Below are 57671 nucleotides of genomic sequence, written 5' to 3'. Positions count from 1 at the left end.
GCTGACAGCAAAGGATTCTGAAATCGATACGGTCCTTGGCCTTGAGCTTGGTGCAAATGATTACGTCACGAAACCATTCAGCTCGCGCGAACTATTAGCACGTGTGAAGGCACACTTACGTAACGTCAATACGGTCGAAGCGACACCGGCAAATGCAGGACCGGGTCCATTGAAAGTGGGAGAACTGTATATCGATACGAATTCTCATACCGTCACACGACAAGATCAAAAAATCGAACTGACACAACGTGAGTTTGAACTGTTGCATTACCTGGCGAAAAACATCGGGCAAGTCATGACTCGTGAACACCTGCTTCAAACGGTGTGGGGATATGACTACTTCGGTGATGTCCGGACAGTTGACGTAACGGTACGCCGTCTGCGTGAAAAAGTCGAGGATAATCCGAGTACACCGATCTATATCATGACCCGCCGCGGTGTCGGCTACTATCTCCAAGACGGGGAGAATGAATAACGATGTTAAAAGGAACGAACTTTTTCAAATCGATCCAGTGGAAACTTGTCGTCATTTATGCGTTGTTGATTTTAGTCGCGATGCAAGTCATTGGGGTTTACTTCGTTCGTTCCCTTGAAAAACAGTACATTACGAACTTCTCAAAATCTGTTGAAGACCGGGCCGGACTTGTCGCGTACAATGTCGGGAAGGAATTCGATAAGACAGGCGATGATGAGGCCTCCAAACGGCAGTTGTCTGAATCTCTTGGACAACTGCTGTCTGAGTTTAGTAGTGGCTCGACGTCAAGGAACGATATTCTCGAAGTACAAATCATTGATCAGGACTCGATCATTCAAGCGACGTCTGACGAAGACAATCAGTCGGCGGTCGGACAACGGGCGACGAATTCATTGATTAAAAAAGCACAAGCCACGAGTTCCTCTCGTGTCGATACCGTCCTCGATCCGACGACGGAAGACAAGATTCGGATTTTTGCAGTCCCCGTCACGTCCGAACGGACAGGGGCGACGACCGGGATGATTTACGTCCGGGCGTCGATGGAGTCAATTTATTCGCAAATGCAGCAAGTCACAAGGATCTTAGCAACGGGGACAGTGATTGCACTTGTCATCACCTCGATTCTCGGTGTCCTGTTATCGCGGACGATCACCCGGCCGATTTCGGATATGCGGCGCCAGGCGATCGAGATGCGACGCGGGAACTTCTCGCGGAAGGTTAAGGTCTATTCCGATGACGAAATTGGTCAGTTGGCACGTTCATTTAACGAACTGACGGATGAATTACTCGAAGCGAATGCGACGACGGAAGCCGAAAGGCGGAAGTTGACGAGTGTCCTCGAAAATATGACGGATGGTGTGATTGCGACGGATCGGACATTACGTGTCATCCTGATGAACGATCAAGCGAAGGATATCGTTGGTGTCGATGAATCCGGTATCGTCGGGACGAACTTAAAGGATTTACTCGCGCTCGGAGACGACTTTATGATTCCGGAAGACGGGACGATGCCGCCCCGTCTGCTCGATTTCAGCAGCGAGGATGAACTGTTCCTTGTCCGGGCCTTCTTCTCACCGGTCAAAAAGCACAGTGGACCGATTACCGGGATGATTATCGTCCTGCATGACGTCACGGAGCAGGAACAAGTCGAGCAGGACCGCCGTGAGTTCGTCGCGAACGTCAGTCATGAACTCCGGACACCGCTGACGACGATGCGGAGTTACCTTGAAGCCTTGGCGGAAGGTGCCTACCAGGATGAAGAACTGGCGCCACGGTTCCTGGAGACGACACAAAACGAAACGGAGCGGATGATCCGCCTCGTCACCGATCTGTTGCAACTGTCGAAAATGGACAGTAAGGAATACAAGATGAACAAAGTCCGGTTTGATTACATTCAATTCTTAAATGATATTCTCGACCGTCATGATATGACGAAACCGGAACGGATTCAGTTCCGCCGGAAAATCATGAAACGGAAAGTCTACCTCCGCGGGGATCAGGATAAGTTGATCCAGGTCGCGGATAATATTTTAACGAACGCGATCAAGTATTCACCGGAAGGCGGTACGATTACCGTCCGGACGATGTTACGGGCGAAACGAATCGTCATCAGCATCAAAGACGAAGGGGTCGGGATTCCAAAAGCGAACCTGCAGAAAATCTTTGAACGTTTCTACCGGGTCGATAAAGCACGGGCACGGAAGATTGGTGGAACCGGACTGGGTCTTTCGATTGCTAAAGACGTCGTTTCGGCACACGGTGGTGACATTTGGGCAGAAAGCGAATGGGGACGCGGCACAACGATTTACTTTACGCTTCCATATGAGGTGATCGAAGAGGTGGATATCGGATGACGAAACAGCGACTGAAATCCATCGCTTTGATTCTTCTGGTCAGTGCTTCGATTGTCCAGACCGCCATGTTATGGACGTATCATCCGAGCAGCGAGTCGATTGAACAGGAACAGGTATCGTTTAATGAAATCGATGCCTCAAAGACGGTCGAAGGAAATCAGCTGATCAATCCGGAGCTTGTCATCTATTCGAACGGCGAAAGTGCCTACCAGACTCAAATCATCGGTCGGACGATCCTGAACCGGATCGGCGCCTCGTTTGATGTCGGTGTCCTGGTTTTGACCGATAAGGCATCAGATATTCCGGTCAGCAAACGGAGTGTCGAGATGATCTTCCCGACGCCGATCAGTTCAAAGATGCTCGAGGAGTTGCTCGGGGAAAAACAAATTGCGATGTCGGAGCCGATCAAACGGCTCTATCTGCTCGATTATGAAGGACCGATTCTTCGACTGGAGTCGACGACGGGACGATTTAAGGACTTTAAATTAATCGGGGATGAGACGGTCTTAAAACGTCTATTCGCCTATGATAAGAAAAAACCGATGACGAAAGTCGAGCTCAAGGGCGGTGACTACACGTATGTCCCAAGCGGCGCGACGAAACTGGAAGAAGTATTCGTCTACGATGATATTTCGCAGGATCCGAAGCCGCTCAGCCGGATCGAGAGCGCATTTTTTACGGAAAACTCGAACGTCCAACAAATCAAGAGCCGGGATGACCTGGACGTTTTGACGGACGGTGTCAGTGTTTCGACCTACGACCGGGATTATAATGCGTTCCGTTTTAATACATTGTCTCCGAACACCCAAACCTCGTCCGTCGATTACAGTACAATCGTCAGTTACATCAACATCCACGGCGGATGGCTCGATCCTGTGACACAACGCAGTGGCTTCCGCTATTACTTTGATCAGATGTCGAAAGCAGAAGAAGAACAGGCGGCGACATTCCGATTGTATTTGAACCGATACCCGATTTTTGGTGAAACAGGACCGTTACTTGAACAACCGGACTTCGATCTCGCGACCATCAAAGTAACGTTCGAAGAAAATCAGATCCGTTCGCTCAGTCGCAGTATGATTCGGGCGGAGCGGAAGTTGTTGCTCCGTGAAACGACATTGCCATCCATCGATCAGATTGAAAAACAGCTTCAATCCGCCGACATGTCGGATGAGATTTCCGGTATCCGGATGGGATATGAGATGACGTACGAAATTGAAACGAGTCGTTATGCCTTGTTTAAGCCAAATTGGTTCGTCAAACAAAACGGAAAATGGACCACGGTTGATCAAGCTATCGGAAAAGAGGGATAATGTTTCATGGATTGGAGTAAAGCAAAAACGTTACTGATTTTGACGTTCCTGATCCTGAACGCCTATCTTGCCGTTCAGTTGATGGACCGAATGATCGATCCCCGAATCGTCACGACGAATGCGGACGGGAAAACTGTTTTGAAAGAACGAAAAATTGATGAAAAGAAACTGCAGACCGTCTCGAAAGAAATTGGTTATTTGACGGCGGAAGTTGATACGAGTTCATTGATTCCAAAATCAGGCTCCCCGATTCAAGATGCCGTCACGTCTGTCAAAAATCAAATCGAGTGGTCGGTTCGTCTGACGAAACCGTTCCCGCTCGAAGCAAAAGCAATGCGTGATTCGGCGACATCGTTTGTCCAGTCGTCGGCTGCGTATGGCACAGACTACACGTTTTGGAAGTATGACAGCAAACACAATGAGATGACGTTTGTTCAGACGTATAAGGAACAACCGTTATATTCGACACCGCAACAGTCGCGGGAGGATGACGCGATGATTGGTCCGTCGTTACTTGTGCTCCAGTTGAACGAGCAGAAGGAAGTCGTCAGCTACAAACAACGTCACTTAAACAAAGTCGTCCGTCAGGCACAGGATGTCACGTTATTATCGGCGAGTGAGTCCGTCATTCAACTGTCGGAGCAGGGCTTGTTCCCGGCCTCAAAACGAATGACGAGTCAAAAGCTCGGCTACTTCTGTCTTGTGACGGAAGGAACGAAATCGGTGCAGATCTTACCGCCGACGTGGCAGATTGAACTGAACGGAGAAGAACTGTATTTCGTCAATGCAATCGACGGCGGAGTCCAGACCATCGAACGGCTTGATACCGTTTCAGAGAAATGAGGAATGCACGATGAGCCTACACTACAGCGTCCTTGCCAGTGGCTCGACGGGGAATGCCCTCTATATCGAAAGTGAACAGACCCGCCTGCTCGTCGATGCCGGTCTGACCGGCAAAGCGATGCTCGCCCTGTTCGACCAGATTCACCGGTCACCGGAAAAAATCGATGGCTTGTTCGTCACCCATGAACATTCCGATCATATCAAAGGCGTCGGCATCATGGCCCGGAAGTACAACATCCCGCTTTATGCGAACGAAAAAACGTGGGCAGCGATGGAAGCGAAGATTGGCAAGATTGACCCCGCACTGAAGTTCCTCTGGGAAGTCGGGGAGGTCAAACAGTTCGGTGATATCGAGGTCGAATCGTTTAACGTCAGTCATGACGCGGCCGACCCGATGTTCTTCCAGTTCGCCCACGACGGAAAACGGCTCGCCCATATTACGGATACCGGCTACGTCTCGGACCGGATGAAAGGTGTCATCCGCGGCGCCGATGCCTATATTTTTGAAGCGAATCACGATATCGGGATGCTCCAGATGGGGCATTACCCGTGGAGCGTCAAACGGCGGATTCTCGGCGATTACGGACACGTCTCGAACGAAGATGCGGCGATTGCGATGAGCGAAGTGCTCGATGACCGGACGAAACGGATCCACATGGCCCACCTGAGTAAGGACAACAACATGAAGGAGCTGGCCCGGATGAGTGTCTCCCAGACGCTTGCGAGCCGCGACGTCGACCTCAGCAAGATCCAGTTGCTCGACACGGATCCGGTCATTCCGACGCCGCTTTTGAAGCTCTGATTATGGGAAATTACTGAATATGCTCAAAAGACCCCCACATTTGGCTAACTCGCCACGTGATGGGGGTATACTTGTGTAAAGAGAGTTTAGAAGGAGGCGTGTGTCGATGGATCGACCAGAAGAACCACGGAACGAATCAGATCAGCCTTACGCATCGACCGATGAGACAAGCGGCTTTCCGCCGCGACGACCAAGTGAAGATGAGCCGGTCAGTCCCTATCGTGAACCATATGAAGAAGAACCGCAGGAACCAAAACGCCGCGGCGGTGGGAAGGCCTTTTTCGTCGGCCTGATCGGCGGAATCATCGGCGCCTTATTGATTGCTTTGATTGCCTGGCCGTTCGTGCGTGACGAAATGACAAGTCCGACGCCGGTCTCAAACGCGACGCCGGAACAGGCCGCGACGAAGGCGACGGAATCAGAAAATGATATCGTCGGTGCCGTCAGTCAGACGAGAGAAGCCGTCGTCAGTGTGACGAATCTGCAAAGTTCGTTCCAGGGTGCCGATCAGGAGACCGGTGCCGGATCGGGTGTCATCTATAAAAAAGACGGCAACAAAGCATACGTCGTGACGAACTATCACGTCGTTGAAGGTGCAAGCCGGCTGTCGGTCACGTTGTCCGACGGAACGGCGCTCGAAGCGAAAGTCCTTGGAGAAGATCCGACGTACGACTTAGCCGTGTTGTCGATTGATGCTTCAAAAGTGACACAAGTCGTAAAACTCGGTGATTCGGATACGTTACGTGCCGGAGAGACGGTCCTTGCAATCGGGAATCCGCTCGGGATTTTTGCAAACTCGGTGACACGCGGTGTCATCAGTGCTCAGGAACGGACGGTACCGGTTGATACGAACAAGGACGGACAGCAGGACTTCAACACCGAAGTCATTCAGACCGATGCCGCAATCAATCCTGGTAACTCAGGCGGCGCACTGATCAATACGTCCGGTCAATTGATTGGGATCAACTCGATGAAGATTGCGGAAGCAAGCGTCGAAGGGGTCGGCTTTGCGATTCCAATCAACGAAGCCTTGCCAATCATGCGTGATCTCGAACAAAACGGTGAAGTGATTCGTCCGCAACTCGGGATTCAGATCCGGGACGTTCAGGAATTCCCAAGCGGGTTCCGGGAAGATCGTCTGAAGTTACCGAGTGACGTCAACCGCGGGATTGTTGTCGTCGGTTTGACGAAAAACAGCGGAGCAGCAAAAGCGGGGATGAAAGAAAATGATGTCATCGTTGAGATCAACGGCAAGGACATCAACTCGTTTGCTGATCTAAAAAGTGTCCTGTACCGGGATGCGAAAGTCGGTGATAACGTCAAGGTGACGTTCTACCGGGGCGGCGAGAAGCAGACACTGGATGTCAAACTGTCGGCGCAAGCGGCGACGGTGCAATAACAGATTCAGATCAACTACTCGTATACGTGCGGGTAGTTTTTTTTGCGTAGAATGGACTGTTGTTCTCATCGTGATTCGCTGTCACGCGCTTTTTCCTGTAGGAGTCGCGTGCAACGGACACGATGAAGGGATTGATGGTGAGGGGGAAGCCAATCAAGAAGTAACTCCAAAGAGGAGGTGTGGATAACTTTTTTCAGTGAGGGAAGTCAATTTTTGTTATACTGGTAGCGGATAAATGTGGATAACTTAAAAGGAGGAAAAGACCTGTGGATAAATATGTCTGTTTAGAACACGTCGAGTTAGCGCTGGACGAAGTAGTCGATGAAACGGAAGAGTACCCGATTTTGGAAGAGGTACCGGCGGAGAAAAACGTCACGTGTGAGTACTGTGACCAGCCCGCGACATATCTTGTGTCAAGCAAAAAATAATTATCAACATGTGGACATGTGGATAACTCTGTGGATAACTCCTGAATTTTCTGTCAGAAAGCGAGAAAAATGATGCAAATTACCATTATCACGGTCGGAAAGTTGAAAGAGAAGTACTTGAAGCAAGGGATTGCCGAATATACGAAACGTCTTGGCGCCTATTGTTCGATTCAGGAAATCGAAGTACCGGACGAAAAAGCACCGGAACAATTAAGTGACGCCGAGATGCAGCAAGTGAAGAAAAAAGAGGGCGAACGGATTTTAGCGAAGATTGGACCGGACGTTCATGTCTACGCACTTGCTATCGAAGGAAAGCAACGAACGAGTGAACAGTTTGCGACAGAACTCGACCGACTGGCGACGTACGGCAAAAGTAAAATCGCATTTGTCATCGGCGGATCGCTTGGTCTCGCACCGGAAGTCATGCAGCGGGCGAACGATACGATTTCGTTCTCGAAGATGACATTTCCCCATCAATTGATGAAGATGATTTTGTGTGAGCAGATTTATCGGGCGTATCGGATTAATCGGAATGAGCCGTATCATAAATAAACAAAAATATTAAGTAAAAGTAGATTGTGAAAATGCATTATAAAAGCTTTTTTATGAATATTTTAACAAAAATCATGTAAATATTTTCTTTTTATTGAAATTGAATTACTATATATGTGTATACTAATTTAATTTATATAAAAAGGAGTTTTTTTAATGCATGAGTTTCGTACTGCACAGCTACCGCTTTGGGATGAATTATTAAGTGAACTTTTTGAAACTATTCCGGAGAGATGTGAGTGGGTTAACAAAGAAGATATAATAAAAGTACTGAATATTGTAGGTAGACATAAAGCTGAAAATCATACTTTTTTACCAACAGGTGGAGGTTTAGATTTACACGCAGCACAGCAATCAAATGAAGGCGACAAAATTGAAATTAATCTCAATTCGTCACTCCATGTTTTAAAGCCTACAAAATTAATTTTCCAATCATTTTCGGGAGTTGATTCTGAATGGTATTATTTCCGATTAGAAACGGAAGAAATTGAACCAAGTGGTATTTATGAAAATTATTCTCTAGATTATGAAGAACTAGTAGAATTAACTCCTGAAACGTATGTTTCGCGTGTACATTGGGACCATAATGAATTTAATGGTGCACCATTGGATAGAGATGCTAGACTCATCACAAGAGTATTTAAAGGAGATTTTGTTATCTTTTCAAAAGCTTCTCTTTATAATCAAAGTACTTCGACTTATGATGCTAGACATAATAGTTATAATGATGAAGAGTTTAAAAGCTACATTAAACGAAACGTGCATCACCTTAAATAAACTAAGATAAATTTTAAGTCGAACAGACTTGAACTATGATTTCATATGAACATAATACTAATAAACAAAAAGTCTTTACTTTATTATTAAAAAGTAAAGACTTTTTGTTTGAATAAACTATATTTTTAAAACATTTATTGAAAGGAAAATCAAATATGAGTTCGGAATATGAAGAAATAAATATTTTAACAGAAATCGAAAAGAAAATTAACACTCTTAATAAGACAAGAAATACTAGAATTAGAATGAGTTTACGATTAAAAGACTACAGTGAAAAATGGAAGTTAATATTATTTATACTAAACATTGAAGCAGTTATTTTTGTTTTACTATCCCTTGGAGGCGAAGGGATTAATCCTATGTTTAAAGAAGCAGTCTTTAGTATTATAGCCGGTATTTTTTCAATTTATGTAATTTTAATCCAATACTATATTAATGAACTTAATTACAACGAGAGAGCCTTGAAAGTACATTATCATCAACTAGATATAGAAGATTTAATTCTGAGATTAAAGAGTTTAATAATAAAAAAAAATAGTGAAGAGAATCGATTAAAGGAAAAAGAGTATATAGATGAATTTAATATAATAATGTTTGAGTATCAGGTAGTAATAAAAAATAATGAAAATCATCATCCTATAGATTATGAGAAAAGTATGATTAAAAAAGAATCAGATGAGGATAGCAAACAAAAAAAAATTAAGGATTTTACAGTAGATAATATTGTACTAAATTTTAATATTGTTTTGATAATTTTAATTCCGTTATTAACAACAATAATGTTTATAACTTTGAGGTGAAGAAAAATGGTAAGTGAACAACAAATAAAAGAGTTGACTTATAGCTATGTATTTGCAATATCTGATCAAAAATATAATCCTCAAATGATTGCAAATATGAATTTATTTAAGAAACTTGGAAAAGATAAAATAATAGAAATTTTATCTTTTCCAATAGAAAAATTTTGCAACAAATACGATCCACACAAAGTAAGAGATTTTGTTTATAAAAACGACTATTTTACTCCAAGAAATGTATTTCTAATTAATCCTATTTACTATATTTATTATACATATTTAGTTTTTAAAATTATTTATAAAGATTTAGGAAAAAGCGGAGAAATTAATTTTTCAGATGGTAATATGAAAGTATTTTATTCTGGCTTATTAGATATAAGATTCAGTCAACCAGACATAATAAAGAAAGGGAAATACAAAAATAGCTATAAATTATTTCAAAAAGAAAGAGAGAAATATTTAGGAAAGTCAGTATTAACAGTTGATGTACAAGATTTTTTTAATTCGATCAGTATTTCTAACTTAACTAAAAAGCTAAAAAGTATTATAGGGCAAAAAAAGATAGTTGAAGACTTAGAATATTTTTTTAAATATTGTGACTTAGAAAGCCTGCCCCAATTTCATAGTTCTATCGCTTCATCAATTCTATCGCAAATTTATTTAACTAATTTTGATGCTAAGGTTAAAGAATTACTAGTTAGAGAGAAACTTCAATTAATACGTTATGTTGATGATATGTATATCATTCATGACGGTAAGAATATAGATAGAAAAAAAAATAATAGTATATTAAATGAACTAAGTTATTATTTATGGAAAGATAAATTAGTATTAAATACATCTAAAACAAAAATGTTAAGCCCTGATGAGTATAAACATATTACTGAATTAAAAGAGACTAACTACGAAGATTCTATTAAGTTTTCAAGTGAAAAATTAATAGAAGATAAAGCATTAGATGTTATAGAATCTGGAACTTTAAATATTTTGATTGATGAATTATGTGAAATAGAAAAAAATGATGGTATAGATTTGGAGAAGTATAAGCTTCTTTCTAATAAATATCTGTCAATAGAAAATGACAATGTAAGCAAAGTAATAAAAAATATTATTTATTCTAAAAAATGGATAAATTTAGATGTTGAAAGTCTTAAAAAAATTATTTTAAATTGGGAGTATATTTTGTTCAACCCCTCCGAATTTACAGTTTTATATATTTTGGTGTATAAATACTTAGAAGAAAACAAATTAATTATAGATGAAAGATCGAAGATGAAACAAATACTTAATTATTTGTTTAAAAATGATGTTTTTACATTGCGAGATACATTAGTTGCAGTCTCTTATTTATTTCAAAATAAAATAATGCATCAAGACTTACTGAAAAAAATTTCTTTAGTAAATCCCGATTATATTAAATATCTTGAGACCTTTGTAAAATAATAAAATCAAATAGATTACGGCATATTCACCGTGCAAAATCTTAAATAGCATATCTTAGGTGCCAGTAGACTTTTTGATTGATGAATCTGATCTCGTGATAGTGTCGTCCAGATTGTCTTATTAGCTAAAGAAGACAACAACCGACCGATTGATCAGCTCGAATCAACATCAGTAGGTCTTTTTCTTATAAACGCGATGGGTTGACGTGAGCGAGGATTGGGTCGACAGACTTGGTAATAAATCCGCCGATAGTATTGTGTAAATGCTGCTTATTTATGAATTGTGGCATTATAGTTATCCCGCAACCAAACAGCATGATGATGCCCGTAACGAATAACGCAGGCACGTAGCCCTCTAATGCCATGTAGAGACCTGAACCACTTAAGATACCGCCGGTTGGAATCAAAACGTTTCGCATGAGCTATGCCTCCCTAAAAGGATAATGACTTTGTTTTCACTATACCGGATAAATAGTCAGATAAGTGCATACGATTTAGTAAATAATGACAATCTAATTTTAAATACTCGACAATAAAACAGACGCTACCCAGTGATAGGACAGCGTCTGTTTTTCATTATGTTCGTTCCAGTACATTGACGAGCATCCGGTGCACGACTTCGTGATCTCGGACATCATGCAGCTGATAATCCTTGCCGGGTAATGTGTAAACATCGGTTGAGCCGACATAGGAGATGGCGAGTTCGAGTTTACCATCTTCCTGACAGGTCGTCCGTAATTCCAGTTCGCCGCTGATGACGCCGACTTCATTCGTCATCACACCGTGCGTGGCCGTAAACGTAGAGGTTTTCGTTTCCATCGAATCGACTCCTTCTTAGTAGGTACAGGTGTTCAGCATCGTTTGCAGTGCTGTTTTTTCAGAGGATTGGAGACTTAAGCCCCAACGGCTTTTCGTGTTGATCCACATCTTTGAGTACGCACAGCTTGCGCCGGCACGGGTTGGTTTCCATGTCGATGGATCCTGGTCACCTTTTGAACGGTTCGAGCTTGCGGAGACGGCAATCAATTGCGGACCGTTGAGGTCGTTTGCGAATGCCTGACGTGTCGTTGTCGTCCAGCTGCTTGCACCGGAACGCCATGCTTCCGCGAGTGGCACCACATGATCGATGTCGAGATCGGACGGGTTCGTGAACGTCAGTCCATCATAATAACTGTACCATGAGCCGGATGTGACCGGACAGCTGCCGACGTATGAATCCGCATCGCGTTTCAAGACGACTTGGCGCGTGTCACAACCGTTTCCCTGGCTGATCCAGTGCGGGAACAGATCACGGGAGTAACCGGTCATCGTACTTTCGGCTTTGACCGTTAAGGCATTGAGTTCGGATTGTGCCGTCGCTTTTGACGGGATGCCGGACGGGAGTGCGGAAACGGGTGAGAGGTCGAACTGAAACGCAGTGAGAAACAAAACAAACGATACGGCGAGTAGCTTGAGTTTCTGGAACATGAACTGCCTCCTCTTATGTAAGTGTGATGAGAGAATCCTCTCAACTCACTCAGTATGCCATCGAATATTTTGGATAGGGTTAAAATCATATAAACATTACAAAAGTTGAATACTTTTTACCAAAAATATTTTTTTGGAATTAAGCCTAAAGTATTGAACTACCTCCACCTACGCTTTGCTTAGAGGTGGAGGATTCCTGAGTGATCCGACCTATCGGTCGAAACCTGATCAGGCTAGCCCCGTCGTCCCGACGGTTGAAGAAGCTAAGATACGTTCGGCTTCTTGTTTGAGATTCAGTCCTGCGTTCACATCCCGATCATGGTGGATGCCACAAATAGGGCATGTCCATTCCCGTAAACCAAGATGTTTCACGTCTTTATGTTGATGGCCGCAACTGGAGCACAGTTGACTCGAAGCAAAGGTCTTGCCGACTTTCACGACGATTTTCCCATACCAGCCCGCCTTGTATTCCAACATGCGGAAGAACGCCGACCAACTGACGTCCGAGATGGACTTGCTCCACTTGCGGTTCTTCTGCATGTTCTTCACCTGCAAGGTCTCGATACCGATGACGTCGTGGTTTTGGACGATCTCGGTGGACACCTTGTGAAGGAAGTCGGTTCGCTTTTTAGCGATTTTCTCGTGCATGCGGGCGACCTTCCGTTTCTGCTTCTGATAGTTCTTTGACTCGGAAAGTTTCACTTTCCTGTTCAAAGCGATGCGTTGACGACGAGATAACTTACGTTGCTCGCGCGCCAGCTTTTTCTCGAGCGAACGGAAGTAGCGGTCGTTCTTGTACATCGTGCCGTCCGACAGGATGGCAAAGTTCTTCAACCCGACATCGACGCCGACGGATGAACCAGTCTTCGGCAGTTCGTGGATCTCCTGCTCGACGAGCAGGGAGACGAAGTATTTTCCTGAAGCGTTACGCCGGATCGTGGCGTTCAAGATGCGCCCTACGACCTCCCTCGAGTTGGCAAAACGCACCCACTTCAACTTCGGGAGTTTTAACTTATTGCCGACGATTGAGACCTCGGGAAGCTGGTTCTTCTTTTCGATATTGGTCTTGTAGGATTGGACGGGATGGCGCTTCGATTTGAATCGAGGCCGTTCGTTCTGCTTGTTGAAGAAGCGGTCATACGCATCGGTCAGGTGTTTAACGCTCGATTGAAGCGAATGGCTGTCGACTTCTTTCAGCCAGTCGAACTCTTGCTTCAGCATCGGGATTTCTTTCGAACAAGAGCCGTAAGACAGTCCTTTGCCTGTCGCTTTATACGTCTCATCCCACTTCGATAAGAAGTAGTTGAAGACGAAGCGCGAGCAACCAATGGTCTTCACAATCAGGATTTCCTGCTCTTTTGTCGGGTAGATTCTGAACTTGTAGGCCTTATGCTTCAACATGATTTTCACCTCCTTGAAAGGTTTATACCCGAAAGGGAGGGGGGGCGATTCACCTCCCACTTTCACTTCGTTTAGAAGTGGGAGTATTCTCGCCTAATTTTGATAAAAAAATTAAAATCAATATCAGATAAAACCTAGAGTGCATGCATTAAAATTGCGGAGACTCTTAACATGAAAAAAGCACCCGCTACTGGGATGCTTTGATTACAGACTTTTATCGTGTGCTGATCGTTTTTTGAAAAAATGGACGACTAAAAAAACTAGAATAATGTTTGATAAAAAACCAAACGAATCAAAGAAAGCATCTAAGAGCGGCATTTTTTCCAGTGAAATTCGTATAAAAAACAAAGCAATCGAGCTTACGAACACTACCAGAAGGATGGTCAGAAGAGAACGATTGGTAAAAATCAAGCCGAGAACCAGGAAGACTGACACGAGACCGATGATTTGAGTCACCATGAGACACCTGCTTTCTTTTACATGATCTGTATGTATGATTTTTTCCTTAGTTGAACTTTTCTTAAACAAATTTCCATCAAACCTGTGTCATTTAAGAAGGACAATGGGGAAATCTGGAACTTTACATAAGAGAAGACGTATGAATGAAGGAAGGGGCTGAGGGAATGAAAAAAGGATTACATATGTCCATTACACTTGTTTTCGTCCAACGTCATCTCAATACGATTCAGATTGAATCCATTGTCGAGCAAGCAGACGAACGAGGCTTTGGCCATGAATTGGTGATTCATGAACCAATCACGAACTCCTACAGTTTTAGAGCATTCGAAAAAAATAAATAGTATCACATCTAAAGGAGAAGTCCATTGAAAGCCATCAGTCAATTTTTATTGTTTTATGCCGTCACGGTGATGATTATTTATGTCGTCTCAATTTTTCTGCCGGTCGCGCTGAATTTCATCGTCTACTTTTCCATCGCGTTGCTGATTGTTCTTGTCGGTTATCTGATTCGACATTATTTATTCAGTTCACGGTCGAAGAATTGAACTCTGTCAGCGAATCTGATTCAAATCTTGTATAGTAAAGGGGTACCTCTGTTCGATTTGGACAGGAGGCACTCCTTTTTTAGGAGCCACGAGGAATTCAAACGCCAAGGAGCTGAGACCGTACCATGAACAAACAAGACATCAGTGATATCCGTCGCCATTTTAAGGTCGACTCGGAACTACTTAAAATCAACGAAATTTATAATGTATATATCCGCAAAGAAACGAGTGAAATCTTCTATGAGGAAAGCCGACCATTCGCCTTTCTTGAACTTGAGCAACAGGAATTGTTCCTCGCGAACTTCAAGAAAGTCCTGACCGGGAAACTCGACATCAAGCTGTTTGAGGTCAAGTTCCAGCAGCCGGAAGAAGGCGCGACCGGACATACGCAACAACTGTTGTACGAAGGCCTGTACACGGAAGAGACGGAAGACTGGACGGAACAGATGCAACAGATTGCGCTGAAGATGGTCCAAGACGTGCAGTACGAAAACGATATCGTCGTCACGTTCATCCGGGGACAGTATTACAAGACGACGAAACGTCAGGCGGACGAGACGGAAGTGGATAAGAACGATGAAGTCTATACGACACCGTTTATTCTCAGCAGTCTCAACCAGACGGAACTGCCGAAACAGTCGCTTGTCTTTGACTATGTCGATCTCGAGTTCAAGTCGAACCTGCTGATCAATCCGGTCATCAAACTGGCGTCACCAATTGGCGGCTTTTTATTCCCGTGCTTCACGGATAATGCGGCGGACGTCAACCGTGTCCTTTACACAGCAAGCAAACCGAACAAACCGGACCTGCTGTTCATTGAAAACGTCCTGAACGGTGATCAAATCGTGACGGCGGAAGAAGACAAAGCGGTATTTGAAGAGATCGTCAAACTGGTCATCGGCGAATCAGTCGATTCAAAAACACTCGCGGGTGTCTATGAAGAAGTCAATCACCTGCTCGTCGTTGAGGACGAAAAAGAAGACGAGCCGGAAGATATTCCGATGCTGGACGTCAAAGAAGTCGAACGGGTCTTAAAAGCGAGCGGCATCGAAGACGTCAGTACGGAACAGGTCGAACGGGCCTTCAAGACAGTCATCGATGATACGACATACGAAATGAAGGCGAGTAACATCGTCCCGAACTACGAAGCGAAATCGATTAAAATCAATACGAAAGTCGCGAATATCTCCGTCAGTGCCCAAGACTTGAAGTACATTAAGCAGGTCAATTACAACGGCAAACAATGTTTGTTGATTGAAGTCGAGGAAGACACGGTCATTGACGGGTTCACGCTCGTTTCAGAAGAAAATATCTTAAGCTAATTCAAAAAAGCCACTCGTTTCACGTCATTCCGACAAGGAAAACACGTGAAAGACAAGTGGCTTTTTTTGAATCATCCAGAATGATTGATTAATCGGATAAAGATGCGTATGATTGGTTTTGTAAGCGGTCTCTTTTAAAAACAAAGGACACCCAAAATTTTTTTAACGATTTACGAAAGCGGTTTCGATACTTATTTTTACAAATGAATGATCTCTTATAAGTGCGTAAAAAATTCGGTTAAAGGAGGCAGATTCATGGGACAGGATTATCAGCAATTGGTCGATCGGTTAGCGGAAAAAACGACTGGTGAACTGCAAGATGGCGTTGAAGTCGTCATCAAACCGGTGCCAGACCGGACGGAAAGCGGCGTACTTGATCCGCGCGTTTTGGAAGTCATGATGCAGCAGCAAGACAGTTCGCCGGCAGCACCGTTTTCACTCGAAGCGGCGCGAGCCGGGATGGGTTGGATCAATACTGATCTGACGACGACACCGATTATGACAGAAGCGATTGAAATTCCGAGTGCCGAGCAACCGATTTCGGCACGGATTTACCGTCCACGATCGACGGAACTGTTACCGGCGGTTGTCTATTTCCACGGCGGCGGCTTTTTCGGCGGAACGCTTGAACCGGTTGAACATCCTTGCCGGTTGTTGGCGGAACAAGCGAATGTCGTCGTGATTTCGATCGATTACCGACTCGCACCGGAACATCCATTTCCAGCCGGTCTGAACGACTGTTTTACGGCCGTCAAATGGGTTTATGAACAGGCGGAAGAGCTCGGAATCAACCGCGCGCAGCTCGCTGTAGCCGGTGACAGTGCCGGCGGGAACTTAGCGACGGTCTGTGCCCTGCTTGACCGCGAACAACAGACTGAGATGATCCAGTACCAAATCCTGCTCTATCCGGTCGTCAATCTCGCGGCTTTGTCGACGGATGATTTCAAATGGCGTCTTGACGCATACGAGATGAATGAAAACCGGAAACTCCTTGAAGGAATCGTCACAGCCCTTGAAGACACGGATGGACTGTTAAATCGGTTGTACCTGCAAGGGACGACGGACGTCCAGGATCCACATGTCTCTCCGCTCTTCAGCGACAAGCTGGCAGGACTACCGGACGCATTGATCATCACGGCAGAATACGATTACCTCCGTCTTGAAGGGGAAGCGTACGGACGAAAACTCGCGCGGGCCGGTGTCAAAACAAAACGCATTCAATACAACGGGATGGACCACGCCTTTATCGAAAAGCTCGGACAGTATCCGCAAGCGGAAGACTGCATCACGGAAATCGCAAACGGTCTGAAGAAACGGTTTGCGACTACACAACCAACAGGAGGATGAATCGATGACGACATATACATTAGATTGGAACGCCTATACGGCACTGGCGAGGCAGACGGTCGCAGAAGGCGCGGTCCTGCTGAAGAATGACAAGCAGACGTTACCACTGCCAGCAGGAACAACAGTCTCGGTGTTCGGACGCAATCAGTTCAATTATTATAAAAGCGGAACAGGATCGGGTGGGATGGTCAACGTCACGCACGTGACAAGTCCGCTCGAAGCGTTGCAAGACCATCCGGATGTGACGGTAAACCAGTCGTTGCTCGACGTCTATGAAGTCTGGCTGAAAGATCATCCGTTTGATAAAGGTGAAGGCTGGGCGGCGGAACCCTGGTCGCAGGAAGAAATGCCGGTTACGGATGAAGTCGTTGCAGACGCAGCGTCGCAATCGGACGTTGCCATCATCATGATCGGCCGTACGGCCGGTGAAGACCGCGATAATACAGCGGATCCCGGCAGTTACCTGCTGACGGACGTCGAATTGACACTGATCGAAAAAGTCGCGGGAGCGTTTTCGAAGACCGTCGTCTTATTAAACGTCGGTAATGTCATTGACATGCAGTGGGCGCTTGATTTCAATCCGAGTGCGATCCTGTACGGATGGCAAGGCGGGATGGAAGGCGGAAACGCGTTGGTCGATCTCTTGACGGGCGCCGTTACCCCATCCGGAAAACTGCCGGATACGATTGTCCGTTCCCTCGATGCGTACCCGTCAACACCGTACTTCGGTCATGAGGACCGGGCGATCTACAAGGAAGACATCTATGTCGGATACCGTTACTTCGAGACGTTTGCAAAAGACGATGTTCTTTATCCGTTCGGATTCGGCTTATCGTATACGACATTTGAGGTCGTCACCGACACTGTTGAGATGACGGAGCAACAGGTCACGTTAACCGTCAACGTCACGAATATAGGGACACACAGCGGGAAAGAAGTCGTCCAGGTGTATCTTGAAAAACCGCAGGGACAACTCGGCAATCCGGCACGCGGACTGGTGACGTTTGCGAAAACGCAACAGCTTGAACCGGGCCAACAGGAGACGTTGACACTGACCGTTCCGCTGACGGAATATGCAAGTTACGATGATGCCGGCGTGACAGGGCACAAATCGTCTTACGTCATCGAAGCGGGTGCTTATCATCTGTACGCCGGCACAGACGTCCGGACGGCGGCGCACGTGGCGACACAAACAATCGAAGCGTTGCGTGTCGTTGAGATATTAAGTGAAAACATGGCACCGGTCACGGCATTCGACCGGCTGAAGCCGCAACAGACAGAGACCGGATATGACGTGACATATGAAGCGACACCATTGCGGACGATTGATCCGGAAGCCCGCCGTTTAGCCGAACGACCGGCAGCGCGAACGTATTCGGACGACCAGGGACTGACCCTGAAGGATGTGTACGAAGAGAAGACGTCACTCGATATGTTCCTTGATCAGTTGACGGATGAGGATCTGGCGGCAATCGTCCGTGGCGAAGGAATGAACTCCCCGCGTGTCACTCCGGGAACGGCGGCGGCATTCGGTGGTGTCACCGACCGGCTGACAGCGTTCGGGATTCCGGCAGCCTGCTGTGCCGACGGTCCGTCCGGCATCCGGATGGATATCGGAACAAAAGCCTTTTCCCTGCCGAACGGAACGCTCGTCGCCTCGACATTCAACGTTGATTTAGTTGCGGACTTGTTTGAGATGACAGGACTTGAACTCCGGAAAAACGGCATCGACACGTTGCTTGGACCGGGCATGAACATCCACCGGCATCCGCTCAACGGCCGGAACTTCGAGTACTTCTCGGAAGATCCGCACCTGACGGGGATGATGGCTGTCGCCCAGCTCGACGGGATGCACCGGGTCGGCGTGACCGGAACGCTGAAACATTTAAGTGCCAACAATCAGGAATTCCATCGTCATGATCTCGATTCGATTGTCTCAGAACGGGCGTTACGGGAGATTTATCTGAAAGGATTTGAGCATGCCGTCAAACGGGGACAGGCCTATGCGATCATGACGACATACGGTGCCGTCAATGGTCTGTGGACCGCCGGCTTGTATGATCAGAACACCCGGATTCTCCGCGACGAGTGGGGCTTTGACGGTGTCGTCATGACCGACTGGTGGGCGAAAATCAATACGGAAGAAACGGAAGCCAACCGGCAACAGACGGCGACGATGGTCTGTTCGCAAAACGATCTCTACATGGTCGTCGGAGAACCGGGTGCGAACCCGTTTGAGGATGATACGCTGTCGTCGCTTGCAGACGGGACGTTGACACGGGCGGAATTGTTACGGAGTGCGGCGAATATCTGTCAGTTCATTCTGCGGTCACCGGTCATGGAGCGGACGCTTGGTCAAGAAGTAACAGTCGACGTCACCGGATTACCGGAAGAAACGGATGATCTGAACGAACAGGCCGTAACACATCAGCAACTTCAGAGCGGTGTTCCGATCGTCTTCGACGAACTCGATACGTCGACCGGAAGCAGTCATGTCTTCGCCGTGACGTCAGAAGAAACCGGCATGTACCACGTCACGTTCGAAGCCCGGTCGTATGCCGGGGAACTGGCACAGATGCCGGTGACGTTGTTTGCGAACAACATGCCGGTCGCAACGTTTACGTTTAACGGAACGGACGGCGAATGGGTGACGCAGACAAAAGATGTCTTTGTCTTTAATCCACACAACTACTTCAAGCTGTATTTTGCACTTGGAGGGCTCGAACTCAAAAACATCACCTTTACGTTAACGGAATCGTTTCATATGAAAAACGGGTAAACTAAACACCAGGCAGTCAGTTGCTGCCTGGTGTTTAACGCGTTTAAAAGGAGGACCCGATGCAATTCTCAAAAATTAAAAAGCAGATATTATCGTTCGTCGCGCCGTCACTTCGACCGCGTCTCGATTTATATGCCACAGTCGACCGGCATTTTCATGACGGTGAAGCCCGAGTCTGGATGACGCTGAATGGGAAAATATTTTTTAAGGCGGAGGATTTACGGTTTACGTTCGAAGCGGACCGTCGTTATGCGTTGGCGAAGAACCGCTTGCCGGAAAAACCGGAGCGAATCAAGTTGGAGATTTTTCAATCGGACTGGTTCAACACATCGCGTGCATTATATAAGCAGATTGAACGTGAGTTGGAGCAAGAAGGGTGGCACGCCAATTATGACGTGCAACAGGATTTGCTGCTGTACCCGAAGCTCTCGATTGAAGAGGCTTTGACGCATCCCCATGCCTTCATCCGCGGTTTTGCGTTGCTCGACCGGCGCGTCGGGAAACGGCGCTTGGAACGAGTAACATGCGACACACCGTTTGAATTAACCTGTTTAAAGATTCGACTGGAAACGGAAGTGAACTAACACCAAAAAAAGAGCAAGGCGCGGAGCCTTGCTCTTTTGCATGATTAAGTTAAATCGAAAACGAATTAACAGCGTGAATGCCTTCTTGTTCGACGAATTCGTCAAGCAGTGCCCGGACGTCATCCGTTGAATTCGTATCCATAAGACGGGCGCGTAATTCGCTCGCCCCGCGGAAACCGCGGACATAAATCTTGAAGAACCGGCGGAGCGGCTTGAAAAGACGCGGTTCGAATTCAGCTGAATACTGATCGTGCAGGTCGAGTTGCAGACGTAACAGATCAAGTAATTCTTCACTCGAATGATCTTTCTTTTCAACTTCGAACGCAAACGGGTTATGGAAAATTCCGCGTCCGATCATGACGCCGTCGACACCATACTGCTCGACGAGTTCAAGCCCGTGTTGGCGGTCGTTGATGTCTCCATTGATCGTCAAGAGCGTTTGCGGTGCCACTTCATCGCGGAGCTTCTTGATTTCCGGAATCAGTTCGAAGTGGGCCGGGACCGCACTCATTTCTTTACGTGTCCGCAGGTGAATCGACAGGTTGGCGATGTCCTGCTCGAGAATATGGCGTAACCAGTCGTGCCATTCTTCGACTTTTGAGTAACCGAGGCGTGTCTTGACGCTGACCGGCAAACCGCCGGCTTTTGCTGCTTGAATCAGTTCAGCGGCGACATCGGGGCGGTTGATCAGCCCGGATCCCTTTCCGTTGACGGCGACGTTCTGAACCGGGCAACCCATGTTGATATCGATGCCCTTAAAGCCCATTTCCGCCATCCCGATACTCATTTCACGGAAATATTCCGGTTTGTCGCCCCATATGTGGGCGACCATCGGCTGTTCATCTTCCGTGAACTCAAGGCGTCCGCGGACACTCTGTTTTCCTTTTGGATGACAGTAACTTTCTGTATTCGTAAATTCAGTAAAGAAGACATCCGGCCGCGCTGCTTTCGCGACGACGTGACGGAAGACGACGTCGGTGACATCTTCCATTGGAGCAAGTACAAAAAATGGTCGTGGCAGGTCCTGCCAAAAGTTGTTTTTCATCGTATATAAAACCCTTTCCTTAAGGTAATTCGTTTTGCACAATTAAAATTTCATCAACTATACACTTTAAGCGTAATGAGGAAAAAGTGCAAGCGGATGGTTTAGGAAAGGGGCGGCGGATAATGAATCAAGGCGGTGGCCGGTGTGACTTGTCCGTTTGATTGTTTGTAGATGATATGGTCTGCCGACAACTCGGTCGGCGACTTCAGACCGGCAGCGGCGGTCAAATTATACAACCCTTCCCGTAACGAGATAATGTAGTTCGTCACCCGGAAACTTTTTTCGTCAATGATCAATGCTTGCTGGAGTTTCGGATCGGTCGTCGCGACTCCGACCGGACAGTGGTTCGTATGACAGACTTGCGCCTGGATGCAGCCGACGTTAAACATCAAGCCGCGGGCGATGTTGACGAAATCAGCGCCGAGCCCTAAGGCGACGGCAATCTTATCGGCACTGATCAATTTTCCGGAAGCAAACAGTTTGATCCGGTCACGAATCCCGTGCGCGACCAACAGTTGATGCAGATACGGCAAGGCGGATTTAAGAGGTAATCCGGCCGCATCCGCGAGTTCCTGGAACGACGCACCGGTTCCGCCTTCCCCGCCATCAATCGTGATGAAATCCGGATGTTTTCCGGACGTTTTCATGTAAGAGACGAGTTCATGCAGATCGTTTAGATTGCCCACGACCAGTTTAATGCCGACCGGCTTTCCGCCGGTATCCCGCAACAGTTCGACAAACGTCAGCATCTCTTCCGGTGTCTGGAATTCATTGAACCGGTTCGGACTGTCAATACTGACACCGGCTTTGACGTTCCGGACGGAGGCGATTTCAGCCGTGACCTTCTCGCCTTCGAGGTGACCGCCCCGTGTTTTCGCACCTTGCGCCAGTTTCAGTTCGAAGGCTTTGATTTGCGTCAGTTCACTTTTCTTTTTGAATTCCTCAAGCGAAAAAGCACCGTCTTCCGTCCGGACACCAAACAGTCCCGGTCCAATCTGGAAGATGATATCGACGTCACCCTTCAAATGATAGTCGGATAGTCCGCCTTCTCCGGTGTTCATCCAGGTTCCTTCCGCCCGGCCGAGACCGATCGACAATGCCGTAATCGCCCGGTCACCGAGCGCACCGAAACTCATCGCCGACTGACCGATCAGTCCGAAGACTTGAAACGGGTGACGGCAGGTATGTTCTCCAATGATCGGAGCGTCAGCGGCGGGGAGTAAAAACGGTGCAATCTGTTGTTCGACCAAGTGTTCTTTACGGGTCAGGAGATTATCCTGATCAAGTTGATAGAGATGAGTCGTAATTTTATGTTGATTATCGATCCGCAGTTCCTGACGGTTCGTTGGAAAAAGGGCATTTTGCAAATAAAAGCCGGCTGCTTCAAAATCACGTTCGGAACCAAATCCCATCGTCCGCGTATTATATTTACCGGAGAGAACCGCGGTTTTATAATCATTCCGGGAAAACGGTTTGTCTTCATTGTTGTTTAAGAATAAGTACTGCCGAAGTTCAGGACCGATTTTTTCAAGGATGTAACGGATTTTTCCGAGAACGGGAAAGTTTCGTAAGATGGAATGCTCCTGTTGTCTGTGATCGATATTCCACAGATAAAGCCCAAGCACCAATGGAACGAAGATGATGAGTGAAATCAATGTCAGGATGATCGTCAGAATGATGGTATCAGTCGACATGGGAGTGCCTCCTTCAGGAGTGGGAGCGGCGGGACGATGAAGAGGGAAAACCAAACAGGTTAGTCGAATAAGGTAAAACAAGACCGTTCTATCCCGATACCACTCGCCTGACGAATACAAACCTAACGGATCAGATGAAGGAAAGGATGATTTCTTATGCATACACTGTACATGAAACAGAAAGTATTCAGTTTACGGGGACGATTTTCGATTCAAGATCAGCAGGAACAGGACGTTTATCTTGTCGAAGGCAGCTTTATGAAACTGCCGAAGACTTTTTCAATCTCGACGGTTGATGGGGAGGAAGTCGCCGTCATCACGAAAAAAATGCTCAGCCTGTTGCCGAAGTTTTTTATCGAAGTCGACGGGGAGACACTGACGATCGAAAAATCATTTACGTTCTTTAAAGACCGCTATACGATTGATGCGGCAGATCTCGAAATCGACGGAGACTGGTGGGATATGGATTTTGAAATCAAGCGTCAAGGCGACGTCGTCGGAAGTGTCGAGAAAAAATGGTTCACGTTTGGTGACAGTTATGAAATTCAAGTCTTTGATCCGGACATTGAGAAGATTTTAATTGCGCTTGTTGTCGCTATCGACTGTGTCAAAGAAGATGAAGAATCCAGCTCGTCATAAGAAAACAATCAGGAGAGGAAGCGCATATGAAGCAGCTTTTGATGAAACAGACGTTTGAACTGAATCGGCGATTTACGATTACCGATGAAGCCGGACAGATCGCGTATGAAGTAAGAGGACAGTTATTCCAAATGCAGAAAAACTGGCAACTCGTGCACGAAGGATCCGAAGTCGGTCGGGTGACGAAACAAACGTTCAGCATGCTGCCGCATATCCTTGTGGAAGTGGACGGGCGTGTTGTGACGACGATTCAAAAAACCGGATTTTTGATGCTTTCGGATTACCGGATTGACAGCCGCGACCTGCAAGTCGACATCAACTGGGCGACGATGACGTTCAGCGTCATGTATCAGGGGAATAAAATCGGACAAGGCAAAAGACGGTGGGTCCGTTTCGGCAAACAGTACGAACTGACACTGTTTGATGAGGCGGCGGAGAAACTGTTTTTAAGTGTCGTCCTCGGACTCGACCGGGCGAAAGCAGACAAAACCGTCTCGACGCTGTTTGCGGACAATTGGGTAGGGGGGAAGAAGTAAATGGAACGATGGGATATTTATACGGCAGATCGCGTAAAAACAGGCCGGACCTGGCCACGGGGGACAGAATTAAAAGACGGCGATTACCGTCTCACTGTTCATATCTGCCTGTTTAATAAGCAGGGACAGATGTTGATTCAGCAACGTCAGCCGTTCAAAGAGGGCTGGTCGAACATGTGGGATCTCAGTGTCGGCGGAAGTGCGACGACTGGTGACACGAGTCAAATGGCTGCCGAGCGCGAATTGTTCGAGGAACTCGGGTTGTCGAGGTCCTTTAAAGGACAGCGTCCACAATTGACGGTGCCGTTTGAAGACGGATTTGACGACTATTACTTAATTGAAACGGAAGTCGATTTGACGACGCTGACGCTTCAGGAAGAAGAGGTTCAGGCCGTCAAATGGGCGACGGAAGAGGAAATCATTACCGGGATTCGGGAAGGAGTCTTCATTTCCTATCATGAACCGTTGATTCGGTTGCTGTTCATCCTGCGCAATCAATACGGTGCGCATCAAAAATAAACAATCCCCAGGTCGCAGGCGACACTGGGGATTGTTTGCAATCAGGCTGTTTTTTTCGATGCCGGAACCGATTGTTTCGGTTTGGTTTCCGGTAAAAAGAGACTAAAGATCAGGTACGTCGAACAGCTGAGGAAAAAGACGACCATCGACGCTGTATAGCCCATCTGACCGAGCGTGTAACTCCAAATAATCGTAAAGATGGTTTGGGTCGCATACGCAATCGCCCAGAACAGGCCGAATAAGACGGTGATTTTTTGTGGTGTCATACCCTTCATTTCGTGGGCCAGATTCATGAAAATCGGATACTGAATGTACATCGCGAACCCAGAGACGAAAGCAAAGATATACGAGACGAGCGGTGATATGTTGCCAAACGCAACCGTGACGATGAAGCTGCCGATCATCACGAAGCCGCTGATTAGAAGAATCGGTTTTCGCGGTGTACCGCGGCTGCCGATTTTCAAACCGACGAAGGTTCCGATAATACCGGCACCGGAGACTAGCAGATTAACGAGCGATCCGTTTAACTCGGTATACGTGTCAAACACCGGTTTGAGTCCGACGAGCGACAGGATGTACAGTGTCAGGAAGCCGCCGAACGCGATCGCATACTTCCATAAGAAGCTGTCTTTAATCGCATCCCGGTAACCGTAAGCTGTAACGACTTCGTTTTGATCGCTTGCCGTATTTAAGTCGAATTCTTCACTGAAAATCAACCAGGCGAGGAACAGAACCGCTGTCAAAGCAGCAAAAATCGTCAACGTCAGCTGCCAGTTGTTCGTGAATTGTGTCGCAAAAAACGTAAACAGTAACGAGACGACAAACGCACCGACATTATACGAGACGGTATTGAGCGCATTGATCCGCAGTTTTTCCGTCGGATCGCTGATGTAACGGGTGACGACTGGATTCATGTAGACGATGACCATCGAACCCCCAAGGCCCATGACCATCCGGGCTGCCGTGTACGCCCAGTAGTTCGGCAGATAAATGGCGACGATCGACATCATCAGAAACAACAGGGCGAGCATCGGTGCCTTTTTAGGTCCGAGCTTCATCAGAATCAGTGCCGCCAAGATGTTCGCGAAAACACGGGCGGTCGTGATCGAGTAGTTGACGAGTTGTGAAATCAACGGGTCAACGGTCCGGTCTCCGAAAAAATGAGCCGTGATTTGCGGGGTTAATGAGGAACCGGCGACCCAGTTCATGGCGAACGTCGCATAGGCGAACCAGAGAACAGCCATCATCAAATACCCTTTTCGTGCATGACTTGCTTGTGTAGACATAATGTACCCCTTCTTTTCTTAAGCCGAATCGCTGTAAGACAGGAATTCGAACTACTTCACTTTGTTATCAATTCGTTAAATGTAGTCGAGTTCGAAGGGGAAGTAAAATAGATAATTCTTATGTTTTCCATAAGTTAAAAGAATAGATAAAAAGTTATCATATGCATTTGGTGAATACTTGAAAAAATGACGTTTTTCCTTCAGTCTGTTTGCTCATTGAAAGGCAAGCGTTCGAAAGTCAGACCCTCAGAATTTTTGACGAGACGATAGATGTCCGGGTTACGCAACTGTTCCCAGTCCGGGTAGCCGAAATTTGAATCGATAGATTTTAACAATAAAGCCATCGCGTTTCCGTGCGTCACCAATACGGTGTGACGGGCAGGATGAAGAAATGCCTCATGGAGGACGGATGAGGTCCGGTCCATTGCTTCACGACTAGATTCACCACCGGGAAACTGGAGATTGAGATCAGAAAATGTCGCTTTTAAGTCAGCCCGCCAGTCATTTAACGAAGAAGTACTGAGTATGCGTTCCTGCAACCGATTCTCTAGTTCGATTGGACAATCGTGAGCATTGGAAAGCGAAAAACTAGTATCGTATGCGCGTCGAAATGGACTCGATAAAATCCGGTCAATCGGAATGGATTTGAAAAAGTCAGCGAGTAATACCGCTTGTTTTTGACCTTGAGCCGTCAACGGAGCATCGGCTGCTTGTCCGGTCGCTTCACAATGACGGATGAGATAGTATGTCTGCAATGTAAGTACCTCCTCGAGATGTAACCATATAAAAGATTTCTGGTAATAGAATGGAAAATCCTCTTTCAAGTTATGAAAGAAGAAATGAAATAATTTGATAAAACGGTTGACAAACGATCATAAGGTTACTAGTATTAGAAACAATTCAGGTGATTATGTCACCTCAGAAACCGAATAAAAAGAGAAAGCTATGATTGTCATGGGTCACACTATGGCAGGAGCAGCTTCTGGAGAGACCGTGTAAACGGCGCCGAAGGGTTCACAATCTCAGGCAAAAGGACAGAAGAGTACTAAATCTTTATTTTTTGTGTTGGCTTTGCCGACCGGAAAGTGATTATTTGCTATTCTGATGATTTTTTTGAGATTGGACACCCGTCCAGTCTCTTTTTTTGTTGGACTGACAGAACAGTCTGACCGGGGGAAACAGAGAGATCATCAAAGGAGGAGTTCAGGTTTGGAACAGCAAGGATTAAAGCGGGATTTATCGAATCGTCATGTCCAATTGATTGCGATTGGTGGAACGATTGGAACAGGGTTGTTTTTAGGATCGGGGAAAGCGATTCAGCTGGCCGGTCCATCGATTGTATTTGCTTATCTGCTTGTCGGGATTGCGATTTTCTTCGTCATGCGGGCACTCGGAGAGTTACTGTTGTCAAAAGCCGGTTATCAGTCACTGACGGATATCGCGGAAGATTATCTCGGACCGCGCGCCGCTTTCGTAACCGGCTGGACGTATTGGTTCTGCTGGATCATGACGGCGATGGCCGACGTGATTGCCGTCGGTGTTTACGTTAAATACTGGTTTGATATCCCGCAATGGATCCCGGCCGTTATCGCCCTGTTGATCTTACTCGGCTTTAATCTTCTGACGGTCAAACTGTTCGGGGAACTCGAGTTTTGGTTCGCCTTGATCAAAGTCGTCACGATTTTAGCTTTGATCGGCGTCGGAATCGTCCTGCTCGTGATCGGCTTTAATACGGATGCGGGACCGGTCACGGTCAAGAACTTGTGGCAGCACGGCGGGATGTTCCCGAACGGTGTCACCGGTTTCCTGTTGTCGTTCCAAATGGTCGTCTTCGCCTATGTCGGTGTTGAACTGGTCGGTGTCTCGGCCGCTGAAACGGCGGATCCGAAAAAGAACATTCCGTCCGCAATCAATAAGATTCCGTTACGGATACTCTTCTTCTACGTCGGTGCCTTGCTTGTCCTCTTGATGATCAATCCGTGGACCGGACTGAACGCAACGGAAAGCCCGTTCGTCAAAACGTTTAGTCTGATCGGGATTCCGGTCGCTGCCGGAATCATCAATTTCGTCGTCCTGACATCAGCCGCATCCGCTTGTAACAGCGGAATGTTCTCGACGAGTCGGATTCTCTATAATCTCGGGAATCAAAAACAGGCACCGGCATCGTTTTCGAAGCTCAATAAAAATCATGTGCCGGCGAATGCATTGTTCGTTTCGACGTTGGTCGTCTCGGGTGGGGCTCTGTTAAGTAAATTACTTCCTGGACAGGCGTTCAGCATCGTGACGACGATCAGTGCAATCTGTTTCATCTGGGTGTGGGGCGTCATTCTCGTCTGTCACTTGAAATACAAGAAGACACAGCCGGAATTGCATGCCGCATCGACGTTCAAAGCGCCGTGGACACCGTTCGTCAACTACCTCGTGCTCGGTCTGTTCACGCTGATTTTAATCGTCATGCTCGTAGCGGACGAAACGCGTCCTGCGCTTCTCCTGACACCGGTCTGGTTCATCGGATTGTTTGTCCTGTATCAGCTGCGGACGAAAAAACATCAAAAAGCAGAACGTCATAGTGCATAATCCATCAAGGAAATAAGTAAAGACCCGGCTCCCTGCCTTACTTGTCAGGGAGCCGGGTCTTATTTTTTGATACGAGACTCAGCGGTGAAATGTGCCATCCGCCAGCTGTTTCTTCAAGGCGGTCGCTTTTTTACGAATCGCCTGCTGATCGCTTTTATCCCGTTTTGCCCACTGCCGGTACATCATCGACATCCGTTGGTTACTGGAGAACCGTTCCTCGTGCCGGGCGATGAAATCCCAATACAAGGCATTGAACGGACAGGCATTGTCCCCAAGGGCATCCTTTTGGTTAAAGGGACAGTTCCCGCAGTAGTCGCTCATCTTGTGGATGTAGTTCGCCGATGCGATGTACGGTTTCGTCGACAAGAGACCACCGTCGGCATGCAAGGCCATCCCGAGCACATTCGGAAGGACGACCCAATCATAGGCGTCGATATACATTTCGTTGAACCAGTCCGCCGTCTGTTGCGGGGAAATCTCAAACAAGTTGGCAAAGTTCCCGAGCACCATCAGCCGCTGAATGTGATGATTGTGCGCCGTTTCGATGACAGGTCGCAACGACTCTGCGACACACGTCATCGTCGTTTCGCCGTCCCAGAAGAAGTCCGGCAAGTCCCGGTTGTGTTGCAGGATATTGACCTGTTCGTACCCCGGCATCTCACTTAAATAAACCGCCCGCATGTATTCGCGCCAACCGAGAATTTGTCGGATGAATCCTTCGACGGCATTAAGCGGTGCGTCCTGATCTTCCAGTGCGGCCGCCGCCGCGTGAATGACTTCGTCCGGTGACAGTAAGCCGATATTGATCGACGAAGAGAGCAAGGAGTGCGATAACGTATCTTCTCCCGTCAGCATCGCATCCTGATAAGTGCCGAACGTCTCAAGCCGTTCGTCGATAAACCGGGCGAGCGCGCGCTGCGCTTCCGCTCGGGTGACCGGCCAGTGGAACGTTTCAAGCTGACCCGGATGATCGGCAAACGACGTGTCGACCTTTTCCATGACGTCACGTGTAATCTGATCCGGGCGGAACCGGATCGGTGCTTTAAAATCAACACCATCCTTCGCCGGTTTTCGATTCTCCGAATCAAACGACCACTTTCCGCCGACCGGCTTATTCCCGTTCATCAATAAACGGCGGTCTTTGCGAAGTTGCCGGTAAAACCGGTCCATCTTCCACGGTTTATCCCCAAGTAGTACCACGGCTTCGTCCTGCGTCAATAAAAAGAGCGGGACGTCGGAACAGACGTCGACAGTGATTGATTTCGGGAGAGCATCCTGAAATTTTTGCATGACACGGCGCATCGGTTCGTCTGTGGTGGCTGTATAGAGGAGGTACGTCGGTTTATACTGCTTCTGGTGCTGTTTCCACGCTTCATCAAACGAATCGGCTTCCCGGTAATCGACTGTAAATCCTTTGTCCCGGAGTTCTTCTGCGAAATGCCGCATCGCAGAGAAAATCAGCACGAGTTTTTGTTTATGATATGCCTTCCAAGTCGAGCGTGATGTCGCTTCGACCATCAGGATGATGTCCTCTTTCGGATCGGCTTCCGTCAGAAGCGGTAAGCTGTGACTGAGTTGATTGCCGAAAATCCAGCGTGTCGCCATAAATGGTTCCCCCTTCTTCTTCTATAAAAGTATATATCCGCTTTTTCTAAAAGTATGTCTTAGGATGTGCGCATTCAATTCAGGGAAAGTATATTTATTTTTAACGGGAAACACTCGATATTTTAATTTATGAATGACCTGTGATAGGGTTATACTGGAAAGGTAAGTTGTCGTCATACGAGCGCTTTCAACTGGTATGACAGGTCCATAATATCAAACGGGGATAGGAAGGATATCATGAGCAGTATGCCTAAACAAACAGATGTTATTTTGATTGGTGCCGGAGTCATGAGCGCAACGTTAGGGGTCTTATTAAAAGAGCTTGCGCCGGACATGAAGATTAAAGTATTCGAGAAGTTAGCGAGTGCTGGGGAAGAAAGCTCAAATGAATGGAATAACGCGGGGACAGGTCACGCTGCACTTTGTGAACTGAACTATACGACGGAAAACGCCGACGGAACGATCGACATCAGCAAGGCCGTTAAGGTCAACGAACAGTTCCAACTGTCGCGCCAGTTCTGGTCGCACCTCGTCAAAGAACAGGTGTTGCCGAATCCAAAAGAATTCATCATGCCGATTCCACATATGAGTATGGTTGAAGGGGCGGAAAACGTCACATTCCTGAAAAAACGATTGGAAGCGCTCTCAGCTAATCCGTTGTTCAAAGGGATGGAATTTTCGGAAGATCCGGAGCAGCTGAAGCAGTGGATTCCATTAATCATGGAAGGCCGGACGTCACCGGAGCCGATTGCCGCAACCAAAATCGATTCGGGTACAGACGTCAATTTCGGAGCACTGACACGGATCCTGTTTGATCACTTAAAACAACTCGATGTCGAGATCAACTACGGTCATGGTGTCGAAGACTTGAAACGGGTCGACGGCGGCTGGGAAGTCAAAGTCAAAAACGAACGCGACAACCGGATTGAACACCATACAGCGAAGTTCGTCTTTATCGGCGGCGGCGGTGGAAGCTTGCCGTTGCTTCAAAAAACAGGGATTCCGGAGTCGAAACAGATTGGCGGATTCCCGGTCAGTGGCTTATTCCTCGTTTGTAAAAAACCGGAAATCGCCGAGCGTCATCATGCGAAAGTCTACGGGAAAGCGAAAGTCGGCGCACCGCCGATGTCTGTCCCGCACTTGGATACACGTTACATCGACGGTCAAAAATCACTTTTATTCGGACCGTTCGCCGGCTTCTCGCCGAAATTCCTCAAGACGGGATCGAATCTTGATTTGATCACATCGGTCAAACCGAACAATGTCTTGACGATGCTTGCGGCAGGCGCAAAAGAGATGGGACTGACGAAGTACTTGATCGAACAGGTCTTACTGTCGACGGAGCAACGGATGAACGAACTGCGTGAGTTCATTCCGAACGCGAAGACGGAAGACTGGGATGTCGTCGTTGCCGGTCAACGGGTTCAGGTCATTAAGGATACACCGCAAGGCAAGGGGACACTTCAGTTCGGAACGGAAGTCGTCAGTGCGGCAGACGGTTCGGTCGCAGCCTTACTCGGTGCGTCACCAGGCGCTTCGACAGCCGTACCGGTCATGCTGGAAGTGCTGGCCAAGTGTTTCCCGGATCAACTACCCGGCTGGGAAGCAAAAATCAAAGAAATGATTCCGTCGTATGGGACGTCACTCGTCGCGAATCCGGAACTCTTTGATCAAATCCACGCCGAAACAACAAAAACACTTGAATTAACGGAAGCACAACCGATTCGTTAAACACATCATAGGAAGCAAAAAAAAGCCCCGTTCTCTTGAAGAGAACGGGGTTGTTTGTGTGAAATCAGCCGCGTTGACGGAAGAAACGTGTTTTCTTTAAAGCGATGCCGACTGGGATGGCCACAAGAATCCCGACGACGTTTTGTGTGATGTTACCTGGAATCGATAATGCTGGAGCTACCCAGTTACTGTACAAAATCCCTTCGCAGATATAATAGACAGCGAGCATGGCGGGAACGGATGCAATCATAGCAAGCAAGTTGACACCAGGCTTTGTTCCGTTACGTCCATATGTCCAAGCAATCCAACCGACGATGAATCCTTGTAAACCGCGACCGACAAAGGAGAAAGGCGCCCAAAGTGCCCAACCAGACATGATATCGAAAAGTCCCATTCCAACCGCGCCGGCAATCATTGCTGTCCGGGGTCCGAAGAGAATTGCGATCAGGAACAACATCGCTGTTCCCATGTGGACGAGTCCGCCATTTGCGGCTATTGGCAATTTAATATTAATGAAAAATGTAGCAACAAAAACAAGTGCAATCGACATTGAAGTGATGACGAGTTGCCGGGTACGAGTGCTTGAATACGGTGCTGCTTTTTGCATGTGTCAGACCTTCTTTATGATAGATTTTGAATACTCTCAATCTATCAGATAGCTGGACTAGCTGAAAGTGTCAATTTCGAACAATTTATAGGGGTCAGTTCGAATTTGAATCTTTACTAATGAAAGTATCGACCTAAAAAAGGATTTTCCGTGACTTCTACGGGAAAAAGCGCGTTTACGCGCTGTCGAGGCAGGCGAGACCCGGCTTTAAGACCTGTGGTCGCAAAAGCCGCGGCTTGCGCCTCACCCGAGAAAAGCACGGGAAAAATTCTCTTTTGTTCGTAGCGATTCTGTTTATACTAGATTTTACAATCAAAAAACGCCTTGCCGAAGCAAGACGTTTCCATGATCAGTTACGAATCATATAATCGAAGGCACCGAGTGCTGCTGTTGCACCTGATCCCATCGAGATGATGATCTGTTTGTAAGCACTGTCCGTACAATCGCCGGCTGCAAAGACACCCGGAATGTTCGTTGCGCCATGACGGTCAACAAGGATTTCACCGAACTTGTTGCGTTCGATTGTTTCGCCGAGCCAGTCTGTGTTTGGCACAAGACCGATCTGGACGAAAACGCCTTCGAGCTCGACATGGTGCTCAGCACCTGTTTCGCGTTCGACATACGTGATGCCGTTCACTTTATCCGTACCCGTGATTTCCTTCGTCTGGGCGTTGGCAACGACCGTGACGTTCGGAAGACTCGCGAGACGCTTTTGTAAGACCGCATCCGCTTTCAGTTCCGGTGCAAATTCAAGCACCGTTACATGTTTGACGAGACCGGCAAGATCGATTGCGGCTTCGACACCGGAATTCCCGCCGCCGATAACAGCAACGCGTTTTCCTTCGAAGAGTGGACCGTCACAGTGAGGACAGTACGCAACCCCTTTATTCTTGAATTCAAGTTCGCCCGGCACACCGATGTTGCGCCAGCGTGCTCCTGTTGAGAGAATCAAACTCTTTGTTTTCAAGACCGCACCGTTTTCAAGCTCCAGCTCAACGAGGTCTTTTTTCTCAAGACGTGTCGCCCGTTGAAGGTTCATGACATCAATCCCGTACTCTTTGACGTGTTCTTCAAGACTCGCCACGAGTTTCGGACCTTCCGTATACTTCATGCTGATGAAGTTCTCGATACTCATCGTATCCATGACTTGACCACCAAACCGTTCCGCGACGATTCCCGTCCGGATTCCTTTACGTGCCGTGTAAATCGCAGCACTGGCACCGGCAGGACCGCCACCGACGACAAGAACGTCGTACGGGTCTTTGTCCGCAAAATCAGAAGCGTCGACACCTGTACCGAGTTTCGCGAGAATCTCCTCGAGGGACATCCGACCGTTTCCGAAGGCTTCGCCGTTGACGAAGACAGTCGGGACAGCCATGATTTCTTTTGCTTCGACTTCTTGTTTAAAGGCACCGCCGTCAATCATCGTGTGGCTGATGTTCGGGTTCAGGACACTCATGACGTTTAGGGCTTGAACGACATCCGGGCAGTTGTGGCAGCTGAGACTGATGTACGATTCGAAATGAGACGTCTCTTTGATGCCTTTGATCTGTTCGATCAGTGCAGCATCGACTTTCGGCGCACGACCGCTGACTTGGAGTAACGCCAAGACGAGGGACGTGAACTCGTGACCGAGTGGAATCCCGGCAAACGTAATGCCGCTCTCTTCCCCGACACGGTTGACGCTGAAGCTTGGTGTCCGCGGCAAGGCCGCCTGTTCGATGCTGATGCGTGGTGACATGCTCGCGATTTCTTCGACGAGCTCGCTCATCTCAAGAGAAACGGAGTCTGTCCCGGCGCTGACCGCGAGGACAAGATCTCCTTCCAATAAATCGAGGTATTGAGCGAGTTGTGCTTTAATATCTGCTGCTAAAGCCATCTCAAATCCGCTCCTTAAATTTTTCCGACGAGGTCAAGGCTCGGTGTAAGTGTTGCAGAACCTTCTTCCCATTTCGCTGGGCAAACTTCGCCTGGGTTGTTGCGTACGTATTGTGCTGCTTTGATTTTGTTTACGAGTGTACTTGCGTCACGACCGATTCCGCCAGCGTTGATTTCAACAGTTTGGATGACACCGTCCGGATCGATGATGAACGTTCCGCGGTCTGCAAGTCCGTCTTGCTCGTTTAAGACTTCGAAGTTACGTGAGATGACGTGTGACGGGTCACCAATCATGACGTACTCGATTTTACCGATTGTTTCTGAAGTTTCGTGCCATGCTTTATGTGTAAAGTGCGTGTCTGTTGAAACCGAGTACACTTCAACGTCAAGCGCTTTGAGTGTTGCGTATTGGTTTTGAAGATCTTCGAGCTCAGTCGGGCAAACGAATGTAAAGTCTGCTGGGTAGAAACAAACGACACTCCATTTTCCACGAAGGTTGGCATCTGTAAGATCGACGAACTCTCCGTTATGGAATGCTGATGCACTAAATGGTTTTACTTCACTTCCGATTAAAGACATGATAAAAATCCTCCTGTTGGGTTCTATTTAAGAATCTGTTCTAGTAGAAAGTATAAACTGTATCTATCACACTAGAATAATTCTAATCTAATACTAATTTCATATAGACGCTTAGTTTTGTCAAGACATAACCTGCAATTTCCTATTCTGATAAACAAAGTGTGAACAAAAAAAGAACTTCCATTTCCTTAAATGAAACAGGAAATGGAAGCTGTATAAGTTACTGCCAGTCCGTATGGAACGTCCCTTCGCGATCGGTCCGGGCATACGTATGGGCTCCGAAATAATCACGTTGGGCTTGCAGGATGTTCGCATTGGAGTTAGCCGTCCGGTAGCTGTCGTAATAAGTCAGCGATGTGCTGAGACACGGAGCAGCGAGTCCGGATAATGAACTTTCAGCGACCACCTGACGCAGTGCCGTTTGATAATCTTGCACTTTGTCCGCGAAGTACGGTGCAAGCATTAAGTTCGCAAGCGACTCGTCCTTCGCAAAGGCCTCACTGATGACATTGAGGAACTCGGCCCGGATGATACAGCCGCCGCGGAAAATCAATGCGATTTCTTCAAGACGTAAGTTCCAGTCATACAGCTCGGATGACGTCCGGTACTGTGTGAATCCTTGCGCGTATGCAGCGATTTTACCCATGTAGAGCGCTTGGCGGATCCGTTCGATCCAGACGTCTTTATCAAGTGTCTCACGTGCTTCCGGTCCACCGAGGACGGAAGCAGCAGTGACACGTTCTTCTTTGACGGCAGAAAGATAGCGGGCGAAGAGGGCTTCTGTAATGATGGACGAAGCAATCCCGTTATCAATCGATTGCATGCTCGTCCATTTGCCTGTCCCTTTTTGACCGGCTTGATCCAAGATGACATCGATCAACGGAAGTCCTGTCTCGTCATCTTTTTTCCGGAGAATATCGGCTGTAATCTCGATCAGATAACTTTTCAGCTCGCCTTCATTCCAAGACGCGAAGACATCCGCAATCTCTTCAACGTCGAGTCCAAGACGGACCCGGAGGAAACTGTACGCTTCCGCGATCAGCTGCATGTCGGCGTATTCGATCCCGTTATGGACCATCTTGACGAAATGGCCGGCACCTTTTGGTCCGATGTAGACGCAACATGGATCGCCGTTCACTTGTGCCGCAATCTTCGTCAAAATCGGCGCGACTTGTTCGTAGGCTTCTTTTGTACCGCCCGGCATGATGGCAGGGCCGGTCCGCGCACCGACTTCACCGCCGGAGACGCCGACACCGATGTATTCGATTCCGTGTTGTTGCAACTGATCAAAGCGGCGTTCCGTATCATGGAAATGCGAGTTTCCACCGTCCATGATGATGTCGCCTGTTTCGAGGTGTGGAATCAGCGACTCGATGACTGAATCAATTGCACTTCCCGCCGTGACCATGACGAAAATTTTTCGTGGACGGGCTAGGGATTGAACAAAATCAGCCACCTCGTAATAAGGATGCACCGGCAATCCTTCGTTATGTGCCATTAAGTCATCCGTCAAATCACGTGTGTAGTTATAGACAGCGACGTCTTCCTGACGGCTTGCCATGTTCAAGGCAATGTTGCGTCCCATGACGCCGAGCCCGATGACTCCGATTGAATGTAGCATAGTATACCGACTCCTTTTTTAGACGACGAGACTGAGCAGAAGGACGAATCCAAGTCCGAAGACGGAAATGATTGTCTCAAGCAAGGTCCACGTCGCGAAAGTTTCTTTCATGGTTAATCCGAAATACTCTTTAAACATCCAGAATCCGGCGTCGTTGACGTGTGAAGCGATCAAGCTGCCGGCTCCTGTTGCGAGGACGACAAGTGCGAGATTGACATCCGATTGACCGAGCAACGGAATGACGAGGCCGGCTGTCGTCAGTGAAGCGACAGTCGCCGAACCGAGTGAAATCCGTAAGATGGCCGCAATGATCCAGGCCAGTAAAATCGGTGATAATGTCGTATCTTCAAACATTTGAGCGACGAATTTACCGACACCGCCGTCAATCAGGACCTGCTTGAAAGCACCACCGCCGCCGATGATTAGCAGCATCATCCCGATTTGTGTGATGGCCGTCGTACAAGAATCCATGACGGTTTTGATCGGAATTTGGCGTGCCAGTCCCATCGTGTAGATGGCGACGAGTAAAGAAATCAACATCGCTGTTGACGCGTTTCCGATGAATTGAACAGCAGATAAAACAGAGTTACTTTCCCAACCAAGCGTTTTTTGCAATAACGTTAAAATCGTTGCAATCGACATCAGGAGAACCGGCAGCATCGCTGTGAAAACACTGATCCCGAATCCTGGTGTCTCGTCTAGATTAAATTCTTTTTGTTCCCCGAGTGAAGCAATGTTGCCGGTTTTTTTAAATGATTCCGGAACAATTCGTTTCGCGATTTTCGTGAAGATCGGACCGGCGATGATGACGGTCGGCACGGCAACGATAAAGCCGTATAGAAGAACTTGTCCGAGATCGGCCCCGTATTCCCCGGCGATGACGGTCGGGCCCGGGTGTGGCGGAAGAAAACCGTGTGTGACGGAAAGAGCAGCGACCATCGGAATCCCGAGATACAGGATCGAGACACGCAACTGACGTGAGATCGCGAAGACGATTGGAATCAATAAAACCAGTCCGACTTCAAAGAATAACGCGATCCCGATAATGAACGAAGCGACAACGACGGCCCATTGGATGTTCTTTTCCCCAAACTTCGCGACAAGCGTCATCGCGATTCGTTGCGCACCACCTGCGTCGGCAATCAATTTTCCGAGCATGGCACCGAGTCCGAAGATCAAGGCGAGGTGACCAAGCGTTCCGCCGAGTCCGGCTTCAATCGTCGTAACGATTTGATCAAGCGGCATTCCGAGCAGTAAAGCGACGACAAACGAGACGATGATTAATGAAACAAACGTGTTTAATTTTAACCCCATAATTAAAACGAGTAACAGAACAATCCCGATGGCAACAATGACTAATGGCATGTGACTTCCCCCAAAAACGTTAAATTAAATTTCTTTTTGAATCAAACCCCGTTGATACGTAGCGATGCGTCGGTAATCGGTTTCGAGAACGCGCGCCAAACTGATGAAGATCGGCAGTAACTGACGGTATTCGTGCATCGCTTCCTCATTCGGTACATGACGATGTGTATCGCCGATCATATCTGCTGCCACCTCGAACGAATCGACTTCCCCTGTCGCATACAATCCGAGAATACAGGCTCCAAGACATGAACTTTCAAAACTTTCCGGAATGACGACTTCTGATTCGAAGATATCCGCCATCATCTGACGCCACACTTCAGAACGGGCAAACCCCCCGGTTGCCTGAATCCGTGTGACCGGACCGTCCATACATTCGATTAATGCCAGGAAGACAGTGTACAAGTTGTAAATGACACCTTCCAGCGCTGCCCGAATCATATGTTCTTTTTTGTGCGACAGCGTCAATCCGAAGAAAGAACCGCTGACATCCGGATTCCAAAGCGGAGCCCGCTCGCCGGACAGATACGGATGGAACAGTAAACCGTCTGATCCCGGACGGACGCGTTCGGCGATCTTCGTCAAGACGGCATACGGATCAATCCCGAGTCGTTTCGCTGTCTCGACTTCCGCCGAGGCCAGTTCGTCGCGAATCCAGCGTAAGACCATGCCGCCGTTATTGACCGGTCCACCGATGACCCAATGGTTCTCGGTTAAGGCGTAACAAAAGATCCGGCCTTTTTCATCGGTTTGCGGACGGTCGATGATCGTCCGGATGGCACCGCTCGTTCCGATCGTAATCGCGATTTCTCCTTTCCGGATGGCGTTAACCCCGAGATTCGACAGAACGCCGTCACTTGCCCCGATTAAAAATGGTGTCGAAGCGCTTAATCCGATTTGTTTGGCATATTCCGGTGCCAAATCGGTAAAGGACGTCGTCGTCGAAACGGGACGCGACAGTTTTGACGCATCGATGCCTGCGACCTGCAACGCTTCCGCATCCCAGTCGAGCTCGTGGATGTTGAACAGGCCGGTTGCTGAAGCGAGAGAATGGTCGATGACATATTGTCCGAACAGACGTTGGAAAACAAATTCCTTGATCCCGATATATTTTTTCGTCCGCGCGGCGATGTCCGGATGTTCTTCGACGAGCCAACAAATCTTGCTGAGCGGCGACATCGGGTGAACCGGAGTTCCGGTCCGGTGATAAATCGAGTACCCGTACTGCTCCTTGATCCGGTTCGACCAGACTTCGCTCCGGCTGTCGGCCCACGTGATGCAGGCGGTCAACGGTTGATCGTGTTCATCCATCGCAATCAAGCTGTGCATCGCACTGCTGAAGGCGACGAACTTTGGTTGCTCCGTCGGATGTTGTTTCGTCATCAGCCGGATGCTTTCGAGGACGGCATGAAAAATTTCTTCCGGATCCTGTTCTGCCGTCGAGCGATTCGGCGTGTGCAGCGGATAACCGACATTCGTTTGTCCGATGACTTCCCCTTTTGTCGTAAAGAGCACTGCTTTTGTACTTGTCGTTCCGATATCGATTCCTAACATGTATTCAGTCATGTGGCTCTACTCCCTTCGTCATCAGTTGTTGCGATTTCCATAAATCCTCAACTTCCTGTACATCATCAAAGTTCTGATGCAGGGAAGCGATCATCCGTTTACGATCGCCGGTCTCGATGGCTTCGATGTAGAGTGCATGGTTCTCGAGAATCCGTTCGAAATCTTCGATATCATCGTCCAGACGCTGACGCATCGACAATAAGATGAAGCTTTCCATGACGGGTTTGAGATTCTGCCACATCATGCTGACATATCCGTGATCAATCGATCGGATGATCGTTTCATGGAACAAGACGTCTTGATAAGAAAACTCATCCGCATCCTTATACTTGATGGCAATCTTCATCATTTCGAGCACTTTACTCAGTTCACGAACCAGGTCCTGGCGATCCATCTTAACGATTCGCTCAAAAACGAACGTTTCGATTAACAGCCGGACATCGTAAATTTCCTGGATGTCTTGTTTGGATAGTCCGACGACGACGGCGCCCATCCGTTCCAGCCGGATGATGCGTTCTGACGCCAACACCTTCAGGGCATCCCGGACAGGAGATCGGCTGACGGAAAAATCAGCGGCTAATTTGTTTTCAGATAAGACGGTACCGCTCTCGATCTTGCCGGAAATGATCCGCATGCGCAGTTCATGGGCGACACGATCACCGGCGGATGCTTTTGATAACCATTTAATCGGGTATAAAAGATCAGACATAAAAAAACACCCTCTTTGTTAGATAAGTATACTTGTATACAAGTAGTATAAACGACGGAAAACAAAATGCAAGCGCTTTAATTAAATTGTCATCTTTCCTGAATCACAGCTTTCTGATGTGATAGGCTAAAGAACGAAAGCATGTAAAAGAGATGAATGAATCAGTCAGATGGAGGGGATGAAATGAAGATTTTAGTGGTTGGTGCCGGTGCAGTTGGTGGATATTTTGGGGGACGCCTGGCAGAAAAAGGGGAAGACGTCACATTTTTAGTCCGGGAACGAAGATTGCGGGAGCTGAAAACATCCGGACTCGTAATTAACAGTCTGCATGGTGATATCGATTTTACGCCGCGCTTAATTGAAGCAGGGGCGGATGAAACGTTCGACGTCATCATCTTGTCGACGAAAGCCTATCACCTGGAACAGGTGTTGCAAGATATCGAACCTTTTGTTTCGGAACATACATATATCCTGCCGCTTTTAAATGGCATGTCACATCTGAAACAGTTAGTGGACCGGTTCGGAGAACAGCGTGTGCTGGGCGGACTCTGCTTTATTGAATCGACACTTGATGCACAAGGGCATATCCTTCAGACAAGTCCGTCACACCATCTGTTATTTGGTCCATTGCCGGGAACATGCACAGACCGCTTGGAAGAATTGAAACAGCATTTGACCGGAACAGCAGCTCCAATCAACTATTCAGATACAATCACCCGCGATATGTGGAATAAGTATCTGTTCATCACGACGTTTTCCGGTGTGACATCGCTCTTCCGCTCAGCAATTGGTCCAATTCGTTCGCGGGAGGAAGGGATGACGATGATTCGCCGCCTGGCAACGGAAGCCAAAGAAGCAATGGAACGGCAAGGCGCCGTATTCAGTGATGAGATTGAGCAGGTACAACAGCAACAGATCGCACAAATGGCTGAAACGATGAAATCCTCCTTACAACGTGATATGGAGAAAGGCAGCGAAGTCGAGTCGGCCCATCTATTCGGAACACTTCTTTCGAAAGACGGGCCGACGCAGGTGTTGTTACCGGCAATTTATGCGAATCTCGAAATTTATCGTTTATCTAGAAAAGACGTTTAACTAGTTTCTATATAGGGAATATTTATCAGGCTGTATTTAGTTTTTTATAATCCGCAATAATGTGTAATTTTCAGCTATTCGTTGACTTGCTGAATTGCATTCAACTATTCTTGAAAAGACAAGATGGTTAAAAACCAAAATATATTTTATATTTTTTAAAATGAAAACAGAAGCGAGAGGGGAATTATTTTACATGAAACGTATTATTATCCGTGCGGGTATGACACCGTTTGAACAGTTCGACGCAGAATATTTGATGAAGCATAACTCAATCGGAGGGAACGTCGGAAACCTGATTTATCAATACAGTATTTTCCGCACCTTGATGACAGAGGGCACGACGATTACACCAGATTACTACTACTATGAAGAAGAGCGTGCAGATGAGATCAACGCGAACTTCGATCTATATGTCATCCCACTCGCTGACGCATTCCGTAAAGAATTCGTTCCGACACTTCGTAAATATACAAAATTGATTAAAAAATTAAAGATTCCGGTCGTCGTCATCGGCGTCGGTTTACGCGCACCGTTTGAGGCGAATTTAAACGACGGTTTCTCATTCGATGAAGATGTTAAAGCGTTTGTCAGCGCAGTCCTAGAGCGCTCAAGCATGCTTGGACTTCGCGGCGAAATCACATCAAAATACTTGACGCGTCTTGGTTTCCGCGAAGGAATCGATCACAAAGTCATCGGTTGCCCGTCGATGTATGCATTTGGTCGTGACTTGAAAATTCGTGAAACGAACATCACAAAAGATTCGATGATCGGTGTCAACTCGTCACGTCTCGCACCACAAAACGTCCTTAACTTCATCACACGCGGAATGGAAGAGTACCCGAACCATTACTTCATCCCGCAATGGATGAAAGAGTTACGTTTGACGTACACAGGCACACATCCGATTGCTGACTTATCTGTCACGAACTATCCGGTCAAAATGTCGGATCCGACTTACATGAACGACCGTGTCCGCTTCTTCTTGAATGCACAGACATGGATCGACTTTTTAAAAGAAGCTGACTTCAGCTTCGGAGCACGTCTTCACGGTAACATTACGGCAACACTTGCCGGAACACCAAGTATCCTGATTCCGAAAGATGCACGGATGCGTGAATTAACGGATTATCACCAATTGACACACATCTGGGCAAATGACATCACAGACAGCACACGTTTGTCAGATGTAATTGAGTCGGCTGACTTCCAGAGTCCAACACGTGTTCAAGCACGTAACTTCGATAACTTCGTTGATTTCTTGAACACAAATGATTTAGAGCACATTTATAAAGAAACGAACTACCCTGAGAACGTTCCGTTTGACCGTGAAATGGCAAAAGCAGAGTTGCTCCCAGTCGTTAAACCAATCACAGGAATTAGTATCGAAGAAGCTGTTTCACGTTTTGAATCATACTTCCCAGCAGAAGAGCAAAAAATCGTGGCAGCTCAAAAACGCGATAAAGCAAAAATGGCTGAAAAAGATAAAAAAATCAAATCGCTTCAAGGCAAGTTGAACAGTCAAACAAAAGAAATGAAGCATCAACAAGGCACATTGAACCGGAAAGCGGTTCGGATGGCATTGAAGACAGCTGATTTGTTTGCGAAGAAATAAACCACGGACGTCTTATACCATTTTGGTGTAAGGCGTTTTTTTTACATGATAAATTCTGAATTGTGTTGACAATTCAAAACAGGGTTGGTACTGTTATGAAAAATTACATTCTTATCCAGAGAGGTGGAGGGACTGGCCCTTTGAAGCCTCAGCAACAGGTCGAAAGATACTGTGCTAATTCCTGCGGGTGTCGTACCCGATCGATAAGCTTCTTTTGATTGTCGACCGACGCACCCATGTATGTGGGTGCGTTTTTTTATTTTATGAGAGAAAGAGGAGTGTGGAGTAGCAATGAAAGAAGGAACGTTTCGTCGGAAAATGGAATCCCGGCATATCGTCATGCTGTCACTTGGCGGTGTCATCGGGACGGGATTATTTTTAAGTACAGGTTATACGCTGGAGCAGGCGGGGCGTGTCGGAACGATTTTATCGTACTTGGTCGGAGCGCTTGCCGTATATCTCGTCATGCTGTGTTTGGGAGAGTTAGCAGTACATATGCCGGAAACTGGCGCCTTTCATAGTTATGCGACGAAGTACATCGGATCCGGAACCGGTTATACGGTGGCATGGCTCTACTGGTTGACGTGGACGGTCGCCCTCGGGTCGGAATTCACGGCAGCCGGCTTGTTGATGCAACGCTGGTTCCCGGACGTTCCGGTCTGGCTGTTCAGCGCGCTATTCGTCGTTATGATTTTAGGAATCAATGTCTTGACGGTTCGGTTGTTCGCAGAAGTCGAATTTTGGTTTTCCGCCGTCAAGGTGCTGACGATTTTAGTGTTCATCGTCCTGGGGACAGCGGCGATCGTCGGATTTTTACCGCTTGCCGATGGATCGCAGGCTCCGATGCTTGCTCCTTTGACGGAGGGTGGACTGTTTCCAAACGGAGCATTCGCCATCTTGATGACCATGCTCGCGGTCAACTTTGCCTATTCCGGAACAGAGTTGATCGGGATTGCGGCAGGTGAAGCCGTTGATCCGAAACGAACGGTGCCGCTGGCCATTCGAACGACTGTCTTCCGGCTGGTGCTATTTTTTGTCGGAACGATCATTGTGCTCGCGATTCTTTTACCAAACGACTCAAAAGGAGTGCTCGAAAGTCCGTTCGTTGCCGTGTTCGAACGGATCGGTCTCCCGTTTGCAGCCGACATCATGAACTTCGTCATCCTGACGGCGATTTTGTCGGCAGCGAACTCCGGTCTGTATGCCGCTTCACGGATGTTATGGTCTTTATCCGATCAACGGATGATTACGCCGTTCTTTTCTAAATTAAATGCAAGCGGAGTCCCGACACGTGCCGTTCTCTTCAGTATGATCGGTGGTCTGCTTGCCTTATTTTCCAGTGTCTATGCCCCGGGTTCCGTCTACATTGCTCTTGTCTCGATCTCGGGACTGGCAGTCGTCGTCGTCTGGATGAGCATCAGTGCCTCACAGTTCATGTTCCGCAAACGGTATCTGCAAGAGGGACATGATGTCAGCGATTTGGTCTACCGGACGCCCTGGTATCCGTTTGTACCGATTTTATCTTTTTTGATGTGCCTGGCTTCTTTAATCGGCATCGCCTTTGATCCGACGCAACGGGTCGCCCTTTATTTTGGTGTTCCTTTTATCGCAGTCTGTTACATCATTCATCATCTAACGAAAACATCATGGAAACGGAGTGTGGAAGATGTCAAAGAACAACAATCCAGTTGAGGAATTATTAAAAAAACAGCCTTATATTTTATTGGACGGAGCATTAGCGACGGAACTCGAGCGTCACGGGAGTAATCTCGACGACCCGCTGTGGTCGGCACGGGTCCTGCTTGAAGAACCGGAACAGATTCACCGGGTCCATGCGGATTATTTTAAGATTGGAGCAGATTGTGCCATTACGTCGAGTTATCAAGCAAGTGTCACCGGATTCGGCAGTCGGGGAATTAAAGAAGGGGAAGCGGTTGAACTGATCAAACAAACGGTGTACCTGGCACAACAGGCGCGTGCGGAAACCGGACAGGCAGCGGATCACGCTCTGATTGCAGGATCGATTGGTCCTTATGGTGCCTACTTATCGGACGGATCTGAGTATGTCGGTCATTACGGAGTCGACGATGCGCAGCTCGAAGCATTTCACCGTCCACGGCTTGAAGCGTTGATTGAAGCAGGGGCGGACGTGTTAGCATTTGAGACGATTCCGTCCTTGCAGGAAGCAAAAGTGCTGTTCCGACTGCTCGAAGAATTTCCGGAACAATCGGCCTGGCTCGCTTTTTCCCTGCGTGACGCAACACATATCAGTGAAGGAACGCCGTTAAGTGAGTGTATCGAGGCGTTAGGGGAGCATCCACAACTGGCAGCAATCGGCGCAAACTGTTTTCCGGCATCGATCGCGACGGAGTTCATCACGACATTAAAACAACTGACCGATGTGCCGATCATCGTTTATCCGAATTCCGGTGAACAGTATGATCCGGTCAGCAAGACCTGGTCCGGTGAAGCGGTGTGCACGGCGTTTGAAGACATTGCCCCGGAGTGGTATGCGGCAGGTGCCCGGTTGATTGGTGGATGTTGCCGCACGACACCGGAGCAGATTGAGCGGATTCAACAGAAGGTGACAATTGCTTAACCGGCAGTCATGTCTGATGAAGAACAAAAGGGATTGACTCAAAAAGGAACCACTCTTTCTTTCACGCACTTTCCTCAGGCGAGACACAAGCCAGCTTTCCTGCCCTATCCAGGCAGGGAAGCTGGTCTTGTTTGTCTCTGACAGCGCAAGCAGGCTTGCGCTTTTTCCTGTAGGAGTAGCATGAAACGGGTGGTTCCTTTTAAACGAGACGAGGGTGACAGAATTGTAATCTGCCACCCTCGTCTTTGTAGAGACTAACTTTTGAATCAGCCGTTATACTGATCGTTCGTATTTGCAAGAACTCACCGTTCCCGTAATGCTTGGTTAAATTGTTTCAGCAATCGGCCAAATGATTCGGCATCTTCATCCGGCCAGTCGTTTACTAGTCGTTCGATACTCGTTAAACGGGCCGTCCGGTAAATCTCGAGCTCCTGTTGACCATAATCTGTGATGTTGTAAAAGAAGGCCCGGCCGTCTGTCGGGTCTTTTATTTTTTCAACTAATTTTTTCTGATCGAGCGCAGCCGCTTGCCGGCTGACGGTCGAGACGTCAAGTTGTAACTCACGGGCAAGGGTTTTGACACCGACTTGACCAGAATCCGATAACTGGCGCAAGAGTAAATAGGAAGCACGGTCCAAGTTCCGATTATCCGCCGTCGCCGTCGTTAGACGACGAATAAGAATCGCCAGTTCCAGTTCGATTGTTTCCAGGGATTGATTCGACATATTGTCACCTCTCATTAGCATTCATTGCCCTCATCATTACGCACAGGCTGTCCTCTGTCAATCAAAGGCAGGCTTCTTGACAGGGTTATAGTTGTATTATACAATCATAAATGTTATTTAATTGTGTCGTGAAACTTATTGTTATGAACTTATTTTAATTACAGCGTCTGATGAAGGAGAATTCCGATGAAAGCTTATCAATCGATGAAAGAAACCGTCATTACAGTCAATGAAGAGGATACGATCCGGACGGTAGTGGAACGTTTTATCACTTCCGGTATCAGTGGAGTCCCGGTCGTCAACGGCCAGCAGGAAGTCGTCGGCTATATCAGTGACGGGGATATCATGCGGGCTATCGGCAAACATAAAGACATCATTGTCGATACGTTTTTATATGTCGATGTCATCAAAGGCGATGACGAAAACTATGAAGAGCGTGTCCGTCAGATCCTGACACGTCCCGTCATGGACATGGCACGCCGAAAAGTCGTGACGGCGACGACAGAAACCGAAATGGAAGAAATTGCGGCTACGCTCGGTTCAAAACGAATTAAAAAATTACCGATTCTAAAAGACGGCAAGCTCGTCGGAATCATCAGTCGCGGTGACGTCATCCGTCACTCCTTTAAACAGTTTATTTAAGAAAGAAGGATTTATATGGCTCTTGCTGAAAAAACAACGACACTTACGCCTGAGACAGTTTTATCGGAAAGCAAACATGGTTTACTGCACCAACCGATCGCTGTTTGGGCGGTATTCTTTGCCAGTATCACGGCATTCATGGGAATGGGACTCGTCAATCCGGTCCTACCGACGATTGCCGAAAACCTTGAAGCATCAAAAAGTGAAGTTACGCTACTATTTACAAGCTATAACGCCGTCATGGCATTTGCGATGCTGATTACCGGCGCGATTTCTTCACGGATTGGTCAAAAGGGGACATTGATGCTCGGGATTGCGGTTATCGCAACCGTTGCTGGTTTTGCGTCACAGGCCGACAGTATTTGGACACTTGTCGCGTTACGCGGCGGTTGGGGACTCGGAAATGCACTGTTCGTCGCAACAGCGCTCGCAGCGATCGTTTCCCTGTCATCCGGCGGAACAGCGAAAGCAATCATCTTATATGAAGCAGCAGTCGGTCTCGGTATTTCAATCGGTCCACTGCTCGGTGGAACACTCGGTTCGATCACATGGCGCGCGCCTTTCATGGGTGTTGCGACGATCATGGTCATCGCGTTCCTCGTGTTGTTATTCCTGATGCCGAAACCGGTCGCAACAGCGACACCAGCGAAAAAGATTTCATTGATTGCACCGTTCCAGGCCATGAAACACCGGTCTTTACTGACACTTGGAATCGTTGCAGCCTTGTATAACGTCGGCTTCTTTACGATCATGGCCTATGCACCGTTCGTCATGAAATTACCGGCAAAAGGACTCGGCTTCGTCTTCCTCGGTTGGGGGATGTTGCTTGCTCTGACATCCGTTTTAACAGCGCCAAAATTAAAACAATGGCTCGGAACAATCAAAGCAATGGTACTGATGCTGCTCTTGTTCGCCGTCTTATTGTTATTAATGGGGATCTTTACCGAAACACCAGCTGTCGTCATCGTCTGTGTTATTCTTGCCGGGGCAGTGCTCGGGAATAACAATACGTTGATTACGACGGCAGTGATGGATGCAGCACCGGTCGAACGTTCGACGGCATCCGCTGCATACAGTTTCTTACGTTTTCTCGGGGCAGCCATCGCGCCATTCATGGCCGGTAAATTGGCTGAAATCTATAACGCTAACCTGCCGTTTTATGTCGGTAGCGCGTTCGTCTTACTGTCTGTCGTCATCATCGGGGTCAATCTCAAACACATTCGTCACATCGACACAGCAGATAGTGGACATTGATTTAAACAGCAAACGTCCCTTCTTTCGCCAAATCAGCGGAAGAAGGGACGTTTTTTTAGTGGTCTCAGGGTTTTGGATACGTCGTTTCCAGAAAAGCGACGGAATGGACGATCAGTTCCCTTAAGACAAGTAGGTCGACATCTGCTAGTTTATTGATATAGACACAGCTTTTTCCGCTCTTGTGTTTGCCGAGACGCACCAGGAACTGCTCGCGTTCCGGACCTGTTGCGAAGTATAGACTGATGTTCGCTTTGCGGGGCGAGAATCCGACAAGAAATGAATCGCCTTCATGTCCGGAAGAATACCGATAATGATAGTGACCAAATCCGATCATCGTGTCCCCCCACATAACGGCCGGATACCCGGTCATCTCTTCAAAAATCTGTCGTAATTGCTCACAGTCTGTCCGTTTTGACAATGGTGTGATCGTATTCAAAAAGCCATCGACGCTTTGATCCGTCGGTAACGTCTTTTGCTGATTAGTCATAAGAAAACCCCTTTCGCGAGTGGGCGACAGTCATTTCGATTCGATACAAACCCATTCCCTGTCTAACGGGGATTCATTCAAAAAGAGGTGATTCTATTGAAACATATAATCTCGTTTGCAGGATATGATGAGACGATTGACTGGCACATCATCGAAGTGAATCAAGCTTTGGCTACATTGCAACTGGAAGTATGGCATCAAGAAATCAAGCTGCATCAAATGACGTTATCCTTTTCGGAGTATGACCGATTTGCCCGCGAATTTCGGGTCGTTCATGAACAGTTACCGGGAATCGTTTTTTTTGAAAAAGGTGATTTTACATTTGAGCTGATCTACGACCGGCTCGGTCATGTCCGGATCGAATGGTGTCTTGCCGGTGAACCGAAACACGTCCTGCCGTCTGATCAGAGTTATGTTGGGCAAGCGCTCGCTCTAATTGGTGTCTACACTTAAAAATCCTCCATCTGTCCCTGAAACAGATGGAGGATTTTTTCAGTCATAGGAATGTAGCGCAAGATGCATACACAACTCGATCGTTTCCGCATATTCCGACAGGGGAATCGACTCATCGATTTGATGGGCCAGCCGGAAATCGTGGAACGAAGCCACTGCAATCGGGAAGCTTCGGGTCGCCTGGCTGAACATGGCACCGTCTGTCCCGCCAGGAATCGCGACGCGCTGTGTCGGCTGCTGTCGGATTGATTCCATCGTGTCCGCGACAATTTTTAAGAACGGATCGTTTCGGTCCGTCTCACAGGAGGGGATATCCTTGATGACCGTGACTTCCATCGAGAAGCTGTCGTCCTGTTGACGCAGGCGTTGGTTGACTTCTTCGAGCACTTGCAAGACCTGCTCCCGTCCGAATCCCGGAATCGTCCGGATGTCCATATAAAACGCAGCCCGGCTCGGAATGACGTTTGGTCCTTCACCGCCTGTGATTGACGTGATGGAAGCGACGACCGGACCAAGGTCCGGGTGACTGTGGTCGGTGATTGTAAATCGGTCGGATTTCACTTCGCGGATAACCCGATATAAATCATCGATGGCATTTTTACCAAGTTGGGGCGAAGAGCTGTGAGCACTTTTTCCCGTACACGATACTTCAACACCGACGACACCTTTTTGGGCATAGCCGAGATAACCGCTCGTTGGTTCCGTGATCAAGAGGGCGTCTAAATCATCGGCGTCACCACGTTCCGTTAAATGGCGGGCTCCGGTCATGCCGTTTTCTTCATCGGATGTAATCAACAATTTCAGATGGTTTGGCAAGTCATCGCGTTGATTTAATTCAATCATCATACTGACCATCGCCATGACGCCGGACTTCATGTCGGAAGCACCGCGTCCGTAAATCCGTCCCTCCTCGATTGCACCGCCGAACGGATCTTTTGTCCATTCACTGATTTTAACCGGCACCGTATCCAGGTGACCGGAGAAACCAATCGTTTTCGGATGAGTGGCGGAAGCACCGGCTTGAATCGTAGCGACGAGACAAATCCGTTTCGGTGATACTTCAATCCAGTCGGTTTTGATACCGTGGGATGTCAATAACTCATAGACATAGGTTGCGACGTTCTCTTCCCCGTCGAGTGGATTGGTACTTGGGATTTGTAAACAGCGTTGCAAATAAGTAATCGGTTCTGTAAGCATATTTTCTCCTCCTTTACTGTTCTGTTCCCGTTTCCAGACAGTTGCGTGAGGTAAACGAATGCCCAAAATATTTAAAGGAACTGAATTTCTTAAACTTCAATCGTTTGAAAATGAACAAAAAAACACGATTCCTGATTCAGGAACCGTGCTGAACAGAAAACCGAAACTGTTTATTCAGCGTCTGTTTTCCATTTGTCGTCGATTAACATTTCACCCGGCCACGTATAGGCCATGATGCCGCCGTCAGCCGTGATGTCTTCACCCGTGACGTAAGAACTGTCATCTGACGCCAGGAACAGGGCAACCGTTGCCATCTCACGCGGTTTACCGAGACGCCCGAGTGGTGTGATCCACGCGTTAGCGTCGCGGAACTGTTTTCCTTGTTCTTCTTCTTTTCCGCCGACGAGCGTGTCGATCAGCGGTGTTTCGATCGTCCCCGGTGAAAGCGAGTTGACGCGGATGCCGTCGCGGGCATAATCAATTGCCATCGCGCGTGTGAAGTTGGCGATACCACCTTTTGCCGCGTTGTAGCCTGAACGATTCAAATCGGCTGCACGTCCCGACATCGATGATGTATTGATGATCGATCCGCCGTTTTTCAGCATCAATGGAATGACGAATTTACTCGTTAAGAACGTCCCGCGTAAATCGACTGCAATGATTTGATCAAACAGTTCGATTGGATATTCATGGACTTTCCCGCCTTGTTGGTCAATCCCGGCATTGTTGAACAGAACATCAACCGTTCCGTATGTAGATTGTAGGTGGTCTGCGAGTTGCTTCACGCTGTCGACTTGTGAGACATCGACATGAACTGCTTCTGCTTTTCCGCCTGCTTGCTCAATTTGTTCAACAGTTGCTTGTGCTTTTTCAAGATTGACGTCCGCACAGACGACGGTCGCTCCTTGTTCTGCAAAGACAAGTGCTGTCGCTTGACCGATTCCTGTGGCTGAGCCGGTAATGACGGCTACTTTGTTTTCAAGTCGTTTCATAAAAAATCTCCTCCTAAAAATAATATCCGATGTTGTGCTTCACCTTATGAAACATTCCCTACGTCAATCGGACTAAACCCGTTAAACTGTCTAACGTTTTGGAGGAACGGGAACAACTCAAACAGGAAAGCGCAACACGAAAGGGATGAGAACGCTGACATCAGAACAACTCAAACTAGCAAAAAAACTCTTAACAGAAGCCGTTCAGCATCAAATCGAGTTAGCAAATGGACCGATGAAAGAGGAATTAATTGAAGGAACGACACCCGTCTTATGGTTCGGTGATGCAACAAAAAAGAGTTGGTTGACGGTTGCGACGAATCCGTCAGCGGGACAGTTTTTAAAGAAGGATGGAACGCTGCGTTTTGATTCGACGGGTCCGTTCTTTTTACTCGAGTCGGGTATGTCTTTAGAGACCTATCTAACGGAGCAACACGTTGAACAAACAATCCACAAGTTTAAGCACTATTTTCAACAAAAAGATGTCTATAAGACATGGTTCGGAAAAGAACAGGGTGGAAAACTGGAAGGGTTCCTAAATGGATTCGGTGCGTCCTTTTATGATGACGCTCTCCTTCCGGTCATTCATACGGATTTTTTTCCGTTTCCGACCAGACGCTACATGGGGACAATTGCGATGCGACAGGATCTCGAACAGACGGACTTTGGACAAACTTTCTTGAAAAAGCTGCTGCCGTTGTTTTCCCTGCATGGCATCATTTTGCTCGGACGCGAGCACACGGACCGTTTTCGGAAACTGGATCCAAGCATCACGTGGCAAGACCCCGTCGCTTTGACCGATTATCCGGATGCCGTCGTCGAAATTGGTTACTCCGCTGAATTCGGGATTCCGGTCATCGGACTTCACTTTAAACCAAGCGAACAGTTCCTTGGTCTCGGCAGTCGTCCTGACGAAAAGGGCAGGAGTCACGGGACATACGGTTCGACAAAAGGATTGCGTGATATCGGGCGGCAGGTGCGGCAAAAACTTGATGCACTATATGAATTGGAGGATTGACAGCCGTTTTTGTATCCGTAATAATGGAAATGAATTAGCACTCTATCTTATAGAGTGCTAAAAAAACAGGGGGTATCGAAAATGGAAACGAAACAATTCAAAGCAGAATCAAAACGATTGCTCGAAATGATGATTCATTCCATCTACACACATAAGGAAATCTTTTTACGTGAGTTGATTTCGAACGCCAGTGACGCCATGGATAAGATTTACTACAAAGTGTTGACGGACGAGACGATTACGTTCGACAAAGAAGCCTACAAAATTACGATTGAACCAAATAAAGAAACACGCCAGCTGATTCTACGGGATACGGGAATCGGGATGACAAAAGACGAGCTGGAAGAAAACCTCGGAACCATCGCGAAAAGCGGATCGCTCGCTTTTAAAGCAGAAAATGAATCAAAGGACGGTCATGACATTATCGGACAGTTCGGTGTCGGTTTCTATTCCGCGTTTATGGTCGCCGACATCGTGACGGTTGTGACGAAACCGTTTGGCAGTGACGTCGCCTATAAGTGGGAGTCACGCGGAGTCGACGGGTATACAATCGAAGAGGTTGAAAAAGAGACGGTCGGAACAGACATTACGTTGCACATCAAAGCGAATGAAGAGGAAGAAAACTATGATGAATACTTAGAACCGTCTCGTCTCCGGAGTATCGTCAAGAAATACTCGGACTTCATCCGGTATCCGATTGAGATGGCGGAAACAGAACAGCGTCCGGTTGACGGATCAGACGAAACAGAGACGGTCACGGTCATGAAAACGGTCAATAGCATGGTGCCGATCTGGCGAAAAAATAAGCGGGAGCTGACGGATGAAGATTACCGTAACTTCTACCAGGAGAAACGTTACGGATTCGATGCACCGATCAAACACATTCACATCAGTGCCGACGGAGCCGTCCGCTACCAGTCGATCCTGTTTATTCCGGAGCAACCGTCGTTTGATTATTATTCAAAAGAGTTCGAGAAAGGACTTGAACTGTATGCGAACGGTGTATTGATCATGGAAAAATGCAGTGATCTGCTACCGGATCATTTCAGCTTCGTCAAAGGAATGGTTGATTCAGAAGACTTGTCGCTCAACATCTCGCGTGAAATGCTGCAACACGACCGCCAGTTGAAATTGATTGCGAAGAATATTCAAAGCAAAATCAAGACACAACTGGAAGCATTACTGCGTGACGACCGGGAAAAATACGAGACGTTTTACCAAGCGTTTGGCCGTCAATTAAAGTTCGGCATCTACAACGATTACGGCATGCAAAAAGATACGGTAAAAGATCTTGTTCTGTTCCATTCGGCAAAAGAGAAAAAACTAGTGACACTCGCAGAGTACGTCGCTGCCATGCCGGAAGAGCAGAAATACATCTATTACGCGTCAGGTGAAAGCACAGACCGTTTGGATAAATTACCGCAATCCGAGCTCGTCAAAGATAAAGGATTCGATATCCTCTATTTCACGGAAGAAATTGATGAATTTGCGATTCAAATGCTTCTCAACTATGACGGAAAAGAGTTTAAGTCCGTCACGAGCAGTGACCTTGGCATCGAGCAGACGGAACAGGCGGAAACGACCGAGACACAAGTCGAGATGTTTAAAGCGATGCAGGAGGTACTCGCGGGACAAGTCAAAGAAGTCAAAGCCTCGACCCGCTTAAAATCACATCCGGTCTGCTTTGCAACGGATGGTGCGGTCTCAATCGAAATGGAGAAAATCCTCAAAGCGATGCCAAATAACCAGGACATCGCAGCCGTCAAAATCCTGGAATTGAATACATCGCATGATGTGTTCCAGGCAATTGAGACGGCTTATGCAGAAGACCGTCCGAAATTCGAACGGTACACGAAGTTGATGTATCAACAAGCCTTGTTGATGGAAGGTTTACCGATTGAAGACCCGGTTGCGTTTGCGAACGAAGTCTGCGCATTGATGGTCTGATCTTTCATGAAATGAAGAAATCCCAGTGCATCAATTGTGCACTGGGATTTTTTTAGCTACCGAAATAGGAGGACAACTGCTTCATCAAATAATCTTTATTTTCTTCAAACTGTCGCTTCCGGTGTCCGTTCGCTCCGGAAGGGTGCGGGAAACCAAATAACACAGTATGTTTTTTAATTCGTCCTTGATGAAGCAATGTCCGGACTGTTGACTCGACGACACGTCCGAATGGGACAAGAATGACAGGGGCGGTTAACTGATTCAATTCCGCTGCGAAATGCTCGTACGCGTAATGTTGCAGCAGCGGTGTCCGGTCAATCTTTGGTTGATGTCCCGTATAATTTTTATCCCGGTAAAAAACAGGATGTCTCAGAATTGAAGTGGTGTGTAACAGTTCCTGATTTGTATGAAATAACGTGGCGGTTGAAGCAATATTCAGCAGACGATGTAGTTCAAGTTCATCTAACATCGCTGTCAAATTACGCCGCATGGGACCGGCGAAACTGGCACTGTATTTGACGAGTTTTGATGTTTCTTCGATTGTGGCACCATGGTGGAAGGCATCAGCCGCTTCTTCATAAGCAAGCCGCATCTGTTCAAATCCTGGTGTGATACCAATGAAGACTATTTTGGCAGAACGATTGATATATTCTCCGATCGGTGAGTAGTAAACGGATAATTCCTGCTCCTGTTGTAATAGGAAACCGTCTATGAACAAGTCCTGGCGCGTCAAGGATCGATCAATCGGTAAGGCCCGGATGGCCTGTTCAAAAATCGATAATGAATTCAGCATGATAAGTCCTCTCTCTTTCTGTATTGGACCTATGATAACAAATAATGGTATTACATACAATTTCAACCCATATCAATATAGTGAGGGGTCTCTTGAAATTTAAAAAAACCTTGCGACCAAATTGGAGGCAAGGCTGTTCTAAAATGAGTTATGAAGAAGTACGTTCTTTGACAGAAGCTACTTCATACGTGATGATTTCACTGCCGAGCATCGGTGATTCCTCTTGTTTACCGTCTTTTTGTTCCGGACGTTTGTGAGAAGCTTTAAAGTCATCGCTGTTGCGCCAAGCTTCAAAATGCTTCATGTCTTCCCAGTACATGTTGACGTTCATTTCATCATGCTCGTCGAGTCCTTGCGTCAAGAGAACCTCGACACGGACAAACCCCTCCATCGTATCAAGACCACTTGGACGAGTGAAACGTGGTGCGAGTGCTGCTGCCATTCCTTTTTTGACTTTAATCCGATTCGTAACGACGATCATTGGATAGTCCCCCTTTAGAATGAAATGCGTACATTCATAGTATAGTACGATGAAACCAACAATGCTTGAAAGAAGGAATCAAATATGAATGAAAAAGAGTACGAAGAACGGTTACGCATCGAGACGATTGATATTCAGCACCTTTACAATGCGTTCAGCCATTACAACCGGTATGAACCGACACCTTATGCGGCGCTAGAGGAATTGTGTGCCGTCTATCCATTCGATTATACGGATACGGTAATTGATTTCGGATGCGGAAAAGGCCGGTTGAACTTTTATCTGCATGACCGGTTTGATTGTTCCGTCATCGGTGTTGAGATGAACGGACAATTTTATGAAGATGCCCTTATGAATCAAGTCACCTACATGAAAAAGATGAAGAGACGGCGGGGAAGTATCCGTTTTGAACATACGTATGCGGAAGCCTATCCGATTCCGGATGATGTCACGAAATGTTACTTTTTTAATCCGTTTTCCGTCCAGATCTTTATGAAGGTCGTTGATCAAATCTTAGCATCCGTTGAACGGCATCCGCGTCCGGTGGATTTGATTCTCTATTACCCGGCAGACGAATACCGATATTATTTAGAGAATCAAACGATTTTTGAACAGGTGGAAGAAGTCCGTCTGAAAGAACTTTTTGAAAAAAATCATGACGAACGATTCGTGATTTATCGGGTAGATCTGTCCCAAGAAGTACCAAAACGGGTATAAGGTACTAACGGCAAGCACCCCAAAAAGTGAGGCGATTCGGATGATTCATTTACAGCACGTGACGAAAGAATTTGCGCCGAAACGAGGTTTATTTGATGTCAGTTTCACGGTCGAACCGGGTATGGTGTTTGGTTTTATCGGACCGAACGGAGCCGGGAAATCAACGGCAATCCGTCAATTGATGGGCCTGATTCAAGCAGATTCCGGTCATGCGACCATCGGTGGATATGACTGTTGGAACCAATCACAGGATGTAAAACGAATTGTCGGCTATTTACCGGGTGAGATTAATTTGCCGGGTGATTTTACAGGCGAACAGGTCCTGCATTTGATGCAACAACTCCATCAAAGCAAACCGGAACGTCAATCGGCGTTGCTGGAACAGTTTCCCTTCGAGACGAAAACGAAAATTCGGAAGATGTCGAAAGGAATGAAACAAAAGTTGGCCTTAGTGGGCTGCTTCATGAAGGATGCTCCGGTCTATCTGCTTGATGAACCGACCAGTGGACTCGATCCCTTGATGCAGGAACGTTTTTTAAGCTTGATTGACAACGAACGGCAGCGCGGGAAAGCGATTTTGATGAGTTCACATCATTTTCCGGAGATGGAAAAATCGTGTGATCGGGCAGCATTGATTAAAGAAGGGCGAATCATCATCGAGTCAGACATCCATGAGTTGGTCCGTTCGAGCCGGAAACAGTACACGATTGAATTTGGTCTGGAAGCACATGCGGAACGGTTTGCACTTCAAATCGGAAGTCAACGCGTTCAAAATCATGTTTCTTTTTTCACGAGCAACGAACAGACGCTGAATCAAATCATCCGTCTTTTAACCGAATATGATGTACGGGCGATTCAAACTTCAGCAGATGATTTAGAACATGTCTTCTTACATTATTATAGTGAGGAGGAACCATCATGATGACGATCGTTTGGTCGTTACTCAAGCATAACGGGAAACCAATCACCGCATACGCGGTCGGGACGAGTCTGTATCTATTGATGCTTGCCGCACTTTATCCCTCGATGATGAAGACGGGATTGCTGGAAGCAAAGCTCCAAGCACTGCCACCGGAAGTTTTAAAAGCCTTCCAATACGATAAAGTGACAGGTTTTA

General features: G+C 47.4%; 56 protein-coding genes and 2 riboswitches (2 of these 58 running past the window's edge). Of the genes, 34 read left to right on the top strand and 22 right to left on the bottom strand.

Annotation, left to right across the window (positions count from 1 at the left end; genetic code table 11):
* The 11 genes from yycF to MUN34_RS13750 all read left to right on the top strand — a co-directional run.
* Nucleotides 1-475: the 3' portion of a response regulator YycF gene (yycF, locus tag MUN34_RS13800; protein ID WP_026827044.1), read on the top strand. 236 nt of this gene lie to the left of the window's left edge; only the last 475 of its 711 coding nucleotides appear in the window; the start codon falls outside the window, past its left edge; the stop codon is at nucleotides 473-475.
* 2 nt (nucleotides 476-477) lie between these two features.
* Nucleotides 478-2328, top strand: coding sequence for a cell wall metabolism sensor histidine kinase WalK (walK, locus tag MUN34_RS13795; RefSeq protein WP_026827045.1), 1851 nt, complete (start codon nucleotides 478-480; stop codon nucleotides 2326-2328).
* The gene (locus MUN34_RS13790; protein WP_247858105.1) at nucleotides 2325-3641 is read left to right on the top strand and encodes a YycH family regulatory protein; all 1317 of its coding nucleotides are present in this window, start codon (nucleotides 2325-2327) and stop codon (nucleotides 3639-3641) included. The genes walK and MUN34_RS13790 overlap by 4 nt, the downstream gene beginning before the upstream one ends.
* A 6-nt stretch (nucleotides 3642-3647) precedes the next feature.
* Nucleotides 3648-4484, top strand: a complete 837-nt coding sequence (locus tag MUN34_RS13785) for a two-component system regulatory protein YycI (RefSeq protein ID WP_026827047.1) — start codon at nucleotides 3648-3650, stop codon at nucleotides 4482-4484.
* A 10-nt stretch (nucleotides 4485-4494) separates the two neighbouring features.
* The gene (locus tag MUN34_RS13780; RefSeq protein ID WP_026827048.1) at nucleotides 4495-5286 is read left to right on the top strand and encodes an MBL fold metallo-hydrolase; all 792 of its coding nucleotides are present in this window, start codon (nucleotides 4495-4497) and stop codon (nucleotides 5284-5286) included.
* Nucleotides 5287-5392: 106 nt separating this feature from the next.
* Complete coding sequence (locus tag MUN34_RS13775; RefSeq protein WP_247858104.1) at nucleotides 5393-6685, top strand: S1C family serine protease; 1293 nt, start codon at nucleotides 5393-5395, stop codon at nucleotides 6683-6685.
* Nucleotides 6686-6951: 266 nt separating this feature from the next.
* Nucleotides 6952-7113, top strand: a complete 162-nt coding sequence (locus MUN34_RS13770; protein WP_012371885.1) for a CxxH/CxxC protein — start codon at nucleotides 6952-6954, stop codon at nucleotides 7111-7113.
* Between the two features lie 72 nt (nucleotides 7114-7185).
* Nucleotides 7186-7665: a 23S rRNA (pseudouridine(1915)-N(3))-methyltransferase RlmH gene (rlmH, locus tag MUN34_RS13765; protein WP_012371884.1), complete on the top strand. Its 480-nt coding sequence runs from the start codon at nucleotides 7186-7188 to the stop codon at nucleotides 7663-7665.
* Between the two features lie 156 nt (nucleotides 7666-7821).
* The gene (locus MUN34_RS13760; protein ID WP_247858103.1) at nucleotides 7822-8442 is read left to right on the top strand and encodes a serine/threonine protein kinase; all 621 of its coding nucleotides are present in this window, start codon (nucleotides 7822-7824) and stop codon (nucleotides 8440-8442) included.
* Nucleotides 8443-8597: 155 nt separating this feature from the next.
* Complete coding sequence (locus tag MUN34_RS13755) at nucleotides 8598-9242, top strand: SLATT domain-containing protein (RefSeq protein WP_247858102.1); 645 nt, start codon at nucleotides 8598-8600, stop codon at nucleotides 9240-9242.
* A gap of 6 nt (nucleotides 9243-9248) precedes the next feature.
* A complete protein-coding gene (locus tag MUN34_RS13750) occupies nucleotides 9249-10682 on the top strand; it encodes a reverse transcriptase domain-containing protein (RefSeq protein WP_247858101.1) in 1434 nt (477 codons plus the stop codon).
* Between the two features lie 184 nt (nucleotides 10683-10866).
* Here the strand turns inward: MUN34_RS13750 and MUN34_RS13745 are convergent, their stop codons facing one another.
* The 4 genes from MUN34_RS13745 to tnpB all read right to left on the bottom strand — a co-directional run bounded on the left by MUN34_RS13745 (nucleotide 10867) and on the right by tnpB (nucleotide 13549).
* Complete coding sequence (locus MUN34_RS13745) at nucleotides 10867-11100, bottom strand: hypothetical protein (protein WP_247858100.1); 234 nt, start codon at nucleotides 11098-11100, stop codon at nucleotides 10867-10869.
* Nucleotides 11101-11257: 157 nt separating this feature from the next.
* Complete coding sequence (locus MUN34_RS13740; protein WP_247858099.1) at nucleotides 11258-11500, bottom strand: hypothetical protein; 243 nt, start codon at nucleotides 11498-11500, stop codon at nucleotides 11258-11260.
* Nucleotides 11501-11515: 15 nt separating this feature from the next.
* On the bottom strand, nucleotides 11516-12148 hold the full coding sequence (locus MUN34_RS13735) for an HNH endonuclease family protein (RefSeq protein ID WP_247858098.1): 633 nt from the start codon (nucleotides 12146-12148) through the stop codon (nucleotides 11516-11518).
* Between the two features lie 228 nt (nucleotides 12149-12376).
* The gene (tnpB, locus tag MUN34_RS13730; RefSeq protein WP_247858097.1) at nucleotides 12377-13549 is read right to left on the bottom strand and encodes an IS200/IS605 family element RNA-guided endonuclease TnpB; all 1173 of its coding nucleotides are present in this window, start codon (nucleotides 13547-13549) and stop codon (nucleotides 12377-12379) included.
* 623 nt (nucleotides 13550-14172) lie between these two features.
* Here tnpB and MUN34_RS13725 point away from each other — a divergent pair.
* From MUN34_RS13725 to MUN34_RS13700, 6 genes are all read left to right on the top strand, one after another.
* Nucleotides 14173-14349, top strand: a complete 177-nt coding sequence (locus MUN34_RS13725; protein WP_247858096.1) for a hypothetical protein — start codon at nucleotides 14173-14175, stop codon at nucleotides 14347-14349.
* 24 nt (nucleotides 14350-14373) lie between these two features.
* Nucleotides 14374-14553, top strand: coding sequence for a hypothetical protein (locus MUN34_RS13720; RefSeq protein ID WP_247858095.1), 180 nt, complete (start codon nucleotides 14374-14376; stop codon nucleotides 14551-14553).
* A 125-nt stretch (nucleotides 14554-14678) separates the two neighbouring features.
* On the top strand, nucleotides 14679-15875 hold the full coding sequence (locus MUN34_RS13715) for a DUF4317 domain-containing protein (protein WP_026827054.1): 1197 nt from the start codon (nucleotides 14679-14681) through the stop codon (nucleotides 15873-15875).
* A gap of 255 nt (nucleotides 15876-16130) precedes the next feature.
* Nucleotides 16131-17222 carry an alpha/beta hydrolase gene (locus MUN34_RS13710; protein ID WP_247858094.1) on the top strand — a complete coding sequence of 364 codons (1092 nt, stop codon included), beginning with the start codon at nucleotides 16131-16133 and terminating at the stop codon, nucleotides 17220-17222.
* Nucleotides 17223-17226: 4 nt separating this feature from the next.
* The gene (locus MUN34_RS13705) at nucleotides 17227-20001 is read left to right on the top strand and encodes a glycoside hydrolase family 3 protein (protein WP_247858093.1); all 2775 of its coding nucleotides are present in this window, start codon (nucleotides 17227-17229) and stop codon (nucleotides 19999-20001) included.
* A 59-nt stretch (nucleotides 20002-20060) separates the two neighbouring features.
* The gene (locus MUN34_RS13700; RefSeq protein ID WP_247858092.1) at nucleotides 20061-20585 is read left to right on the top strand and encodes an SF0329 family protein; all 525 of its coding nucleotides are present in this window, start codon (nucleotides 20061-20063) and stop codon (nucleotides 20583-20585) included.
* 49 nt (nucleotides 20586-20634) lie between these two features.
* On the opposite strand, the gene MUN34_RS13695 is transcribed toward MUN34_RS13700, so the two are convergent.
* Complete coding sequence (locus MUN34_RS13695) at nucleotides 20635-21630, bottom strand: tRNA dihydrouridine synthase (RefSeq protein WP_026827057.1); 996 nt, start codon at nucleotides 21628-21630, stop codon at nucleotides 20635-20637.
* Between the two features lie 101 nt (nucleotides 21631-21731).
* Nucleotides 21732-23324: an FMN-binding glutamate synthase family protein gene (locus tag MUN34_RS13690; RefSeq protein ID WP_247858091.1), complete on the bottom strand. Its 1593-nt coding sequence runs from the start codon at nucleotides 23322-23324 to the stop codon at nucleotides 21732-21734.
* A gap of 156 nt (nucleotides 23325-23480) precedes the next feature.
* Here MUN34_RS13690 and MUN34_RS13685 point away from each other — a divergent pair, with 156 nt between their 5' ends.
* The 3 genes from MUN34_RS13685 to MUN34_RS13675 are packed head-to-tail and all read left to right on the top strand — an operon-like array spanning nucleotide 23481 to nucleotide 25018.
* Nucleotides 23481-23963, top strand: coding sequence for an LURP-one-related/scramblase family protein (locus MUN34_RS13685; protein ID WP_026827059.1), 483 nt, complete (start codon nucleotides 23481-23483; stop codon nucleotides 23961-23963).
* A 26-nt stretch (nucleotides 23964-23989) separates the two neighbouring features.
* Nucleotides 23990-24499 carry an LURP-one-related/scramblase family protein gene (locus MUN34_RS13680; RefSeq protein ID WP_247858090.1) on the top strand — a complete coding sequence of 170 codons (510 nt, stop codon included), beginning with the start codon at nucleotides 23990-23992 and terminating at the stop codon, nucleotides 24497-24499.
* Nucleotides 24500-25018 carry an NUDIX hydrolase gene (locus MUN34_RS13675; RefSeq protein ID WP_247858089.1) on the top strand — a complete coding sequence of 173 codons (519 nt, stop codon included), beginning with the start codon at nucleotides 24500-24502 and terminating at the stop codon, nucleotides 25016-25018.
* Between the two features lie 41 nt (nucleotides 25019-25059).
* Here MUN34_RS13675 and MUN34_RS13670 read toward each other — a convergent pair whose 3' ends face one another.
* Both MUN34_RS13670 and MUN34_RS13665 read right to left on the bottom strand, forming a co-directional pair.
* A complete protein-coding gene (locus MUN34_RS13670) occupies nucleotides 25060-26304 on the bottom strand; it encodes an MFS transporter (protein ID WP_026827062.1) in 1245 nt (414 codons plus the stop codon).
* 200 nt (nucleotides 26305-26504) lie between these two features.
* Nucleotides 26505-27059: a histidine phosphatase family protein gene (locus MUN34_RS13665; RefSeq protein WP_247858088.1), complete on the bottom strand. Its 555-nt coding sequence runs from the start codon at nucleotides 27057-27059 to the stop codon at nucleotides 26505-26507.
* 217 nt (nucleotides 27060-27276) lie between these two features.
* Nucleotides 27277-27352, top strand: a riboswitch (glycine riboswitch).
* A 161-nt stretch (nucleotides 27353-27513) separates the two neighbouring features.
* On the opposite strand from MUN34_RS13665, the gene MUN34_RS13660 reads away from it, so the two are divergent.
* Nucleotides 27514-28881: an amino acid permease gene (locus MUN34_RS13660; RefSeq protein ID WP_026827064.1), complete on the top strand. Its 1368-nt coding sequence runs from the start codon at nucleotides 27514-27516 to the stop codon at nucleotides 28879-28881.
* A gap of 78 nt (nucleotides 28882-28959) precedes the next feature.
* Here MUN34_RS13660 and MUN34_RS13655 read toward each other — a convergent pair whose 3' ends face one another.
* Complete coding sequence (locus tag MUN34_RS13655; RefSeq protein ID WP_247858087.1) at nucleotides 28960-30486, bottom strand: cryptochrome/photolyase family protein; 1527 nt, start codon at nucleotides 30484-30486, stop codon at nucleotides 28960-28962.
* Nucleotides 30487-30723: 237 nt separating this feature from the next.
* Here MUN34_RS13655 and MUN34_RS13650 point away from each other — a divergent pair, with 237 nt between their 5' ends.
* Entirely contained in the window at nucleotides 30724-32217 is a 1494-nt protein-coding gene (locus MUN34_RS13650) for a malate:quinone oxidoreductase (RefSeq protein WP_247858086.1), read from the top strand.
* Nucleotides 32218-32281: 64 nt separating this feature from the next.
* Here MUN34_RS13650 and MUN34_RS13645 read toward each other — a convergent pair whose 3' ends face one another.
* The 7 genes from MUN34_RS13645 to MUN34_RS13615 form a co-directional block, all read right to left on the bottom strand.
* Nucleotides 32282-32824 (bottom strand): ECF transporter S component, encoded by a 543-nt coding sequence (locus tag MUN34_RS13645; RefSeq protein ID WP_012371862.1) that lies wholly within the window; start codon nucleotides 32822-32824, stop codon nucleotides 32282-32284.
* A gap of 349 nt (nucleotides 32825-33173) precedes the next feature.
* Complete coding sequence (gene ahpF / locus MUN34_RS13640; RefSeq protein ID WP_247858085.1) at nucleotides 33174-34703, bottom strand: alkyl hydroperoxide reductase subunit F; 1530 nt, start codon at nucleotides 34701-34703, stop codon at nucleotides 33174-33176.
* A gap of 14 nt (nucleotides 34704-34717) precedes the next feature.
* Nucleotides 34718-35281, bottom strand: a complete 564-nt coding sequence (ahpC, locus tag MUN34_RS13635; protein WP_012371860.1) for an alkyl hydroperoxide reductase subunit C — start codon at nucleotides 35279-35281, stop codon at nucleotides 34718-34720.
* Nucleotides 35282-35501: 220 nt separating this feature from the next.
* Nucleotides 35502-36902: a decarboxylating NADP(+)-dependent phosphogluconate dehydrogenase gene (gnd, locus tag MUN34_RS13630; protein ID WP_247858084.1), complete on the bottom strand. Its 1401-nt coding sequence runs from the start codon at nucleotides 36900-36902 to the stop codon at nucleotides 35502-35504.
* Nucleotides 36903-36920: 18 nt separating this feature from the next.
* Entirely contained in the window at nucleotides 36921-38267 is a 1347-nt protein-coding gene (locus tag MUN34_RS13625; RefSeq protein ID WP_026827070.1) for a GntP family permease, read from the bottom strand.
* Between the two features lie 24 nt (nucleotides 38268-38291).
* Complete coding sequence (gntK, locus tag MUN34_RS13620; RefSeq protein ID WP_247858083.1) at nucleotides 38292-39833, bottom strand: gluconokinase; 1542 nt, start codon at nucleotides 39831-39833, stop codon at nucleotides 38292-38294.
* Nucleotides 39826-40542, bottom strand: a complete 717-nt coding sequence (locus MUN34_RS13615; RefSeq protein WP_247858082.1) for a GntR family transcriptional regulator — start codon at nucleotides 40540-40542, stop codon at nucleotides 39826-39828. Before MUN34_RS13615 ends, gntK begins: the two co-directional genes overlap by 8 nt.
* Before the next feature lie 183 nt (nucleotides 40543-40725).
* Here MUN34_RS13615 and MUN34_RS13610 point away from each other — a divergent pair, with 183 nt between their 5' ends.
* The 4 genes from MUN34_RS13610 (at nucleotide 40726) to mmuM (ending at nucleotide 45848) form a co-directional block, all read left to right on the top strand.
* A complete protein-coding gene (locus MUN34_RS13610; RefSeq protein WP_247858081.1) occupies nucleotides 40726-41637 on the top strand; it encodes a ketopantoate reductase family protein in 912 nt (303 codons plus the stop codon).
* 193 nt (nucleotides 41638-41830) lie between these two features.
* The gene (locus MUN34_RS13605; RefSeq protein ID WP_026827074.1) at nucleotides 41831-43249 is read left to right on the top strand and encodes a polysaccharide pyruvyl transferase family protein; all 1419 of its coding nucleotides are present in this window, start codon (nucleotides 41831-41833) and stop codon (nucleotides 43247-43249) included.
* A 108-nt stretch (nucleotides 43250-43357) separates the two neighbouring features.
* Nucleotides 43358-43459, top strand: a riboswitch (SAM riboswitch).
* An 81-nt stretch (nucleotides 43460-43540) separates the two neighbouring features.
* Complete coding sequence (locus MUN34_RS13600; protein ID WP_247858080.1) at nucleotides 43541-44941, top strand: amino acid permease; 1401 nt, start codon at nucleotides 43541-43543, stop codon at nucleotides 44939-44941.
* Nucleotides 44916-45848, top strand: coding sequence for a homocysteine S-methyltransferase (gene mmuM, locus MUN34_RS13595; protein ID WP_247858079.1), 933 nt, complete (start codon nucleotides 44916-44918; stop codon nucleotides 45846-45848). The genes MUN34_RS13600 and mmuM overlap by 26 nt, the downstream gene beginning before the upstream one ends.
* 302 nt (nucleotides 45849-46150) lie before the next feature.
* On the opposite strand, the gene MUN34_RS13590 is transcribed toward mmuM, so the two are convergent.
* Nucleotides 46151-46573, bottom strand: a complete 423-nt coding sequence (locus MUN34_RS13590; RefSeq protein WP_026827077.1) for a MarR family winged helix-turn-helix transcriptional regulator — start codon at nucleotides 46571-46573, stop codon at nucleotides 46151-46153.
* Between the two features lie 186 nt (nucleotides 46574-46759).
* Between MUN34_RS13590 and MUN34_RS13585 the strand changes: the two genes are divergently transcribed.
* Nucleotides 46760-47215, top strand: coding sequence for a CBS domain-containing protein (locus MUN34_RS13585; RefSeq protein ID WP_026827078.1), 456 nt, complete (start codon nucleotides 46760-46762; stop codon nucleotides 47213-47215).
* Nucleotides 47216-47230: 15 nt separating this feature from the next.
* Complete coding sequence (locus MUN34_RS13580) at nucleotides 47231-48469, top strand: MFS transporter (protein ID WP_247858078.1); 1239 nt, start codon at nucleotides 47231-47233, stop codon at nucleotides 48467-48469.
* Between the two features lie 64 nt (nucleotides 48470-48533).
* Here MUN34_RS13580 and MUN34_RS13575 read toward each other — a convergent pair whose 3' ends face one another.
* Entirely contained in the window at nucleotides 48534-48956 is a 423-nt protein-coding gene (locus tag MUN34_RS13575) for a DUF1801 domain-containing protein (protein WP_026827080.1), read from the bottom strand.
* A gap of 96 nt (nucleotides 48957-49052) precedes the next feature.
* On the opposite strand from MUN34_RS13575, the gene MUN34_RS13570 reads away from it, so the two are divergent.
* On the top strand, nucleotides 49053-49409 hold the full coding sequence (locus MUN34_RS13570; protein WP_247858077.1) for a hypothetical protein: 357 nt from the start codon (nucleotides 49053-49055) through the stop codon (nucleotides 49407-49409).
* Nucleotides 49410-49448: 39 nt separating this feature from the next.
* On the opposite strand, the gene MUN34_RS13565 is transcribed toward MUN34_RS13570, so the two are convergent.
* On the bottom strand, nucleotides 49449-50606 hold the full coding sequence (locus tag MUN34_RS13565) for an ArgE/DapE family deacylase (RefSeq protein ID WP_247858076.1): 1158 nt from the start codon (nucleotides 50604-50606) through the stop codon (nucleotides 49449-49451).
* Between the two features lie 170 nt (nucleotides 50607-50776).
* On the bottom strand, nucleotides 50777-51598 hold the full coding sequence (locus MUN34_RS13560) for an SDR family oxidoreductase (RefSeq protein WP_247858075.1): 822 nt from the start codon (nucleotides 51596-51598) through the stop codon (nucleotides 50777-50779).
* A 145-nt stretch (nucleotides 51599-51743) separates the two neighbouring features.
* Between MUN34_RS13560 and MUN34_RS13555 the strand changes: the two genes are divergently transcribed.
* Nucleotides 51744-52616 (top strand): hypothetical protein, encoded by an 873-nt coding sequence (locus MUN34_RS13555; protein ID WP_131973543.1) that lies wholly within the window; start codon nucleotides 51744-51746, stop codon nucleotides 52614-52616.
* Between the two features lie 81 nt (nucleotides 52617-52697).
* A complete protein-coding gene (gene htpG, locus MUN34_RS13550; protein WP_247858074.1) occupies nucleotides 52698-54563 on the top strand; it encodes a molecular chaperone HtpG in 1866 nt (621 codons plus the stop codon).
* A 52-nt stretch (nucleotides 54564-54615) separates the two neighbouring features.
* On the opposite strand, the gene MUN34_RS13545 is transcribed toward htpG, so the two are convergent.
* A complete protein-coding gene (locus tag MUN34_RS13545; RefSeq protein ID WP_026827086.1) occupies nucleotides 54616-55356 on the bottom strand; it encodes a uracil-DNA glycosylase family protein in 741 nt (246 codons plus the stop codon).
* Between the two features lie 148 nt (nucleotides 55357-55504).
* A complete protein-coding gene (locus tag MUN34_RS13540; protein ID WP_012371839.1) occupies nucleotides 55505-55837 on the bottom strand; it encodes a heme oxygenase in 333 nt (110 codons plus the stop codon).
* 84 nt (nucleotides 55838-55921) lie between these two features.
* Between MUN34_RS13540 and MUN34_RS13535 the strand changes: the two genes are divergently transcribed.
* The 3 genes in view from MUN34_RS13535 to MUN34_RS13525 are tightly spaced (at most 40 nt apart) and all read left to right on the top strand, a layout consistent with a single transcriptional unit that may run on beyond the window.
* Nucleotides 55922-56554: a methyltransferase gene (locus MUN34_RS13535; RefSeq protein WP_026827087.1), complete on the top strand. Its 633-nt coding sequence runs from the start codon at nucleotides 55922-55924 to the stop codon at nucleotides 56552-56554.
* A gap of 40 nt (nucleotides 56555-56594) precedes the next feature.
* On the top strand, nucleotides 56595-57476 hold the full coding sequence (locus MUN34_RS13530; RefSeq protein WP_131973540.1) for an ABC transporter ATP-binding protein: 882 nt from the start codon (nucleotides 56595-56597) through the stop codon (nucleotides 57474-57476).
* Nucleotides 57473-57671: the beginning of an ABC transporter permease subunit gene (locus tag MUN34_RS13525; RefSeq protein ID WP_247858073.1), read on the top strand. It continues 608 nt past the right edge of the window; only the first 199 of its 807 coding nucleotides appear in the window; the start codon lies at nucleotides 57473-57475; its stop codon lies off the right edge, out of view. Before MUN34_RS13530 ends, MUN34_RS13525 begins: the two co-directional genes overlap by 4 nt.

The sequence above is a fragment of the Exiguobacterium sp. 17-1 genome (assembly GCF_023096305.1).
Lineage (GTDB): Bacteria > Bacillota > Bacilli > Exiguobacteriales > Exiguobacteriaceae > Exiguobacterium_A > Exiguobacterium_A sibiricum_A.
The sequence above is the reverse complement of the archived record's forward strand: the minus strand, read 5'-3'. Positions and strand labels throughout refer to the sequence as shown.

Excerpts from the sequence above, each read along its gene's own strand:
- walK (WP_026827045.1), top strand. The coding sequence starts at position 478 with ATGTTAAAAGGAACGAACTTTTTCAAATCGATCCAGTGGAAACTTGTC.
- MUN34_RS13790 (WP_247858105.1), top strand. The coding sequence starts at position 2,325 with ATGACGAAACAGCGACTGAAATCCATCGCTTTGATTCTTCTGGTCAGT.
- MUN34_RS13785 (WP_026827047.1), top strand. The coding sequence starts at position 3,648 with ATGGATTGGAGTAAAGCAAAAACGTTACTGATTTTGACGTTCCTGATC.
- MUN34_RS13780 (WP_026827048.1), top strand. The coding sequence starts at position 4,495 with ATGAGCCTACACTACAGCGTCCTTGCCAGTGGCTCGACGGGGAATGCC.
- MUN34_RS13775 (WP_247858104.1), top strand. The coding sequence starts at position 5,393 with ATGGATCGACCAGAAGAACCACGGAACGAATCAGATCAGCCTTACGCA.
- rlmH (WP_012371884.1), top strand. The coding sequence starts at position 7,186 with ATGCAAATTACCATTATCACGGTCGGAAAGTTGAAAGAGAAGTACTTG.
- MUN34_RS13760 (WP_247858103.1), top strand. The coding sequence starts at position 7,822 with ATGCATGAGTTTCGTACTGCACAGCTACCGCTTTGGGATGAATTATTA.
- MUN34_RS13755 (WP_247858102.1), top strand. The coding sequence starts at position 8,598 with ATGAGTTCGGAATATGAAGAAATAAATATTTTAACAGAAATCGAAAAG.
- MUN34_RS13750 (WP_247858101.1), top strand. The coding sequence starts at position 9,249 with ATGGTAAGTGAACAACAAATAAAAGAGTTGACTTATAGCTATGTATTT.
- MUN34_RS13745 (WP_247858100.1), bottom strand. The coding sequence starts at position 11,100 with ATGCGAAACGTTTTGATTCCAACCGGCGGTATCTTAAGTGGTTCAGGT.
- MUN34_RS13740 (WP_247858099.1), bottom strand. The coding sequence starts at position 11,500 with ATGGAAACGAAAACCTCTACGTTTACGGCCACGCACGGTGTGATGACG.
- MUN34_RS13735 (WP_247858098.1), bottom strand. The coding sequence starts at position 12,148 with ATGTTCCAGAAACTCAAGCTACTCGCCGTATCGTTTGTTTTGTTTCTC.
- tnpB (WP_247858097.1), bottom strand. The coding sequence starts at position 13,549 with ATGTTGAAGCATAAGGCCTACAAGTTCAGAATCTACCCGACAAAAGAG.
- MUN34_RS13725 (WP_247858096.1), top strand. The coding sequence starts at position 14,173 with ATGAAAAAAGGATTACATATGTCCATTACACTTGTTTTCGTCCAACGT.
- MUN34_RS13715 (WP_026827054.1), top strand. The coding sequence starts at position 14,679 with ATGAACAAACAAGACATCAGTGATATCCGTCGCCATTTTAAGGTCGAC.
- MUN34_RS13710 (WP_247858094.1), top strand. The coding sequence starts at position 16,131 with ATGGGACAGGATTATCAGCAATTGGTCGATCGGTTAGCGGAAAAAACG.
- MUN34_RS13705 (WP_247858093.1), top strand. The coding sequence starts at position 17,227 with ATGACGACATATACATTAGATTGGAACGCCTATACGGCACTGGCGAGG.
- MUN34_RS13700 (WP_247858092.1), top strand. The coding sequence starts at position 20,061 with ATGCAATTCTCAAAAATTAAAAAGCAGATATTATCGTTCGTCGCGCCG.
- MUN34_RS13695 (WP_026827057.1), bottom strand. The coding sequence starts at position 21,630 with ATGAAAAACAACTTTTGGCAGGACCTGCCACGACCATTTTTTGTACTT.
- MUN34_RS13690 (WP_247858091.1), bottom strand. The coding sequence starts at position 23,324 with ATGTCGACTGATACCATCATTCTGACGATCATCCTGACATTGATTTCA.
- MUN34_RS13685 (WP_026827059.1), top strand. The coding sequence starts at position 23,481 with ATGCATACACTGTACATGAAACAGAAAGTATTCAGTTTACGGGGACGA.
- MUN34_RS13680 (WP_247858090.1), top strand. The coding sequence starts at position 23,990 with ATGAAGCAGCTTTTGATGAAACAGACGTTTGAACTGAATCGGCGATTT.
- MUN34_RS13675 (WP_247858089.1), top strand. The coding sequence starts at position 24,500 with ATGGAACGATGGGATATTTATACGGCAGATCGCGTAAAAACAGGCCGG.
- MUN34_RS13670 (WP_026827062.1), bottom strand. The coding sequence starts at position 26,304 with ATGTCTACACAAGCAAGTCATGCACGAAAAGGGTATTTGATGATGGCT.
- MUN34_RS13655 (WP_247858087.1), bottom strand. The coding sequence starts at position 30,486 with ATGGCGACACGCTGGATTTTCGGCAATCAACTCAGTCACAGCTTACCG.
- MUN34_RS13650 (WP_247858086.1), top strand. The coding sequence starts at position 30,724 with ATGAGCAGTATGCCTAAACAAACAGATGTTATTTTGATTGGTGCCGGA.
- MUN34_RS13645 (WP_012371862.1), bottom strand. The coding sequence starts at position 32,824 with ATGCAAAAAGCAGCACCGTATTCAAGCACTCGTACCCGGCAACTCGTC.
- ahpF (WP_247858085.1), bottom strand. The coding sequence starts at position 34,703 with ATGGCTTTAGCAGCAGATATTAAAGCACAACTCGCTCAATACCTCGAT.
- ahpC (WP_012371860.1), bottom strand. The coding sequence starts at position 35,281 with ATGTCTTTAATCGGAAGTGAAGTAAAACCATTTAGTGCATCAGCATTC.
- gnd (WP_247858084.1), bottom strand. The coding sequence starts at position 36,902 with ATGCTACATTCAATCGGAGTCATCGGGCTCGGCGTCATGGGACGCAAC.
- MUN34_RS13625 (WP_026827070.1), bottom strand. The coding sequence starts at position 38,267 with ATGCCATTAGTCATTGTTGCCATCGGGATTGTTCTGTTACTCGTTTTA.
- gntK (WP_247858083.1), bottom strand. The coding sequence starts at position 39,833 with ATGACTGAATACATGTTAGGAATCGATATCGGAACGACAAGTACAAAA.
- MUN34_RS13615 (WP_247858082.1), bottom strand. The coding sequence starts at position 40,542 with ATGTCTGATCTTTTATACCCGATTAAATGGTTATCAAAAGCATCCGCC.
- MUN34_RS13610 (WP_247858081.1), top strand. The coding sequence starts at position 40,726 with ATGAAGATTTTAGTGGTTGGTGCCGGTGCAGTTGGTGGATATTTTGGG.
- MUN34_RS13605 (WP_026827074.1), top strand. The coding sequence starts at position 41,831 with ATGAAACGTATTATTATCCGTGCGGGTATGACACCGTTTGAACAGTTC.
- MUN34_RS13600 (WP_247858080.1), top strand. The coding sequence starts at position 43,541 with ATGAAAGAAGGAACGTTTCGTCGGAAAATGGAATCCCGGCATATCGTC.
- mmuM (WP_247858079.1), top strand. The coding sequence starts at position 44,916 with ATGTCAAAGAACAACAATCCAGTTGAGGAATTATTAAAAAAACAGCCT.
- MUN34_RS13590 (WP_026827077.1), bottom strand. The coding sequence starts at position 46,573 with ATGTCGAATCAATCCCTGGAAACAATCGAACTGGAACTGGCGATTCTT.
- MUN34_RS13585 (WP_026827078.1), top strand. The coding sequence starts at position 46,760 with ATGAAAGCTTATCAATCGATGAAAGAAACCGTCATTACAGTCAATGAA.
- MUN34_RS13580 (WP_247858078.1), top strand. The coding sequence starts at position 47,231 with ATGGCTCTTGCTGAAAAAACAACGACACTTACGCCTGAGACAGTTTTA.
- MUN34_RS13575 (WP_026827080.1), bottom strand. The coding sequence starts at position 48,956 with ATGACTAATCAGCAAAAGACGTTACCGACGGATCAAAGCGTCGATGGC.
- MUN34_RS13565 (WP_247858076.1), bottom strand. The coding sequence starts at position 50,606 with ATGCTTACAGAACCGATTACTTATTTGCAACGCTGTTTACAAATCCCA.
- MUN34_RS13560 (WP_247858075.1), bottom strand. The coding sequence starts at position 51,598 with ATGAAACGACTTGAAAACAAAGTAGCCGTCATTACCGGCTCAGCCACA.
- MUN34_RS13555 (WP_131973543.1), top strand. The coding sequence starts at position 51,744 with ATGAGAACGCTGACATCAGAACAACTCAAACTAGCAAAAAAACTCTTA.
- htpG (WP_247858074.1), top strand. The coding sequence starts at position 52,698 with ATGGAAACGAAACAATTCAAAGCAGAATCAAAACGATTGCTCGAAATG.
- MUN34_RS13545 (WP_026827086.1), bottom strand. The coding sequence starts at position 55,356 with ATGCTGAATTCATTATCGATTTTTGAACAGGCCATCCGGGCCTTACCG.
- MUN34_RS13540 (WP_012371839.1), bottom strand. The coding sequence starts at position 55,837 with ATGATCGTCGTTACGAATCGGATTAAAGTCAAAAAAGGAATGGCAGCA.
- MUN34_RS13535 (WP_026827087.1), top strand. The coding sequence starts at position 55,922 with ATGAATGAAAAAGAGTACGAAGAACGGTTACGCATCGAGACGATTGAT.
- MUN34_RS13530 (WP_131973540.1), top strand. The coding sequence starts at position 56,595 with ATGATTCATTTACAGCACGTGACGAAAGAATTTGCGCCGAAACGAGGT.